47 protein-coding genes and 1 pseudogene (1 of these 48 running past the window's edge) are annotated in these 52,928 nt (G+C 72.2%); 22 read left to right on the forward strand and 26 right to left on the reverse strand.

What is annotated here, in order from left to right:
- On the forward strand, nt 1-18 hold the 3' portion of the coding sequence (rimI, locus tag AB0H81_RS08335; protein WP_358371068.1) for a ribosomal protein S18-alanine N-acetyltransferase. Its footprint begins 414 nt before the window's first position; 18 of the gene's 432 nt are visible here — the last part of the coding sequence; its start codon lies off the left edge, out of view; its stop codon occupies nt 16-18.
- Nucleotides 11-1,042, forward strand: coding sequence for a tRNA (adenosine(37)-N6)-threonylcarbamoyltransferase complex transferase subunit TsaD (tsaD, locus tag AB0H81_RS08340; RefSeq protein WP_358370928.1), 1,032 nt, complete (start codon nt 11-13; stop codon nt 1,040-1,042). Before rimI ends, tsaD begins: the two co-directional genes overlap by 8 nt.
- 201 nt (nt 1,043-1,243) lie before the next feature.
- Here the strand turns inward: tsaD and AB0H81_RS08345 are convergent, their stop codons facing one another.
- Nucleotides 1,244-3,121 (reverse strand): hypothetical protein, encoded by a 1,878-nt coding sequence (locus tag AB0H81_RS08345; RefSeq protein WP_358370931.1) that lies wholly within the window; start codon nt 3,119-3,121, stop codon nt 1,244-1,246.
- A gap of 193 nt (nt 3,122-3,314) precedes the next feature.
- Nucleotides 3,315-4,529, reverse strand: coding sequence for a methyltransferase domain-containing protein (locus AB0H81_RS08350; RefSeq protein ID WP_358370934.1), 1,215 nt, complete (start codon nt 4,527-4,529; stop codon nt 3,315-3,317).
- A gap of 242 nt (nt 4,530-4,771) precedes the next feature.
- Here AB0H81_RS08350 and groES point away from each other — a divergent pair, with 242 nt between their 5' ends.
- The 4 genes from groES to AB0H81_RS08370 all read left to right on the forward strand — a co-directional run bounded on the left by groES (nt 4,772) and on the right by AB0H81_RS08370 (nt 8,201).
- The gene (groES, locus tag AB0H81_RS08355) at nt 4,772-5,086 is read left to right on the forward strand and encodes a co-chaperone GroES (protein ID WP_253781127.1); all 315 of its coding nucleotides are present in this window, start codon (nt 4,772-4,774) and stop codon (nt 5,084-5,086) included.
- A 71-nt stretch (nt 5,087-5,157) separates the two neighbouring features.
- On the forward strand, nt 5,158-6,777 hold the full coding sequence (gene groL, locus AB0H81_RS08360) for a chaperonin GroEL (protein ID WP_358370937.1): 1,620 nt from the start codon (nt 5,158-5,160) through the stop codon (nt 6,775-6,777).
- Between the two features lie 516 nt (nt 6,778-7,293).
- Nucleotides 7,294-7,929 (forward strand): sigma-70 family RNA polymerase sigma factor, encoded by a 636-nt coding sequence (locus AB0H81_RS08365; protein ID WP_358370940.1) that lies wholly within the window; start codon nt 7,294-7,296, stop codon nt 7,927-7,929.
- Nucleotides 7,926-8,201 carry a hypothetical protein gene (locus tag AB0H81_RS08370; protein WP_358370943.1) on the forward strand — a complete coding sequence of 92 codons (276 nt, stop codon included), beginning with the start codon at nt 7,926-7,928 and terminating at the stop codon, nt 8,199-8,201. The genes AB0H81_RS08365 and AB0H81_RS08370 overlap by 4 nt, the downstream gene beginning before the upstream one ends.
- Here AB0H81_RS08370 and AB0H81_RS08375 read toward each other — a convergent pair.
- Nucleotides 8,162-8,539 carry a DUF5319 domain-containing protein gene (locus tag AB0H81_RS08375; protein ID WP_358370946.1) on the reverse strand — a complete coding sequence of 126 codons (378 nt, stop codon included), beginning with the start codon at nt 8,537-8,539 and terminating at the stop codon, nt 8,162-8,164. The genes AB0H81_RS08370 and AB0H81_RS08375 overlap by 40 nt on opposite strands.
- 46 nt (nt 8,540-8,585) lie before the next feature.
- Nucleotides 8,586-9,611, reverse strand: a complete 1,026-nt coding sequence (locus AB0H81_RS08380) for a LuxR C-terminal-related transcriptional regulator (RefSeq protein ID WP_358370949.1) — start codon at nt 9,609-9,611, stop codon at nt 8,586-8,588.
- 414 nt (nt 9,612-10,025) lie between these two features.
- Here AB0H81_RS08380 and guaB point away from each other — a divergent pair, with 414 nt between their 5' ends.
- Nucleotides 10,026-11,507, forward strand: a complete 1,482-nt coding sequence (guaB, locus tag AB0H81_RS08385) for an IMP dehydrogenase (protein ID WP_358370952.1) — start codon at nt 10,026-10,028, stop codon at nt 11,505-11,507.
- Nucleotides 11,508-11,510: 3 nt separating this feature from the next.
- On the forward strand, nt 11,511-12,632 hold the full coding sequence (locus tag AB0H81_RS08390; RefSeq protein ID WP_358370955.1) for a GuaB3 family IMP dehydrogenase-related protein: 1,122 nt from the start codon (nt 11,511-11,513) through the stop codon (nt 12,630-12,632).
- Nucleotides 12,633-12,739: 107 nt separating this feature from the next.
- Here the strand turns inward: AB0H81_RS08390 and AB0H81_RS08395 are convergent, their stop codons facing one another.
- From AB0H81_RS08395 to AB0H81_RS08405, 3 genes are all read right to left on the reverse strand, one after another.
- Nucleotides 12,740-13,225, reverse strand: a complete 486-nt coding sequence (locus AB0H81_RS08395) for a pyridoxamine 5'-phosphate oxidase family protein (RefSeq protein WP_358370957.1) — start codon at nt 13,223-13,225, stop codon at nt 12,740-12,742.
- A 10-nt stretch (nt 13,226-13,235) separates the two neighbouring features.
- Nucleotides 13,236-14,684, reverse strand: a complete 1,449-nt coding sequence (locus tag AB0H81_RS08400; protein WP_358370960.1) for an MFS transporter — start codon at nt 14,682-14,684, stop codon at nt 13,236-13,238.
- Between the two features lie 141 nt (nt 14,685-14,825).
- Entirely contained in the window at nt 14,826-15,392 is a 567-nt protein-coding gene (locus AB0H81_RS08405) for a hypothetical protein (protein WP_358370963.1), read from the reverse strand.
- 212 nt (nt 15,393-15,604) lie between these two features.
- Between AB0H81_RS08405 and AB0H81_RS08410 the strand changes: the two genes are divergently transcribed.
- Entirely contained in the window at nt 15,605-16,246 is a 642-nt protein-coding gene (locus AB0H81_RS08410; protein ID WP_358370966.1) for a class I SAM-dependent methyltransferase, read from the forward strand.
- A gap of 10 nt (nt 16,247-16,256) precedes the next feature.
- Nucleotides 16,257-17,072: an aminoglycoside phosphotransferase family protein gene (locus AB0H81_RS08415; protein WP_358370969.1), complete on the forward strand. Its 816-nt coding sequence runs from the start codon at nt 16,257-16,259 to the stop codon at nt 17,070-17,072.
- Nucleotides 17,073-17,086: 14 nt separating this feature from the next.
- Here AB0H81_RS08415 and AB0H81_RS08420 read toward each other — a convergent pair whose 3' ends face one another.
- Genes AB0H81_RS08420 through AB0H81_RS08435 form a run of 4 tightly spaced genes read right to left on the reverse strand, consistent with a single transcriptional unit; the run spans nt 17,087 to nt 20,839 of the window.
- The gene (locus AB0H81_RS08420) at nt 17,087-17,911 is read right to left on the reverse strand and encodes a class II fructose-bisphosphate aldolase (RefSeq protein WP_358370972.1); all 825 of its coding nucleotides are present in this window, start codon (nt 17,909-17,911) and stop codon (nt 17,087-17,089) included.
- 17 nt (nt 17,912-17,928) lie between these two features.
- Nucleotides 17,929-18,837 carry a 1-phosphofructokinase family hexose kinase gene (locus AB0H81_RS08425; protein ID WP_358370975.1) on the reverse strand — a complete coding sequence of 303 codons (909 nt, stop codon included), beginning with the start codon at nt 18,835-18,837 and terminating at the stop codon, nt 17,929-17,931.
- Nucleotides 18,837-19,970, reverse strand: coding sequence for an N-acetylglucosamine-6-phosphate deacetylase (nagA, locus tag AB0H81_RS08430; protein ID WP_358370978.1), 1,134 nt, complete (start codon nt 19,968-19,970; stop codon nt 18,837-18,839). Before nagA ends, AB0H81_RS08425 begins: the two co-directional genes overlap by 1 nt.
- Entirely contained in the window at nt 19,967-20,839 is an 873-nt protein-coding gene (locus AB0H81_RS08435) for a sugar isomerase (RefSeq protein ID WP_358370981.1), read from the reverse strand. Before AB0H81_RS08435 ends, nagA begins: the two co-directional genes overlap by 4 nt.
- Before the next feature lie 133 nt (nt 20,840-20,972).
- Between AB0H81_RS08435 and AB0H81_RS08440 the strand changes: the two genes are divergently transcribed.
- Together AB0H81_RS08440 and AB0H81_RS08445 are read left to right on the forward strand one after the other, a co-directional pair.
- Nucleotides 20,973-21,743, forward strand: a complete 771-nt coding sequence (locus AB0H81_RS08440; protein WP_358370983.1) for a DeoR/GlpR family DNA-binding transcription regulator — start codon at nt 20,973-20,975, stop codon at nt 21,741-21,743.
- A 103-nt stretch (nt 21,744-21,846) separates the two neighbouring features.
- Nucleotides 21,847-23,583, forward strand: a complete 1,737-nt coding sequence (locus AB0H81_RS08445; RefSeq protein ID WP_358370986.1) for a glycerol-3-phosphate dehydrogenase/oxidase — start codon at nt 21,847-21,849, stop codon at nt 23,581-23,583.
- Nucleotides 23,584-23,596: 13 nt separating this feature from the next.
- Here the strand turns inward: AB0H81_RS08445 and AB0H81_RS08450 are convergent, their stop codons facing one another.
- Nucleotides 23,597-24,073 carry a hypothetical protein gene (locus tag AB0H81_RS08450; RefSeq protein ID WP_358370989.1) on the reverse strand — a complete coding sequence of 159 codons (477 nt, stop codon included), beginning with the start codon at nt 24,071-24,073 and terminating at the stop codon, nt 23,597-23,599.
- A gap of 372 nt (nt 24,074-24,445) precedes the next feature.
- On the opposite strand from AB0H81_RS08450, the gene AB0H81_RS08455 reads away from it, so the two are divergent.
- From AB0H81_RS08455 to AB0H81_RS08465, 3 genes are all read left to right on the forward strand, one after another.
- Nucleotides 24,446-24,754: a MiAMP1 family antimicrobial peptide gene (locus tag AB0H81_RS08455; protein ID WP_358370992.1), complete on the forward strand. Its 309-nt coding sequence runs from the start codon at nt 24,446-24,448 to the stop codon at nt 24,752-24,754.
- A gap of 127 nt (nt 24,755-24,881) precedes the next feature.
- A complete protein-coding gene (locus tag AB0H81_RS08460; RefSeq protein ID WP_358370995.1) occupies nt 24,882-25,256 on the forward strand; it encodes an ArsC/Spx/MgsR family protein in 375 nt (124 codons plus the stop codon).
- 40 nt (nt 25,257-25,296) lie between these two features.
- Nucleotides 25,297-26,214: a TIGR03619 family F420-dependent LLM class oxidoreductase gene (locus AB0H81_RS08465; RefSeq protein WP_358370998.1), complete on the forward strand. Its 918-nt coding sequence runs from the start codon at nt 25,297-25,299 to the stop codon at nt 26,212-26,214.
- 37 nt (nt 26,215-26,251) lie between these two features.
- Here AB0H81_RS08465 and AB0H81_RS08470 read toward each other — a convergent pair whose 3' ends face one another.
- Nucleotides 26,252-28,309, reverse strand: coding sequence for a beta-propeller domain-containing protein (locus tag AB0H81_RS08470; protein WP_358371001.1), 2,058 nt, complete (start codon nt 28,307-28,309; stop codon nt 26,252-26,254).
- Between the two features lie 32 nt (nt 28,310-28,341).
- A complete protein-coding gene (locus AB0H81_RS08475; protein WP_358371004.1) occupies nt 28,342-30,483 on the reverse strand; it encodes a serine/threonine-protein kinase in 2,142 nt (713 codons plus the stop codon).
- A gap of 74 nt (nt 30,484-30,557) precedes the next feature.
- On the opposite strand from AB0H81_RS08475, the gene AB0H81_RS08480 reads away from it, so the two are divergent.
- Both AB0H81_RS08480 and AB0H81_RS08485 read left to right on the forward strand, forming a co-directional pair.
- Nucleotides 30,558-32,096: a succinic semialdehyde dehydrogenase gene (locus AB0H81_RS08480; protein WP_358371007.1), complete on the forward strand. Its 1,539-nt coding sequence runs from the start codon at nt 30,558-30,560 to the stop codon at nt 32,094-32,096.
- A 42-nt stretch (nt 32,097-32,138) separates the two neighbouring features.
- On the forward strand, nt 32,139-32,897 hold the full coding sequence (locus AB0H81_RS08485; protein WP_358371009.1) for an MBL fold metallo-hydrolase: 759 nt from the start codon (nt 32,139-32,141) through the stop codon (nt 32,895-32,897).
- Between the two features lie 10 nt (nt 32,898-32,907).
- Here the strand turns inward: AB0H81_RS08485 and AB0H81_RS08490 are convergent, their stop codons facing one another.
- The 3 genes from AB0H81_RS08490 to AB0H81_RS08500 are packed head-to-tail and all read right to left on the reverse strand — an operon-like array spanning nt 32,908 to nt 35,046.
- A complete protein-coding gene (locus tag AB0H81_RS08490; RefSeq protein WP_358371011.1) occupies nt 32,908-33,771 on the reverse strand; it encodes an SDR family oxidoreductase in 864 nt (287 codons plus the stop codon).
- 43 nt (nt 33,772-33,814) lie between these two features.
- Nucleotides 33,815-34,558, reverse strand: a complete 744-nt coding sequence (locus AB0H81_RS08495; RefSeq protein ID WP_358371013.1) for an N-acetyltransferase — start codon at nt 34,556-34,558, stop codon at nt 33,815-33,817.
- A gap of 11 nt (nt 34,559-34,569) precedes the next feature.
- Nucleotides 34,570-35,046, reverse strand: a complete 477-nt coding sequence (locus AB0H81_RS08500; protein WP_358371016.1) for an Lrp/AsnC family transcriptional regulator — start codon at nt 35,044-35,046, stop codon at nt 34,570-34,572.
- A 269-nt stretch (nt 35,047-35,315) separates the two neighbouring features.
- Between AB0H81_RS08500 and AB0H81_RS08505 the strand changes: the two genes are divergently transcribed.
- From AB0H81_RS08505 to AB0H81_RS08515, 3 genes are all read left to right on the forward strand, one after another.
- On the forward strand, nt 35,316-36,155 hold the full coding sequence (locus AB0H81_RS08505) for an SDR family NAD(P)-dependent oxidoreductase (protein ID WP_358371019.1): 840 nt from the start codon (nt 35,316-35,318) through the stop codon (nt 36,153-36,155).
- A 108-nt stretch (nt 36,156-36,263) separates the two neighbouring features.
- Entirely contained in the window at nt 36,264-37,811 is a 1,548-nt protein-coding gene (gene guaA, locus AB0H81_RS08510; protein ID WP_358371022.1) for a glutamine-hydrolyzing GMP synthase, read from the forward strand.
- 7 nt (nt 37,812-37,818) lie between these two features.
- On the forward strand, nt 37,819-38,223 hold the full coding sequence (locus AB0H81_RS08515) for a helix-turn-helix domain-containing protein (RefSeq protein ID WP_358371025.1): 405 nt from the start codon (nt 37,819-37,821) through the stop codon (nt 38,221-38,223).
- A gap of 180 nt (nt 38,224-38,403) precedes the next feature.
- Here the strand turns inward: AB0H81_RS08515 and AB0H81_RS08520 are convergent, their stop codons facing one another.
- The 4 genes from AB0H81_RS08520 to AB0H81_RS08535 form a co-directional block, all read right to left on the reverse strand.
- Nucleotides 38,404-40,044 carry an FAD-dependent monooxygenase gene (locus AB0H81_RS08520; RefSeq protein ID WP_358371028.1) on the reverse strand — a complete coding sequence of 547 codons (1,641 nt, stop codon included), beginning with the start codon at nt 40,042-40,044 and terminating at the stop codon, nt 38,404-38,406.
- 86 nt (nt 40,045-40,130) lie between these two features.
- Nucleotides 40,131-40,751, reverse strand: coding sequence for a TetR family transcriptional regulator (locus AB0H81_RS08525; RefSeq protein ID WP_358371031.1), 621 nt, complete (start codon nt 40,749-40,751; stop codon nt 40,131-40,133).
- A 55-nt stretch (nt 40,752-40,806) separates the two neighbouring features.
- Nucleotides 40,807-42,360, reverse strand: coding sequence for a hypothetical protein (locus AB0H81_RS08530; protein WP_358371034.1), 1,554 nt, complete (start codon nt 42,358-42,360; stop codon nt 40,807-40,809).
- Between the two features lie 55 nt (nt 42,361-42,415).
- Nucleotides 42,416-43,117 carry a polysaccharide deacetylase family protein gene (locus tag AB0H81_RS08535; RefSeq protein WP_358371037.1) on the reverse strand — a complete coding sequence of 234 codons (702 nt, stop codon included), beginning with the start codon at nt 43,115-43,117 and terminating at the stop codon, nt 42,416-42,418.
- A 444-nt stretch (nt 43,118-43,561) separates the two neighbouring features.
- On the opposite strand from AB0H81_RS08535, the gene rph reads away from it, so the two are divergent.
- Nucleotides 43,562-46,162 carry a rifamycin-inactivating phosphotransferase gene (gene rph, locus AB0H81_RS08540; protein WP_358371040.1) on the forward strand — a complete coding sequence of 867 codons (2,601 nt, stop codon included), beginning with the start codon at nt 43,562-43,564 and terminating at the stop codon, nt 46,160-46,162.
- A gap of 458 nt (nt 46,163-46,620) precedes the next feature.
- Here the strand turns inward: rph and AB0H81_RS08545 are convergent, their stop codons facing one another.
- The 5 genes from AB0H81_RS08545 to AB0H81_RS08565 all read right to left on the reverse strand — a co-directional run bounded on the left by AB0H81_RS08545 (nt 46,621) and on the right by AB0H81_RS08565 (nt 52,318).
- On the reverse strand, nt 46,621-48,435 hold the full coding sequence (locus AB0H81_RS08545; protein ID WP_358371043.1) for an acyl-CoA reductase: 1,815 nt from the start codon (nt 48,433-48,435) through the stop codon (nt 46,621-46,623).
- On the reverse strand, nt 48,432-49,703 hold the full coding sequence (locus AB0H81_RS08550) for an acyl-protein synthetase (RefSeq protein ID WP_358371046.1): 1,272 nt from the start codon (nt 49,701-49,703) through the stop codon (nt 48,432-48,434). The genes AB0H81_RS08545 and AB0H81_RS08550 overlap by 4 nt, the downstream gene beginning before the upstream one ends.
- A 274-nt stretch (nt 49,704-49,977) precedes the next feature.
- Nucleotides 49,978-51,291 (reverse strand): AMP-binding protein, encoded by a 1,314-nt coding sequence (locus AB0H81_RS08555; RefSeq protein WP_358371049.1) that lies wholly within the window; start codon nt 51,289-51,291, stop codon nt 49,978-49,980.
- A gap of 27 nt (nt 51,292-51,318) precedes the next feature.
- A complete protein-coding gene (locus tag AB0H81_RS08560) occupies nt 51,319-52,044 on the reverse strand; it encodes an SDR family oxidoreductase (protein WP_358371052.1) in 726 nt (241 codons plus the stop codon).
- A gap of 28 nt (nt 52,045-52,072) precedes the next feature.
- Nucleotides 52,073-52,318, reverse strand: a complete 246-nt coding sequence (locus AB0H81_RS08565) for an acyl carrier protein (protein WP_358371054.1) — start codon at nt 52,316-52,318, stop codon at nt 52,073-52,075.
- 163 nt (nt 52,319-52,481) lie between these two features.
- Between AB0H81_RS08565 and AB0H81_RS08570 the strand changes: the two are divergent.
- Nucleotides 52,482-52,928 (forward strand): annotated as a pseudogene (locus AB0H81_RS08570) (hypothetical protein); the annotation flags it as partial.

Below are 52,928 nucleotides of genomic sequence, written 5' to 3' on the forward strand. Positions count from 1 at the left end.
AAGAAGCTGGATGGCTGACGCACCACTGGTCCTCGGCATCGAGACCTCCTGCGACGAGACCGGCGTCGGCATCGTCAGAGGCCACACGCTGCTGGCCAACACCATCGCGTCCAGCATGGACGAGCACGCCCGCTTCGGCGGCGTGGTGCCCGAGGTGGCCTCGCGGGCCCACCTGGAGGCGATGACGCCGACCGTGGAGGCCGCGCTGGCGCAGGCCGGTCTGAAGTTCTCCGACATCGACGCGATCGCCGTGACGGCCGGGCCCGGCCTGGCCGGGGCGCTGCTGGTGGGCGTCGCCGCGGCCAAGGCCTACGCGCTCGGCCTCGGCGTGCCGCTCTACGGCGTCAACCACCTGGCCGCCCACGTCGCCGTCGACCAGCTCGAACACGGCCCGCTGCCCAAGCCGTGCATCGCCATGCTCGTTTCGGGCGGCCACTCGTCGCTGCTGCTGGTGCCCGACGTGGCCCAGGACGTGATCTCGCTCGGCTCGACCGTGGACGACGCGGCGGGCGAGGCGTTCGACAAGGTGGCGCGGGTGCTCGGGCTGCCGTTCCCCGGCGGCCCGCACATCGACCGGGCGGCGACCTCGGGCTCCGGCACGGCCGTCGCGTTCCCGCGCGGCAAGATCGACGACGGCACGCTCGACTTCTCGTTCTCAGGCCTCAAGACCGCCGTGGCCCGCTGGGTCGAGGCGCGCGAGTCGGCCGGCGAGTCCATCCACGTGCCCGACGTGGCGGCGTCCTTCCAGGAGGCCGTGGTGGACGTGCTGACCCGCAAGGCGCTCCAGGCGTGCCGTAAGTACGACGTGCGCGACCTGCTCATCGGCGGGGGCGTGGCGGCCAACTCGCGGCTGCGCGCGCTGGCCCAGGAGCGGTGCGACGCGGCGGGGGTGCGGCTGCGCGTGCCACGTCCCGGCCTGTGCACCGACAACGGCGCCATGGTCGCCGCCCTCGGCTCCGACCTGGTGGCCGCCGGCATCACTCCGTCGACTCTGGAGATCCCGGCCGACTCGTCGATGCCGATCACCACGGTCCACGTCTGAGAGGCGAGGCGCGCGGGCCCGGATCGCTTCTCGGGCCGGTCGCCTTTCGCGTGTCCGGCGAGGGTCAGGGGGGTGGCCAGGTGGACGGCCAAGAGCGCGCGTCGTCACGGCGAGCACCCCGTGAGCCCTCACGACCGGCCATGACAGAGGCCGGCCGACGTCGGCGCGTGCGCGTGACGTCGGCTGTGCCGTACCAAGGGGTCAATCCTTCGGCCGCGTGGGGCGGAGGAGCGCCTCGGCGAGCGCGAGCATGGTCTCCTCGAGGGAGCCGAGGCGCTTGGTGAGGTCCGTCGCGGTGCGCGTCAGCTCGTCGCGGTCGGGCCGTGCCTGGACCAGCTCCGTGAGCGCGCCCGCGGTGGCCGCGAGACGCTCGGCCTCCTCGGCGGCCCGGGCGGCGATCGCCTCCTCGATCCGCTCGCCGATCCCGAGCGTCACCGGGAGCTGGCTCACCCGCTGGTTGACCGCCTCCAGGTGGTCGTCCACCGTCTCCAGTTGCTCGCCCGCCTGCTCGGCGCGGGTGGCGAGGTCGGTCAGGTGCCGCTCCACGCCGTCGAAGCGGGCCTGCATGCCGCTCTGGATGCTGGTGCCCACCTGGTCGAACCTCGCCGCCAGCCCGGTGTCGACGGCGTCGAGGCGGCCGGCGAGCCCGTCCATCGTGTCGAAGCGGGCCGACAGGTTGGCGTCGACCGTCGCGAAGTGCGCCGCCATGGCGCTGTCGCTGCGGTCGAGGCGGCTCGTGACCCCGTCGAACCCGGCGGCCAGCTTCGTGTCGACGGTCGTGAAGCGGCCCGTCACCGTGCTGTCGACGGCGTCGAAGCGGGTCGTCAGGTGCTCCTCGACCTCGCTCAGCCGCTCGTCCAGCGACTCCAGGCCGTTGTCGAGGTGGTTGAAGCGGGCCTCGTTGCGGGTCGCGGCCTCGCCGAGGTGCTGGCCGACGCCGGCCACCCGCTCGTCGAGCGTGGTCAGGCGGCCGTCGAGCGTGGTGAAGCGGCCGTCCACCCGGCCGTCCAGGGCGCCGAGCTGACCGTCCATCGAGACGATCCGCTTGTCCACGCCTCCCAGCCGGGAGTCGACCCCGGCCAGGCGGCCGTCGACCCCCTCCATGCGCGCGTCGAGCTCGTCGAGCCGCACGCCGACCTGCTGCTGGGTCTCCTCCAGCCGGACCGCGACCTGCTGCTGCGTCTCCTCCAGGCTCGCGGCCAGCTCCTGCCGCGACTCCTCCAGTCGCGCCGCCAGCCGCTGCTCGGCGGTCGTGAGCCGGTCGGTCACGGCGCTCACCTGGCCCGTGAGGACGTCCACGTGCGCGGTCAGCCGCTCGGCGACGGCGTCCACGTGCGCGTTGACCTGCTCGCCGACCGCGGCGGCCCGGGCGCCGACCTGGTCGGCGGCGGCGGTCAGCCGGTCGTCCAGGCCGCTCGACAGCCCCGCGGACAGCCCGTTCGACAGGTCGGCCACCAGGCTCTCGACGCGGTCCGTGCGCGCCGTCAGCTCGGCGAGTGACCTGTCGAGCCGGGTGAAGCGGCTCGCCGCGGCCTCCATGCTGGAGCCCAGCTGGGCCATGACGGCCGAGAACTCGCCCAGCCGCTTGGCGATGCCCTCGCCGCCGTCCAGGACCGCCTGCAGCCGTTTCAGCGTCTCCTCGACACCGCCGCCGATGGTGGTCAGGTCGTCCCAGATGTTCGGCAGCTCGACCACGGGAGCGACGCGCTGGTGGACCGACTCCACCCGGGCGTCCACGGAGCCCACCTGCGAGCCGACGGCGTCCACGTGGTCGCGCACCGCCTCGACGTGCTGGGCGAGGCCCTCGGCCCACATGGGCGGCTTGGCCGCCATGTCGTCAAGGCGCCCGCTCACCGTCTCCAGCGTGCCGCTCAACCCCCCGAGCTCCCGCTCGCGCACCTCGCGCAGCAGCCACTCCATGCCCTCGAGCCGCTGGCGGATCTCGTCGAGGACGGCCCCCTGCGTGCGCTGCTCGTACACGTGGTCCTGCGCGGCGCGCGCCAGCAGCTCGCGCATCCTCTCCGGGACCTTGCTGTGGCCGCCTGTCTGCAGGAGGGCGGTGTGGTTGGAATGATCCACCGAAAGCTCCTTCACTCGCCGACGGTTCATCGCGCAGCGGTGGATAGGTCCGGTTTGCAGATGGAAGAAGGAGAACGCGGTAAACCGCAACAGGGGGGAGAACTCCCGCCCGCCCACCTTAGCCTCTCGATCAAGCCGCGTCAGTGGTGCGGGAAAATATCGTGGTTGCCGGGGGAACGCCCCGATTTGCCATTTACGCAGGTGAGCCCGGGCGGCAGATCAGGGCGGAGGGCTTGTCCATGATCCGGGTCAGAATGACCACGGCGGATTCGGTGCCCGAAAGTCGGAGATCGCTCCGAAGGCGTTCGATATCGACAGCCGAGGCCCGCTTTTTAATAGTGACATTTCCTATTTTCCGGTCGCGGAGCGCGGCGCGCAGACGCTTGAGCGAGAACGGCAGCGCCTCCTCCACCTCGTACCGGGCCGCCCAGGGGGTGTCGACCGGATCGTCGCCGGTGATGTAGGCGATCATGGGGTCGGGCAGGCGGCCGCCGACCAGCTCGGCCACCTCGCCGACGAGGTGGGCGCGGATCGCGGCGCCGTCGGGCTCGTAGACGTGGCGGCCCAGCGGCCCGGTGGGGGCGACGGCGCCGGCGTCGCGCAGGACGTGCCCGCCCGGCAGCAGCGTGGCCAGCCGGACGAGTCCGGTCTTCCGCGCGGCGCGCGGCGGCGCCCACAGGGACGCCTCCTTGACCTCGCCCTTGTACGAGACCCACTCGGCCTCGGCGCCCTCCGGGATGAACTCGTACGGGATGCCCGGGGCGACCTTGACACAGGCCCGCGGGGCGCGGGCGAGCAGGTCGAGCACGACCGGCCACGGCGGGGAGTAGGCCATGGGGTCGAACGTGCGGCCCCTGGAGGTGCGCCGGGCCGGGTCGGCGAACAGGACGTCGTAGTCCTCGGGCGACACCGACGCGGCGTCGGCCACGCGTACCGTGACCCGCTCGGCCACCCCGAGCGCCTCGGCGTTGGCCCTGGCCACGGCCACGGTCAGCGGGTCGGTGTCGACGGCGTCCACGAGGCAGCCGGCCCGGGCCAGCGCCAGCAGGTCGCCGCCGGAGCCGCAGCACACGTCCGCCACCCGGGGTCCGTCGCCCGCCCCGGCGTGGTGAGAGCTTCGCCACAGGCTCAGCAGCCGGGTGGCGCGGTGGGCGGCGACCTCGGCGCGGGTGGCCTGCTCCAGGCCGTGCGGCGTGAAGTACATCAGCTCGGCGTCCGCACCGAACTTGGCGCGCGCCCGTTCCCGCAGCCGTGCCTGCGTGAGCGCCGCCGAGGAGAGCGCGGCGTCGTAGGTGCGGCGCAGGCTCGTCGCGGCCGCCACGGGGTCGGCGTCCCGGTGCTCGACCGCCTCCGCGAGCGCGCGCTGCCCGCGCGGGGTGAGCAACTCGGTGAAGGCGTCCAGGTCCACGCCGTACGACGTTAGCGCCCCGCCCGGCGGGCCCGTTCCGGGCCCCCGCCGGGACCTGGGAGGACGAGGTATCGCTCTCAGCAAACGTGTTCGTGTTGACTGTCAAGCCCCTCTTGCATATGTTTCCTGTTGGCACTCTCCCCTTGAGAGTGCCAACGTGCGACGAGGCAGGTCTGGCACCCGCGACGGCAGGCCCCGCTGGTCGCCTCTTCTAGATCATTCAAATCTGAAGGGGAGGTCCGATCGTGACGACCGCCACCAAGGTTCCCGTTAAGCCGCTCGGCGACCGCATCGTGGTGCAGCCGCTTGAGGCTGAGCAGACCACCGCTTCCGGCCTGGTAATCCCGGACACCGCCAAGGAGAAGCCGCAGGAGGGCAAGGTCCTCGCGGTGGGCCCGGGCAACTGGGACGAGGACGGCGAGAAGCGGATCCCGCTCGACGTCAGTGAGGGCGACGTCGTCCTCTACAGCAAGTACGGCGGCACCGAGGTCAAGTACGGCGGCGAGGAGTACCTCGTGCTCTCCGCCCGCGACGTTCTCGCGATCATCGAGAAGTAAGCCGGTGGTGTCGGGCCCCGGGCGCCGTCGGCGGCCGGGGCCTTCGACACTAGGAGAGGACTCTCAGCAATATGGCGAAGATCCTGGAGTTCAACGAGGACGCCCGCCGCGCTCTTGAGCGTGGCGTGAACGCCCTCGCGGACGCCGTCAAGGTCACCCTCGGCCCGCGTGGCCGCAACGTCGTCATCGACAAGAAGTTCGGTGCTCCGACGATCACGAACGACGGTGTCACCATCGCTCGTGAGATCGAGCTGGAGGAGCGCTACGAGAACCTCGGCGCCCAGCTCGCCAAGGAAGTGGCCACCAAGACCAACGACATCGCGGGCGACGGCACCACCACCGCGACGGTCCTGGCCCAGGCCATGGTCCGCGAGGGCCTGCGCAACGTGGCGGCCGGCGCCTCGCCGCTGTCGCTCAAGCGCGGCATCGACAAGGCGGCCAAGGAGATCAGCGACAAGCTGCTCGCCAGCGCCCGCCCGGTCGAGGACAAGAAGGAGATCGCCAACGTCGCGACGATCTCCGCCCAGGACGCCAAGATCGGCGAGCTGATCGCCGAGGCGTTCGACAAGGTCGGCAAGGACGGCGTCCTCACGGTCGAAGAGTCCAACGCCATGGGCATGGAGCTCGAGTTCACCGAGGGCCTCCAGTTCGACAAGGGCTACCTGTCGGCCTACATGGTCACCGACCCCGAGCGCATGGAGTCCGTCCTCGAGGACGCCTACATCCTGCTCACGCAGGGCAAGATCTCCTCGATCGCCGACTTCCTGCCGCTGCTCGAGAAGATCGCCCAGACCAAGAAGCCGCTGCTCGTGGTCGCCGAGGACGTCGAGGGCGAGGCCCTGGCCGTCCTGGTCACCAACAAGATCCGTGGCACGTTCACCTCCGTCGCCGTCAAGGCGCCGGGCTTCGGCGACCGCCGCAAGGCGATGCTGCAGGACATGGCCATCCTCACCGGCGGCCAGGTCGTCAGCGAGGAGGTCGGCCTCAAGCTGGAGAACGTCGGTCTCGAGGTGCTCGGCCAGGCGCGCCGCGTCGTCGTCACCAAGGACGCCACGACCATCGTGGACGGCGCCGGTGACCAGCAGGCCATCGAGGACCGCGTCAAGGAGATCAAGCTCGCCATCGAGCAGTCCGACTCCGACTGGGACCGCGAGAAGCTGCAGGAGCGCCTCGCCAAGCTCGCGGGCGGCGTCTGCGTGCTGCGCGTCGGCGCGGCCACCGAGGTGGAGCTCAAGGAGAAGAAGCACCGTCTCGAGGACGCCATCTCCGCGACGCGCGCCGCGATCGAGGAGGGCATCGTCTCCGGCGGTGGCTCGGCCCTGATCCACGTCTCCAAGGAGCTCGGCGACCTCGGTCTGTCGGGCGACGAGGCCACCGGCGTCGGCGTCGTCCGCCGCGCGCTGGTCGAGCCGGCCCGCTGGATCGCCGAGAACGCCGGTCTCGAGGGCTACGTGGTCACCCACAAGGTCTCCGAGCTGGAGGTCGGCCACGGCCTCAACGCCGCGACCGGCGAGTACGGCGACCTGATCGCGCAGGGCGTCATCGACCCGGTCAAGGTCACCCGCTCGGCCGTCCAGAACGCCGCTTCGATCGCGGGCATGCTGCTCACGACCGAGGCGCTCGTCGTGGACAAGCCCGAGGAGGAGGCTGCGGCCGCCGGCCAGGGCCACGGCCACGGTCACGGCCACTGAGCACCTGACGGCTCACGAACGGCCCGTCCCCGCTTGCGGGGGCGGGCCGTTCGCGTGCCCGGACCTGTGCGGGCGAGGGCGCGCCACGGCTTCTGGCGTGATCCTGCACGTATCTGGATGAAGTGTTCGGATAGGGGCGAGCTGATGGGATGTGACGTGGTACCAATGGATACAACGCCGCATACAATCTGAGATATGAAATAGTGACTTATCCGGGTAAACCAGAAGTGGTGGCAAAGCGTCGTCTTGCCCGATCGTGTTGACTTCGGGTTGACCCGTGGTGAGGTGGGTTGACGCGAGGCGTTCTCCGTGCGCTGTCCCCGCGTTCTCCGCGCGTTGTCCCTCGGCCTGAGCTGCGTCGCTGGCGAATACCGCGCATTTCGTGTTATGGGGTGAAATATTCCTCCACTACTAAAGCCTTTCTGTCGTCATTCGATTACGGGCAGTCGCCGTCTCTTCAATGTGACCAATCCGTAGCCGTTCGCGATGACGACAGGCCCGATCAGGGCGGGCATCATGCCTATCGTGAGCGAGGGAAGCGTCGCCGACGCCAAAATTGGGGTAAGGCTCGCGTCGAGACTTCCGGCACGGACGGATGACTCCGACCTTAGGGAACTGACCAGCCTCGCCGTACAGGGAGATCGCGGTGCGATCGAATCCCTGCTCGGCGAGTTGCGTCCGATGGTGGTGCGCTATTGTCGCGCCAGGTTGGGCAGGGTTTCAGGGCAATATCACATTGCCGATGACGTGGCCCAGGAGGTGTGCATCGCGGTGTTGTCCGCGCTTCCGCGCTACCGCGACATGGGCCGTCCGTTCGCCTCTTTCGTGTTCGGCATCGCCTCGCACAAGGTGGCCGACGCGTTGCGCAGCTCCGTGCGCTCGGCCGTGCCGACGCAGGACCTGCCCGACGGGCCCGACGACGGACCGGGGCCCGAGGAGACCGTGGTCCGCTACATCGAGGTCGAGCACGCCCGCAGGCTGCTCGCCCGGTTGCCCGAGAATCAGCGGGAGTTGCTGCTGTTGCGCGTGGTGTCTGGGTTGTCCGCTGAGGAGACCGGTAATGTACTGGGCATGTCAGCAGGTGCGGTCCGGGTCGCCCAGCACCGGGCGCTCGCGAGGTTGAGGCAGATGGCCGAGCTGGAGTCGGCTTGACGCAGGAGCGGACCGGAGCCGGACCGGCTCCGGAGGACGAGAGCGACGCGCTGCTCGACGCCCTCGGCCGCGGGGAGCCGCCCCCTCATGACGATCCCGCCGCGCGGCTGCTCGCCGCCCTGCGGGCCGACGTCCGCCGCGACGACGACCGCTACGCGCGTCCGTGGGCCGACGGCGTCCACGCGCGTACGGGTGAGGCGGGCGCCGGCGAGGGCGGGGCGGCGCCGGTGGGTCAGCGGCGTTCCTCGGTGTCGATGACGCCGTCGACGTAACCCCGGGCGTACTCCCACGTGACGTAGTCGGCCGGGTCGGGGTGGAAGGCGGGCTCGTGCACCTGCGGCCGGCCCTTCTCGATCATCTGGCGGAGGTTGCCGCGCAGCAGATCCCAGTCGAAGAAGTGCTGCTCGCCGCACTCGGGGCAGTCGAGCACGAGGCCGAGCACCCCCTGGGGCTCCAGCAGGGAGCGGAACACCTCCACGTCGGCGAGGTCCGTGATGGCCTCGTCGCGCTCGGCGGCCGTGAGCGGCTCGGCGTCGTCGAGCTCGCCCATCTCGGCGGACGGGTCATTCGGATCGTCCGCGAACGGGTCGCGGGGGACGTCTTCCAGCACCTTCCCACCATATGACCGATGCGGCCGCCGTGGTGGTCAGTGGTGGTCAGTGGTGGTCAGCGGGTTGGTCGAGCCATCCGCGCCGCGCGGCCTCGACGCCCGCGTGGAAGCGCGACTGGGCGCCGAGCCGGGTCATCGCGTCGGCGAACCGGGCGCGCACGGTGCGGACCGACACGCCGAGATGGCGGGCGATCGACTCGTCGCACAGGCCCTGGGCGGCCAGCCGGAGCACCTGGACGGTGCCGTCCCGGTGACCCCACGGCACGGGTGCGGACCGGCCCCACCACTCCTCGAACAGCGATCTGAGCACGCCCACGACGATCGGGGTGCGTAAGAGATAGAAGTTGTAGGCGTGGTCGGGCAGGTTGCCGCCCCACAGCGCGGGCAGGCCGGCGGCCTCGTCGCCGGCGGTCATGAACCAGCTCGGCACCCGGTCGAGCGTGCGGACCTCGCCGCCGGTCTCCAGCAGGCGGCCGAGCCCGTCGCGGACGCCCGGCAGCGCCAGCGTCTCCACGGGGACGACGGCGCGCACGGTCATCAGCCCGCGTTGCTGCGCGTCGATCCAAGGATCAGCAAATTTCCGAGAAAAGTCGGTCATGGTGCGCTCGTCGGGGATGGCGGTGAGCACGGTGATCGGCGGCGCCTGGACGGCCATGCCGACGACGCTCTCGTACAGCACGTCGGCCCCGCTGACCAGCTCCACCGGGAACGGTCCGCTCTGATAGTCGCGCCCGGCGTCGTAGTCGCGGATGAGGCCGCGGATCGACCCGAGGGCCGAGTCGATGCGCCGGCTCTCCTCGGCCAGCCGGTCGAGCCGCTGGGCGATCAGCCGGCCGAGCGCCCCCGCGGGGTGACGGGCCAGGTACTCGCCCGAGTGCTCGTCGACCACGCCCAGGCGTACCAGGTCGTCGAGCTGCCGGCTGACCTTGTCGCGCGGCCCGCCCATCGCCTCCGCCAGCTCCGCGAGCGTGGCGCGGTGCAGGCGGAGCACCGCCGTGTAGAGGGCCGACTGAGCCGGGTCGAGGCCCAGCGCCGCGAGGGGATCGGGCACGTCGGGTGACTCCTTGCGCATGTCGCATGGCTCCATACGGGGGACCGGGGTGCCGCGAGAATAACGCGGCATCCTCGCCATGTCCGCCCCCTTGCGCGGGATGACGCGGCATCGGTGCAACTTCGTGCAATTGCACGTTTGCACATTGCGGCGTGCCGCTGCGTAACGCACGCTTGACCGAGAGTCGGCGGACCACCGGGCCAGGCATTGCCGGCCATCAGGACGCGGAGGGGGGTTCGGTGGCGCGACGCGCGCCGGCCCGGCCGCCGGTCGCCGGGGGATGGAACGGAATCACCGACCGTTCCGTCCCCCGGCCTTTTCGATGCCGGGAGTACGACGGACCGTGGGGGTCATCGTCCTCCCGGCATCTCTGCTGTTTGGACGCAGGCCCTAGACTTGTCCCCATCACGCGCAACGGCAGGAGGGGGCCGCAGCATGTCCAAGTTCACCGAGATGGGTCTGACCTTCGACGACGTGCTGCTCGTGCCGGGCTATTCGGACCTCCAGCCGGGTGAGGCCGACACCGGCTCACGACTGTCACGCAACATCACGCTGTCCATCCCGCTGATCTCCGCGGCCATGGACACGGTCACCGAGGCCCGCATGGCGGTCGCCATGGCCCGGCAGGGCGGCATCGGCGTCCTGCACCGCAACCTGTCGGCCGAGGAGCAGGCCCAGCAGGTCGACCTGGTCAAACGCTCCGAGGCCGGCATGGTCACCAACCCGGTCACCTGCACGCCCGACGACACGCTGGCCGACGTCGAGCGGCTGTGCGCCACCTACCGGATCTCCGGCGTGCCCGTCACCGACCACGACGGCATCCTCGTCGGCATCGTGACCAACCGCGACATGCGCTTCGAGACCGACCACTCGCGCCGGGTGCGCGAGGTGATGACCGCGATGCCGCTGGTCACCGCCCCGGTCGGCGTCTCACGCGACGAGGCGTTCGCCCTCCTCCGGCAGAACAAGATCGAGAAGCTGCCCCTCGTCGACCCCGACGGCCGGCTGCGCGGTCTCATCACGGTCAAGGACTTCACCAAGAGCGAGCAGTACCCCCTCGCCACCAAGGACGCCGACGGCCGGCTCGTGGTCGGCGCGGCCGTGGGCGTCGGGGGCGACGCCGATGTGCGCGCCAAGGCCCTCATCGAGGCGGGCGTCGACGTCGTCGTCGTGGACGTGGCCCACGGCCACTCCAAGGGCCTGGCCGACATGGTCGCCAAGATCAAGGCCAACAGCCGGGTCGACGTCATCGCCGGCAACGTCGCCACACGGGCCGGCGCGCAGATGCTCGTCGACGCGGGCGCCGACGCCGTCAAGGTGGGCGTCGGGCCGGGCTCCATCTGCACCACGCGGGTCGTCGCCGGGGTCGGCGCGCCGCAGGTGACCGCGATCCACGAGGCGTCGCTGGCCTGCCAGCCCGCAGGGGTGCCGGTCATCGGCGACGGCGGCCTGCAGTACTCCGGCGACATCGTCAAGGCGATCGCCGCGGGCGCCGACACGGTCATGCTCGGATCCCTGCTCGCCGGCTGCGAGGAGTCGCCGGGCGAGCTGATCTTCATCAACGGCAAGCAGTTCAAGTCGTACCGGGGCATGGGCTCGCTGGGCGCGGTCCGCAACCGCGAGCGCGGCGGCACCTCCTTCAGCAAGGACCGCTACGCCCAGGCCGACGTCGGCGGCGAGGACAAGTACATCCCCGAGGGCATCGAGGGGCAGGTCCCCTACCGTGGCCCGGTCGCCGCGGTCGCCCACCAGCTCGTCGGCGGCCTGCGCCAGGGCATGTGGTACGCCGGGTGCCGCACGATCCCGCAGATGCACACCGACTGCCAGCTGATGCCGATCACCTCGGCGGGTCTCAAGGAGAGCCACCCGCACGACATCCAGATGACCGTCGAAGCTCCGAACTATCACAGAAGGTAATCCATGACTCAGCAGGTGGAGATCGGCCGGGGCAAGACGGGGCGCCGAGCCTACGCGCTCGACGAGATCGGCCTCGTCCCCTCGCGGCGTACGCGTGACCCGGAGGAGGTCTCGATCGCCTGGCAGATCGACGCCTACCGGTTCGAGCTGCCGGTCGTCGTCGCCCCCATGGACAGCGTGGTCTCGCCCGCCACGGCGATCGAGATCGGCCGGCTCGGCGGCCTGGCCCCGCTCGACCTCGAAGGGCTCTGGACGCGCTACGAGGACCCGCTGCCGCTGCTGGAGGAGTGCTCCCGGCTCGACGCGGAGGCCGCGACGAGGCGGCTGCAGGAGATCTACGCGGCGCCGATCAAGGAAGAGCTGATCGGCCGGCGCATCGAGGAGATCCGCGCCTCCGGCGTGACGACGGCCGTGCGGCTGTCGCCGCAGCGCACCGTCCAGTACCACAAGGCCGTGATCGACGCGGGCGTCGACATCTTCGTCATCCGCGGCACCACGGTCTCCGCCGAGCACGTGTCGGGCCGGGCCGAGCCGCTCAACCTCAAGCAGTTCATCTACGAGCTGGACGTGCCGGTCATCGTGGGCGGCTGCGCCACCTACACGGCCGCCCTGCACCTCATGCGCACGGGTGCGGCGGGCGTGCTCGTCGGCTTCGGCGGCGGCGCCTCCCACACCACGCGCAACGTGCTGGGCGTGGCCGTGCCGATGGCCACCGCCATCTCCGACGTGGCCGCGGCCCGCCGCGACTACCTCGACGAGTCGGGCGGCCGCTACGTCCACGTGATCGCCGACGGCGGCATGGGCACCTCCGGCGACATCGCCAAGGCCATCGCCTGCGGCGCCGACGCCGTCATGGTGGGCTCGCCGCTGGCCCGCGCCGCCGAGGCGCCGGGCCACGGCTACCACTGGGGCTCCGAGGCGCACCACCCCGACCTGCCGCGCGGTCGCCGCGTGCGTTTCGACACGGTCGGCACGCTGGAGCAGATCCTGCACGGGCCGTCGAGCGTGGCCGACGGGTCGATGAACCTCATGGGCGCGCTCAAGCGCACGATGGCCTCGACGGGCTACTCCGACATCAAGGAGTTCCAGCGCGTCGAGGTGGTCGTCGCCCCGATCCAGCGCTGACCCGCCTGCTGTCAGCCCCCGGTTCCCGGCCGCGCGCCGGGCCCGGGGGCTGATGGCGTATCCGGGAGGGCCGGTCAGAGGGCTGATGGCGTTTCCGGGAGGGCCGGTCAGGGGGCGGACTCGTCCCGCCAGATCAGGCTGTGCAGGTCGGCGCCCCGGATCACCTGGACCCGCCACGGCACCAGCCGCAGCACGTGGAACTCCGGGTCGTCGGGCCCCTTCCAGAAGCCGCCCAGATCGTACCCGGCACCCGGCGGGCTGCCCTTGGCGTACAGGTCCCAGACGTGGCGGCGGGTCCCGGGGGCGGCGACCCACTCGGCGACGGCGTCGACGCTCACCGCGTTCTGGCGGGGAGTCCAGTACGAGAACGTGGTGTGCGGGTTGCCCGCCAGGTGCGCTGCCTTGACAGGCGTGCGGTACGTGGCGAGCCAGCCGAGCGGGCGGCCGTCCACCACCTCCCAGACGGGGATGAGCACCCGGGCGCGGGGCCGCCCCTTGGCGTCGACCGTGGTCATCGTGGCGTAGACGATGTCGCCGACGTAGGCGCTGAACTGCGGCTCGATCGCCGCGAACGTGGGCACCCGGCGGGCCATCGCGGCCTCCTCAGGCCGAGACCCGCGCGGGCGCGGGCTCGGCGGTCTCGGACGGGCGCGGCCGGCGGGCGGCGCGCAGGCCGAACGCGGTGACGACGAGGGCGAGGAGCGCGGCGGCCACCGGCACGGCGAGGGCTGCCCGGATCGCGTCGAGCCGCGCCCCGGGGCCGCTCGCGTCACCCAGCGCGGCGACGTTCACGGCGGTGACGGCCGCCAGCCCCAGCGCGGCGCCGAACTGGATGGCGGTGTAGAGCAGCCCGCCGGCCAGGCCGTGCTCGTGCTCGGCCACGCCTTCCGTGGCGGCCATGGTGAACGGCCCGTACGCCAGGGCGAACGCCAGCCCGAGCAGCAGCATGGTCGGGAACATGGCGGCGTAGGTCCAGTCGGGGCCGACCGGCAGGAACAGCGCGTACGCGACGGCCGCCAGCACCAGCCCGCCGAACAGCACCCGCGCGTGGCCGAACCTGTTCACCAGGCGCGGCGTCAGGGTCGGGGCCAGGACGGTGTCGATGCCGACCACCAGCATGGCCAGGCCGGTCTGGATGGTGCTCCAGCCGCGCAGCTCCTGGAGGTAGAGGGTGACCAGGAACTGGAACCCGGCGAACGAGGCGAGGAACAGCAGCGCGCCGAGGTTGGCGCGGACGAGCGGCCCCGACCGCAGGACGCCGAGCCGGACGAGGGGGTGCGCCGAGCGCCGCTCGATCACCACGAACGCGCCCAGCAGCGCCAGCCCGGCCGCGAACACGGCGACGGTGGCCCAGGCGTCCTGGTCCAGGTGCTCCAGCCGGATGATCCCGTACACGAGCAGCAGCATCGAGCCGGTGACGGCGAGCGAGCCGGCCACGTCGCACCCGCCCCGCGGCGCGGGCTCGGCGTCCGGGGCCGGCTCCTTGACCAGGGGGATCGCCGCCGCCAGGATCAACGCGGACAGCAGCACCGGGGCGAAGAACACCCACCGCCAGCCGAGCGCGGTCAGCAGCCCGCCCGCGACGAGGCCGAGCGAGAAGCCTCCGGCGGCGATGCCCGCGTACACGCCGAGGGCCTTGGTGCGCGGCCGACCCTCGGGGAAGTTGCCGGTGACCAGGGCCAGCCCGGCGGGCGTCATGAACGCCGCGGCCACGCCCGTGGCGAACCGGGCCAGCAGCAGCGTCCATCCCTCGGTGGCCAGGCCGCCCAGCCCCGAGAACACGAGGAAGACCGCCAGCCAGGTCAGGAACATCCGGCGGCGGCCCAGCAGGTCCGCGGCCCGCCCGCCCAGGAGCATGAAGCCGCCGTAGCCCAGCACGTACGCGGTGACCACGCCGCTGAGCACGTCCGTGGACAGCCCGAGGTCGGCCCGGATGGCGGGCAGCGCCACGTTGAGCATGGCCACGTCGATGCCTTCGAGGAAGACGGCGCCGGCGAGGACGAACAGGACGCCCCAGGAGCGGGCGTCCATGCGTTCGGTGGAGGAGGACATGAGGGCCTTCCGTGACTTGGTTCCTTTAGGTAACTGAACCCATCATTCGTCACCGGCCCCATGCTGGGAAGACGGCACTTAAGGGTGACTCGGTTATCGCCGGGTCACCGCTCTCGACCTCCTCGTTCTCCGCGTGAGAGGTCACTCGAGGTTCGTGTGCCGTGACCGCGACACCTCCACGGGTTCCGCCCGGTGCGCCCGGACCCGGTTCGTGACCAGGTCGGCCAGGACGAACAGGGCGATCTCGTACGCGCTCCCCATGGGCAGCACGGCCGCCGGGGCGTGGTCGTCGGCCATGGTCCGCGCCCGGACGTGGACGACGCGATCCGCCTGGCTCGCGGGCGGGTTCCCCGGCTGGGCCGTCAGGTACAGCAGGCGGGCGCCCGCCCGGACGGCCACCCCGGCCAGCGCCTCGACCGTGGACAGCCGGCCCGGGCCGCAGGACAGGACGACGAGATCGCCCTCTCCCACGGCCGGGCAGCTCATCTCGCCGACGTAGTGCGCGTCGAGGCCCGCGTGGAACAGCCGCATCACGAGGCCGCGCAGCGCCAGACCCTCGCGGCCCGGCGCGTAGCAGGCGATCCGGCGGGCCGCGAGCAGCTCGCCGGCGATCGCGTCGAGCTCGTCCTCGGGCACGCCGGCGAGCGCGGCGGCGATCTCGTCCATGGCCCGCGCGGCGTCACCGGCGAGCCGATCCTGCGTGGTCATCGCGCCCTCCTCGACGGGCGGTCACCGGGCGCCGGACCCCCGTCACCCCAGTGTCCCTCGTCCGGTCTCTCCGAGCTCGGTGACACCTCCGAGCACCCCCTCGGCCCGTCGTACCCCTTCTGCCGGAACACCTGCGAACCCCCGAGGTCCTGCCATGGCGACGACGCCGGCGAGTTCTGTACAGGCCGGGCGAGAATGGCATGCTGGGTGCCATGGATGATCGTCTGGTGCGCGACTCGGTCCGCCGGAGCTACGACACGGTCGCCGAGGAGTACACGGCGAGGCTGCGCGACGAGCTCGACGGCAAACCGCTGGACCGGGCGCTGCTCACGGCCTTGACCGAGCAGGCCGAGCCGGGCACGCCGGTCGCCGACCTGGGCTGCGGTCCGGGGCACGTCGCGGGCTGGCTCGCCGCGCGCGGGGTCAAGGCGGTGGGCGTGGACCTGTCGCCGGCCATGGTGGCCGTGGGGACGCGGGAGTTCCCGGGCGTGGACTTCCGGGAGGGCGACCTGCTGGCGCTGCCGGCCGCCGACGGCGAGTTCGGGGCGGCGGTCGCGCTCTACTCGGTCATCCACCTCGGCCCGGCGGAGCTGGGCCGCGCCTTCGCCGAGATCCGCCGCACGCTGCGCCCGTCGGGTCTGCTCCTCGTCTCCTTCCACGCGGGCTCGGAGGTGCGGCACCTGGACGAGTGGTGGGGCCACGCGGTGGACATCGACTTCCGCTTCCTCGATCCGGGGCACGTCGCGGAGGTGCTGGAGGAGGCGGGGTTCGTGGTGGAGATGCGGATGGAACGCGCGCACTACCCGGCGGAGGCCGAGACGCGGCGCGCCTACCTCCTGGCCCGTCGTGTCTGAGGATCCGGGTGTGGCCGATCTGCAGTGGACGCACCAGGTGGAGGTGCGGGGCGACCGGGTCGTCAAGCGGTACACCGGCGAGGACCCGGAGCCGGCCGGGAGGGAGTGGCGGGCGCTGACGCTGCTGGCCGAGCACGCCCCGGGGCTGGCTCCCGTGCCGATCGCCTTCGACGCGCCGGACTCGCCGTGGTCACCCGAGCCGGCCGCGTCCCGCGGGGCCGTGACGATGTCCCGGCTCCCCGGGGTGCCGCTGCGCTCGCTGCCGGACGCCGGGGCGTACGCCGGGCACCTGGCGCGCGCCGTCGGCGAGCTGCACTCCGCGGTGCCGCCCGGCGTGCTCCGGAGCCTGCCCGAGCGTCCCTGGCACCTCGCCCCGCTGGCCGCGCAGGTGAAGGAGTGGTGCGCCCGCCGGCGACTCCGCGACCCCGTCGCCGACCGGGCGGTACGGGAGGGGGCGCGGTGGCTGGAGGGATGGCGTCCCGGCGACGAGGGCGTGACGCCGGTGTTCGGGGCGGGTGACGGCAACCTGGCGAACTTCCTGTGGGACGGCGTCCGGGTACGGATCGTCGACTTCGAGGAGTCCGGACGCAGCGACCGGGCGTTCGAGCTGTCGGAGATCTCGCAGCACGTGGCGATGTGGGTGGACGGCGAGGTGGACGTCCTGGCCCACGTCGAGCTGTCCCCGGCCGAGGGGCGGCGCCTGGCCGGGTGCCGGCGGCTGCACGCGCTGATGTGGCTGTTCCTGCTGTCCCCCGAGGGGCCGCGCAATCCGCCGGGGACGTTCCGGCGGCAGGCCGAGCGCGTGCTGCGCACGCTGAACGCGTGAGAGTCGCGGGTCGCTCAGCCTCCCAGCACGCCGAGCAGGTGGATGACCTCGCGGGTGACCGCGTCGCGGCCGGCCCGCACGTACTTGCGGGGGTCCACGACCTTCGCGTCGTGCGCCAGGTGGTCGCGGATGGCGCCGGTGAACGCCTTGTTCAGGTGCGTCGAGATGTTGATCTTCTTCATGCCCTGCCGTACGGCGGCGCGCAGCGTGTCGTCGGGCACGCCCGAGGAGCCGTGCAGCACCAGCGGCACCGGCACGGCGGCGCGCAGCTCGGCGATGAGGTCCAGGTCGAGCACGGCCTCCTTGGTGGTCATGGCGTGGGAGCTGCCCACGGCCACGGCCAGCGCGTCCACGCCGGTGCGGGCCACGTAGTCCACGGCCTCGTGCGGCTTGGTCCGGGCGCCCGGCGCGTGGACGCCGTCCTTGCCGCCGACCTCGCCCAGCTCGGCCTCCACCCACGCGCCGCGCTCGTGGCACCAGGAGGCGACGGACGCGGTGACGGCCACGTTCTCCTCGTCGGGCAGCGCCGAGGCGTCGAACATCACCGACCCGATGCCCAGCTGCACCGCCTCCTCGACCAGCGCCCGGTCGGTGGCGTGGTCGAGGTGGACGGCCACCGGCACGGAGGCGCGGCGCGCGATCGCGAGCGAGGCGAGCGCGACGGGCTCCAGCGCGCCGTGGTAGCGGACGCAGTTCTCGCTGATCTGGAGCACCACGGGCACGCCGAGGGCCTCGGCGCCCGCGACGATCGCCGTGGCGTGTTCGAGCTGGATGACGTTGAAGGCGCCCACCCCGGCGGGGGACGTGCGGACGATGTCGCCGGTCGCGGCGAGAGGCATGGCGGGCTCCTCCTGGCTCAGGTGATCTCGATGAGCGGGTGCGTCCGGGCGTAGACGTCGGGGTCGAAGTCGCCGGCCACCGGGGCGGCCACGGCCGCCGCGCCGAGCGCCGCGGCCGTGCGCAGCCGCTCGGGCCACGCGGTGCCCTCGACCAGGCCGAGCGCGAGCCCGGCCACCAGCGAGTCCCCGGCGCCCGTCGGATTGCCCTCCACCCGGTACGGCATGCGGGCCCGGAACGTCCCGTCGGGCGTGACCGCGTACAGGCCCTCCTCGCCGAGCGAGACGACCACGGACTCGGCCCCGAGGGCCCGCAGGTGCGCGGCCCCCTCGACCGGGTGGCCGTGCGGCGGCACGGCGCGGGCCAGCTCCTCGGCGTTGGGCTTGACGATGGCGGGACGGCCGCCGGGCGCGTGCCGGAGCGCCGCGCCGTCGGCGTCGACGATCGCCGGCACCTTGTGCTCGGCGGCCAGGGCGGCGAGCTCCGCGTACGTGCCGGCCGGGACGCCCCGGGGCAGGCTGCCCGAGATGACCACGGCGTCCGCCCGCTCCAGCAGCGACGCGTACACGCGGCCGAACTCCCGCAGCTCCGCCTCCGACACCTCCGGGCCGGGCTCGTTGAACAGCGCCGCCCCGCCGCCCCCGCCCGCGACGGCCAGCGTCGTACGGGACTCGGCGGCGATCGGGACCAGCGCCCGGGGCAGCCCGGCGGCCTCCAGGTCGGCCTCGATGGCGCGTCCGACGGGGCCGCCCGCCAGGCCGGTGACCAGCACCTCCCGGCCGAGCCCGCGCAGCACGCGGGCCACGTTGACGCCCTTGCCGCCGGCCCGGCGGTGCACGGACCGGACCCGGTTGACCCCGGTCCAGTCGATCTCGGGCACCTGGTAGGTGACGTCGAGGGCGGCGTTGAGCGTCACGGTGAGGATCATCAGGGCTCCGTGTGCCAGGCGCCGCGCCGCATCACGCCGGCCACCTCCAGCTCGTCGGTGAGCACGACCAGGTCGGCGGCCTTGCCGGCGGCGATCGAGCCGATCGTGTCGTCCAGCCCGAGCACGCGGGCCGGGGTGAGCGAGGCCGTCACGGCCGCCTCGGGCAGCGTCAGGCCCACCTCCTGGACGGCCCGCCGGAAGGCGACGTCCATGGTGAGCGTGCTGCCCGCGATCGAGCCGCCCTCGGCCAGCCGGGCGACGCCGCCGGACACGGTGACCCGCAGCGCGCCGAGCACGTAGTCGCCGTCACCGTGTCCGGCCGCCGCCATCGCGTCGGTGATCAGCACCGTGCGGTCCGGGCCCGCCGCCGAGCAGGCCAGCCGGACCATCGCCGGGTGCACGTGGACGCCGTCGTTGACCAGCTCGACCGTGACCCGCTCGTCCTGCAGGAGCGCGGCGACCGGGCCGGGGGAGCGGTGGCCGAGCGGCGGCATCGCGTTGTAGAGGTGGGTGGCCACGCTCGCCCCCGCCTCGATGCCGTCGAGGGTCTGCTCGTAGGTGGCGTCGCTGTGGCCGAGCGCCGCGAGCACGCCGTGCTCGCGGGCCGCGCGGATGGTGTCGAGGGCGCCCGGCAGCTCGGCGGCGATCGTCAGCATGCGGACGTGGCCGCGGCCGGCCTTCACCAGCCGCTCGAACTCGCGCGGCGACGGCTCGCGCAGCAGCGCGGGGTCGTGCGCGCCGCAGCGGGCCGCGGAGATGTACGGGCCCTCGAAGTGCAGGCCGGCGAGCAGGCCGTCGTCGCACAGGTCGGCCAGCGACGACGCGGCGGCCTCCAGGTCGGGCACGGTGGCCGTGACCAGGCTGGCGACCATGGTGGTGGTGCCGTGACGCCGGTGCAGCTCCACGGCGGCCCGCGCGCCGTCCTGGTCGCCGGTGGGGAAGGAGCCGCCCGCGCCGCCGTGGTTGTGGATGTCGACGAAGCCGGGCACGACGTACCGGCCGCCCAGGCTGTGGCCGGCACGTGGCGCGCGGCCGCGGCCGACGTGCGTGATGCGGCCGTCCTCGACGGTCAGCCAGCCGTCGTGGACGCCTTCGGGGGTGACGACGCGGGCGTCGGCGAGAGTGAGGCTCATGAGGAAAGAATCACAGATCGCGTGAGGTGCAACGGCTCGTCGGGGTCGAGACCGCGGGCGGCGGCGCGGGCGACCGCGACGCGCTGGGCGCGGACCAGCTCGGCCATCGGGTCGAGCCCGCTCTCGTAGAAGGTTCCGCCGGTGGCCTCCACCTGCTCGCGCAGGCCCTCGGGGGCCTTGCCGAGCATCCAGGTGACGCGGCCGGGCCCGGCGATGCTAATCGGGCCGTGCCGGTACTCCATCGCCGGGTACGCCTCGGTCCAGGAGCGCGACGCCTCGCGCATCTTCAGCGCGGCCTCCTGCGCGAGGCCCACCGACCAGCCGGCGCCGAGGAAGCTGAACTGCTCGGCCTCCACCAGGGCCGGGTCGAGCGGCGCGGCCAGCACGTGCTCGGCGTCGGCGATGGCCGGGCCGAGGTCCTCGCCGAGGCTGGCGCGCAGCATCGCGAGCTGGGTGGTGGCGAAGCGGGTCTGCACGACGGAGCGCTCGTCGGCGTAGTCGAGCACGATCACCTGGCCGGCCGCGGTCATGATCGGAGTGTCGGGGTCGGCGGTGATGGCCGTGGTGGGCGAGCCGGTCCGGGACAGGAACTCCAGCACCTCGGTCGTGGTGCCGGAACGGCTCAGCGCGAGGATCCGGTCGTAGCGCCGGCCGGCGGGCGCCTCGGAGGCGGCGAACGCGTCGGTCTCGCCCTGTCCGGCTCGCTCGCGCAGGGTCGCGTACGCCATGGCGATGAACCAGGAGGTGCCGCACCCGACGACGGCGACGCGCTCGCCGGGGACGGGCAGCGCGCCCGCCGGCACGTCGGCGACGGCGCGGCGCCAGCACTCCGGCTGGGAGGCGATCTCGGCTTCGGTGTGGGTGGTCACCACTTACCTCCCGGTACGGAGTTTGCTTGTTCCTGTCCTTTTTATAGCAGAACAGAGCAGAACTGTGCAGGTGTGGCTGGCCCGATCCCCGGTGTGCGAGGCTGGCAGCTGACGGAGCCCCGAGGAGGCGAGCGTGTCCCGATACGACCGGTGGAACGCCATTCTTGAGCTGCTCGCTCAGGAGGGCCGCCTGTCCGTCGAGGAGGCCGCGCAGGCACTCGACGTCTCCGCGGCGACCATCCGCCGCGACTTCGACCAGCTCGCCCAGCAGCAGATGCTCATGCGCACGCGCGGCGGCGCCGTCGCGCAGAGCGTCAGCTACGACCTGCCGCTGCGCTACAAGACGGCCCGGCACGCCGACGAGAAGCACCGCATCGCCGCGGCCGCCGCCGGGCTGGTCTCCCCCGGGGCGGTGGTCGGCATGAACGGCGGCACCACCACCTCCGAGCTGGCCCGCGCGCTCGCCACCAGTCCCGCGCTGGAGTCGGGGTTCACGGTCGTCACCAACGCCCTCAACATCGCCTCGGAGCTGACCGTCCGCCGCCACGTCAAGATCGTGGTCACCGGCGGCGTGGCGCGCCAGCAGTCGTACGAGCTGATCGGCCCGCTCGCCTCCGGCGTGCTGGAGCAGGTGACGCTCGACGTGGCCTTCCTCGGCGTCGACGCCATCGACGTGGACCTCGGGGCCTCGGCCCACCACGAGGGCGAGGCGAGCGTCAACCACCTGCTCATCAGCCGCGCCCAGCACGTGGTGGCCGTGGCCGACTCCTCCAAGGTGGGCGGCCGGGCGTTCTCCCGGATCTGCCCCATCGGCGAGATCGACACGCTCGTCACCGACGACCGGCTCTCCGACGACGAGGCCGCCCGGCTCACCGAGGCGGGCGTCAAGGTGGTCCGCGCCTGACCGCTCCGGTGTGGCCAGGGCAACACCCCCGGCGTTACATGCCGTTCGGCGGGCGGGTAGGTATGGGAGCGCAAGCGGACGAAGCCCGTACCCAGGGAGTGTTATGACGTCGGGAAGGGGCGAGGCCCGGCTCGGGCCCGCCGAGCGGACGGCGGCGCTCGCCCGGATGAGCGCCGAGGAACTGGACGTCGTCGTGGTGGGAGGCGGCGTGGTCGGTGCGGGCGTCGCCCTCGACGCCGCCACCCGGGGCCTCGACGTCGGGGTGGTGGAGGCGCGCGACTTCGCCTCCGGCACCTCCTCCCGCTCCTCCAAGCTGATCCACGGCGGGCTGCGCTACCTGGAGCAGCTCAACTTCGAGCTCGTCCGCGAGGCGCTGCAGGAGCGCTCCCTGCTGCTCCAGCGGATCGCGCCGCACCTGGTGCGGCCCGTGCCGTTCCTCTTCCCGCTGACGCACTTCGGGTGGGAGCGGCCGTACGTGGGGGCCGGGGTCGCGCTCTACGACACGCTCGGGTTCGCCTCGGGGCACACCCGGGGCGTTCCGGGACACCGGCACCTGTCCCGCTCCAGGGCGCTGCGGCTGGCGCCCGCGCTGCGGAAGTCCGCGTTCACCGGGGCCGTGCAGTACTGGGACGCGCAGGTCGACGACGCCCGCTACGTGATGACGCTGCTGCGCACGGCCGCCTCCTACGGCGCGCACGTCGCGCCGCGCGCCCAGGTCGTCGGGTTCCTGCGCGAGGGCGAGCGGGTCACCGGGGTGCGGGTGTGCGACCTGGAGAGCGGCGACGAGTTCGAGATCCGCGCCCAGCAGGTCGTCAACGCCACCGGCGTGTGGACCGACGACATCCAGGAACTGGTCGGCGGGCGGGGACAGATCCACGTGCGCGCCTCCAAGGGCATCCACCTGGTGGTGCCGCGCGACCGCATCCACTCCTACACCGGAATCATCCTGCGCACCGAGAAGTCGGTGCTGTTCGTCATCCCGTGGGGCCGGCACTGGATCGTCGGCACCACCGACACCGAGTGGACCCTCGACAAGAGCCACCCCGCCGCCTCCCGCGCCGACATCGACTACCTGCTCGACCACGTCAACGAGGTCCTGTCGGTGCCGCTGACCCGCGACGACGTCGAGGGCGTCTACGCGGGGCTGCGCCCCCTGCTGTCTGGCGAGTCCGACGAGACCTCGAAGCTGTCGCGCGAGCACGTCGTCGCCCACCCGGTGCCGGGGCTCGTGATGATCGCCGGGGGGAAGTACACGACGTACCGGGTCATGGCCAAGGACGCCGTGGACGCCGTGGCGCACGGGCTCGACCAGCGCGTCCCGGCGTCGTGCACCGACCGGATCCCGCTCGCCGGCGCCGAGGGCTACCAGGCCCTGTGGAACTCCCGGCACCGCATCGCCCACGACTCCGGCCTGCACGTGGCCCGCATCGAGCACCTCCTCCAGCGGTACGGCTCGCTGATCGACGAGGTGCTGGAGCTCATCCGGGACGACCGGACGCTGGCCAGGCCGCTCAACGGCGCCGACGACTACCTGCGCGCCGAGATCGTCTACGCCGCCACCCATGAGGGCGCCCGGCACCTGAACGACGTGCTGACCCGCCGCACCCGCATCTCCATCGAGACGTTCCACCGGGGCCAGGCCGTCGCCCAGGAGGCCGCCGAGCTGATGGCCGGGCCGCTCGGCTGGGACACGGAGCAGGTCAAGGCGGAGGTCGAGTACTACACCAAGCGGGTGGAGGCCGAACGCCTCTCCCAGGAGCAGGACACCGACCAGGAAGCCGACGCCATCAGGCTGGGCGCGCCCGAGATCGTCCCGGTCGTGACCCCGGAACGCCCCTGATCCTGCTCTCTTCTCAGGCTGTCCGACGTGTCATGTGCATGTGCCAGTTGGTGATCCACGTCCGTCCGTCGTCCACGGAGAACGCCTGCTCCCAGTGGGCGGTGTCCGGCGTGATCTCCGACCAGACGAAGCGGACCTTCACCTTCCGGCCGTCATGCTCGTCGTCCCCGTGGAAGACGCCGATGCCGTCGTCGCTGAAGCGGCCGGTCACGGGCGGGAAGAGGGTGCCGGTGCGCTTGCTCGCCCAGTACAGCGACCACGCGTCGGTCGCGGGGTCGTACAGCCGCAGGGTCAGTCCGGCGAACTGCTTGGTCGGAAAGTCGATCTCGTCGAAGCTGGCCCGGCCGTCGAAGTGCGCGGAGGCGCGGGTGACCCCCGGGAACTCCTCCCAGCGGTCGTCGCCCTCGGTGGGGTCGAGGAAGTCCTTCCGCCAGCGGTTCACGACGTCATAGGTGCCGGTGAGGAAGCCGAAGCCCGTGCTGTTGTCCATGCGGAGGACACTAGGGCCGGGACACTGACAACTACTGTCAGCGATACCCCAGCTTCTCCGGCGGCGTGAACCCGTCCGGCCCCCGGCCCGACTGTTCAGGGTGACGGGAGGCGAGATGACCGACGCGCTGCACGCCCGGCGGGCCGACGACGTGGCGCAGGAGCGTCCGGGGGAGGCGGTCACGCCGACACACCCGGCCACATCGCCGCCCGTCCTGTCAAGAGGGCCCGGTGTGTCGTGGGTGGCGGCGTGGCGCTCTGACCAGGGCATTACCTTCCTGGCGTCGCCGTGGTGTCCCTTGCATCTCTCCTGTGCGTACGGTTACCGTATGAATACTCTGAGTGAACGCAGAGACGTATCGGGAGGATCATCGTGAAGAGAATCGCCCTCGTCCCCGTGCTCGCGGCCGCCATGGTCGCGGTCATGGGCAGCGCCGCCTACGCCTCGCAGTACATCGCCTACGAAGGCCCCGGCTTCACCGGCCGCCAGCAGTTCATCGACGCCTGCGGGCCGTCCAACATCCACTATCACGGGTCCTACAAGTGGTACGGCGACGGCCAGAGCGGCCGCATGTACAACCAGCCCAACACGCAGGGCGTGATGCACTTCGAGCTTCCCTCCAACCGCAACGCCGAGCAGCGCACCCCTGTGGGCTGGCGGAGCATCTTCATCGTGTGCTGACCCTCCTCTCGCGAGGACCGGGGCGCCCGCCGGACCCCACCCGGCGGGCGCCCGCCCGTGTCGCGGGTGCGCGCCGGATATCCTCGGAGCGGCCGCGACCACAGGCGACCGAATCGGAGTGAGCCGCATGGAAATCTGGATCAACCCGCAGTGCTCCAAGTGCCACTCCGCGCTGAGCCTGCTGGACGCCGCGAACGCCGACTACACCGTCCGGCACTACCTCGACGAGCCGCCGACGGCCGAGGAGCTCACCGCGGTGCTCGCCCGGCTCGGCCTGGAGCCGTGGGACATCACCCGCCACGGCGAGCCCGTCGCGGACGAGCTCGGTCTGGCCGGCTGGCCCCGCGACGCGGAGTCGCGGCCGCGCTGGATCGAGGCCCTGGCCGCGCATCCCGCGCTGATCCAGCGCCCGATCATCACCGCCGACGACGGCACGGCCACCGTGGCCCGCACCCCCGAGGCCGTCCGCGCCGCCCTGGGACCCCCCGACACCCGGCCCTGAAGCCTGGCCTTCCGGCACCCCAACCACCAAGATCTTCCTCATGCAGATCGGGTTCGCGGTCCCCCAGTACGGCGTCTTCGCCGATCCGGACTTCATCCGCCGGGCGAGCGCGGACCTGGAGGCCATGGGCTACCACAGCTTGTGGGCCGGTGACCGGGTGCTGGTGCCGCTGGAGCCCAGCGACCGCTACCCGGGCGGGGACGGCGAGATCCCTCCGGCGTTCACCCGGTTCTTCGACCCGCTCGCGGCGCTGACCCTGGCGGCGGTGAGCACCCGCGACGTGCGGCTGGGCACCAGCGCGCTCAACGCCCTGTGGCAGCCGCCGGTCGTGCTCGCCCGCGCCCTGGCCTCCCTCGACCTGCTCAGCCACGGTCGGCTGGACGTCGGCATCGGGCTCGGCTGGCTGCGCGACGAGTACACCGCGACCGGAGTGCCGTGGCGGGGCAGGGGGCGGCGGCTGGAGGAGACGCTCGACCTGATGGAGGCCCTCTGGGCCGACAAGGTGGTGGAGCACGAGGGCCCGCTGTGGACGGTGCCGCCGTCCCACGTCGATCTCAAGCCCTTCCAGCACCCGCGCCCGCCGATCCTGCTGGCCGGGTTCACCCCGGCGGCGCTGGAGCGGGTCGGCCGGCGCGCCGACGGCTGGCTGGGCGCGGCGATGCCGCCGGCGTACCTGACCTCACTGTGGGAGGTGGCGCTGCGGGCCGCCGAGCGGGCGGGCCGGGACCCGTCGGCCCTGCGCATGGTGGTGCGCGTCAACCCGGTGATCACCGACGCGCCGGCGCCCGCCGACCGGGTGCCGCGCGCCGGGACCGTCCGCCAGCTCGCCGGCTACCTGCTGGGCCTGACCGAGCTGGGCGTCCACGAGGCGTTCGTGGACGTGCAGCCCGCGGAGTCCTCGCAGGCGCGGTTCATGGAGGTCGCCCACGAGCTCATCGGCCTGCTGCGCGCCGGCTGAGGTTCGAAGGGCGGGGCGCGGTGCCCCGCCCTCCCGGTCAGTTGAACGGGATCCACGACCGCTGGGCCAGCGAGGCGGCGTCGTTGACCTGGACGCCCGTGTCCGAGAGCGTCCAGACGGCGTCGCCGATGACCATCGAGCGCTGGATCCCCGGCTGGTAGACCATGTCCGACTGGCGCTTGCGCGGGTGCTCGATCATGCCTGCCCGAGTGATCGCGGAGTCGGTGATCTTCAGGACCACTGCGCCGTTCCGCTCGGTCCCCTGCCCGTACGTGTTGAGCGGGATGACCGCCGTGCCGGTCTTGGGCCAGTACAGGAACGCGTGCGGATCCCACTCGGCCTCCGAGCCGGAGTCCTTCTGGAAGAGCTGCGACAGGCGGCGCGGGGCGGCCGGGTCGCTCACGTCGAACAGCGAAACCTGCGTGCCCATCGTGCGGCCCTTCTCGCTGGCCTCCTGGCCGATGCCGATGAGCCGGCCGTCGCCGGCCGGGTGAAGGTACGCGGAGTAGCCGGTGATCTTCAGCTCACCGGTGGCCTTCGGCGCGGCCGGGTCGCGCAGGTCGAGCGTGTACAGCGGGTCCACCTGCTTGAACGTCACGCAGTAGCCCACCGGCCCGACGAAGCGGACCGAGTAGATGCGTTCGCCCTTGCCGAGGCCGCCGACCTGGCCGGCCTCGCCCATGTCGGACGTCCTGAGCACGTGGACGCCGCTCTCGCTCCGCTCGCCGTCGGCCGAGGTGACGGTGGTGGCGACGCGCAGGTGGCCGTCGTACTCGGACATGCTGTACTGGTTCAGCAGCCGGCCCGGCACCTTGCCCGAGGCCGCGTAGACCGGCGCGCCGGGGCTCCCGATGTCGAAGCGGTGGACCTCGGTCTCCTCCGGCGGGATCGTCGGGGTGCGGACGGCCTTCGGGGACTCCGCGGGGGTTCCGGTCGGGGAAACGCTGGACGTCGGGGTGACGCTGGGGGTCGGGGTGGCGGGGGGCTCGCTGGGGGTGGGGTCGTCGGCCGGGGCCTGGGCCGTGCCGCTCGGCGCGTCCGGCACCGGCGCCGCGTCCTCCATGACCGCCGGGTCCACGGGCCACCAGCGCGGGTTGCTGGCCACGTACAGGCTCTGGCCCGTGCCGTACACGATGTCGCCGTCCGCGGCCAGGGTGATCGGGTCGGTGCCCGCGTCGGTGACGCCCCGCGCGAGGTCGATGGTGTGCACGGTCAGCAGCGAGGCGCCGGTGTAGTCGGCGGGGTGGCTGACCCGCTCGCACGGCACGGACACCTCGCGCTTGGCGCCGGACGCGTCGGTGATCTCGGTCTTGGGCTGCCACGCGCCGATGGGCGCCTTCCGGACCGCCTCCTGGTTGAGCCTGCGCCGTTCGACGTCCGTGGCGTCGTCCTTGGCCTGGGGCAGCGTGATCTCCGGCTCGGAGCGGGTGACGATCCTGATGACCGAGCCGACCATCCGGGCGTCCACGTACCGGCCGCGCGGCCTGATCGTGGACAGCACCTTCGGCTTGCCGCTCAGGTCGACGAGGACGTACCGGGTGTCGGCCGTCATGGGGGCGATCGACTTGTACATGATGTCGCCGCCGCGCAGCAGCACCAGCGCCCGGTCGCCGGACATGAGCAGGTCGGCGGGCAGGTAGCCGGGCTCGTCGTTCCCGGTCAGCTTGAGCTTGGCCGTGACCTCGCGCGTGGCGGCGTCGATGATCCGCAGCGTGCCGCCGGTGACCGTGACGACGCGGGCGCCGTCGGTCTTGACCAGGTCGGGCTCGTCCACGCCCGCCTCGTGGGTGTTCGTGGTGGAGTGCTCCTGGGCGCCCGTCGACTTGGCCTCCGGCACGGCGGCCCTCGCGGTGTCCTGCCGCGCCATCAGCATGGGGCCGCCGAAGCCCCACGGCCCGACGGTGCGCGCGGCGTGCTCGCGCAGGCCGGCCAGCATGTCGTCGCATCCGGTGTACGCCACCAGCCGCACGGCCCCGAGGGGGCGCGGGGCGGGGGAGGTGGTGCCGGGCCCCGCCTCCCCGGCCGGGGAGGTGCAGGCGGCGGCGGCCGTGACGAGTGCGAGGGCGGCCGTCGCCGTACGGGTCAGGGTCTTCATGACCACCATCACGGATGGGCGAACGCGACGGTTCAGCCGCCCTTGCCGGGGTTGACGGTGAAGACCGGGCTGAAGTCGAGATTGTCCGGGACTTCCAGCAGCTTGCGCACCAACCGGCCGTCGAACCCGACGACCTGGATCTGGTCGGTGGAGGCGTTGTCCTGCTCCCAGCAGTAGAGGTGGGTCTCGTCGAACCAGCCGAGCACCTTGTCGCAGTCGGAGGAGAACGTCCGCACGCGCTCGCCGGTGGCGGAGTCCCACACGCAGTGGTCGCCGTCGCCGCCGCCCGGGCAGTTCGTCACGAACGCCTTGCCCGACGGCGAGAAGATGTCCTGCGTGCCGGACGCGAGCGAGCCGACGCCCGGCACGTCGCGCACGGTCTTGCCGGCGGTGTCGTAGAAGCGCAGCCCCTTGCCGGAGCCGTACAGGTTGACCACGCCCCGCTGCTCGGCGTCCCAGCCGAACCCGGTGTCGGGCTGGGCGGCGCCGCTCGGCAGCCGCACCACGCCGGCCTTCGCCTCGGACACGTCCACCAGGACGAACCCCGGGTACAGCCAGTCCTCCTTGCCGCCGGCGTCCTTGGTCTCCCTCTCGATGTTGAGCAGCAGCTTGGAGCCGTCGCGGGACCACGCCCGGATGCTGCTGATCTGCGGCTTGCGCACGGTCTTGACGGTGGACGTCGCACCTGAGGAGCGGTCGGTGATGATCACCGAGTCGTAGCCGTCGCCGGTGTACTTGCGGCCCCGCGAGGCGAGGTAGCGGCCGTCGGGGGAGACCAGCGTCTCCCAGTTCCCGCCGTACTTCTGGAAGCCGCCGCCCTTCAGCGTCTTGCGGGCGTAGTCGATCCAGTCGTCGGACTTCTTGTCGTAGACCTCGTACGAGGTGAGCGTGACCGGGTCGGCCGGCAGCTCGTACAGGTAGATGGAGCCGCCCGAGAGCCGCTTCTTGACGGGGGCCTGCGTGACGCGGTCGGTCGGCGTGGCGGTCGAGCGCCTGGACGATCTCGTGGCCGAAGGGGTCGGCGTGGCGGATGACGCGGTGGTCGTCGCCTTGCGCTGGGACACGATCACCGCGACGCCCGCCAGCAGGAGCAGCGTGACGACCGCGGTCACGCCGACGATCACCGGGGCCCGGCTCTTGCGGCGCGGCGGTGAGCCGGGGACCATCGGCGGCGGAGGGGGCGGAGGGGCGGAGAAACCGGGGCCCGGCACCGGGCCCGACGGCGGACCCTGCGGGAAGGGACCCCACGGCGGCGGCGCCTGCTGGAACTGGCCGCCCGGCCCCGCCCGACCGGGCGCCGAGGGCTGACCCGGCTGCCCGTGCGGCGGGTGCGACGCCGCCTGGCCGAGCGGCGGCACCGGCTGGCCCGGCTGCTGGATGAGCCGCATGAGCACCTGCTCGGCCGTCGGCCGCCGCGCCGGGTCCTTGTCGAGGCAGGCCGCCACCAGCTCGCGCAGCGGCCCGTCGAGGACCCCGATGTCGGGCGGGTTGTTGAGCACCCGGTTGATCACGGCCGGCATCGTGTCGCTGCCGAACGGCGCCCGGCCCGACGCCGCGTACACCATGGTGCTCGCCCACGAGAACATGTCCGCGGCCGGCCCGGCCGGGTGGCCGAGGATCTGCTCGGGCGGCATGTACGACGGCGTGCCCACCGGCATGCCGCTGATCGTCGAGGTGGCGTTGAGCGCGCGGGCGATGCCGAAGTCGATGACCCGCGGCCCGTCGGCGCCGAGGATGACGTTGGCCGGCTTGACGTCGCGGTGGACGATGCCCGCCTGGTGGATGGCCGCCAGCGCGGTGGCCGTGCCGATCGCCAGCCGGTGCAGGGACGCCCCGGCGCGCGGCCCCTCCTCCTGCACGATCCGCTGGAGCGACGGCCCTTCGATGAACTCGCTGACGATGTACGGCCGGTCCTGCTCGACGCCCGAGCTGAGCACGGCCGCGGTGCAGAAGGGCGCGATGCGCTGGGCCACCTGTGCCTCGCGCAGGAACCGCTCGACGCTCACCCGGTCGGCCGCGAGGTCGTGGCGCAGCCACTTGACGGCAAGCTGCGTGCCCGCGGGGTCCTTGGCCAGGTAGACGACGCCCTGGCCGCCCTCGCCGAGCCTGCCGGTGAGCTCCAGGCCCGCGAGCCGTTGCGGGTCGCCGGGTCTGAGCGGAGCGATGGAAGGCATGAGGGGATTGTGGCCCTTAGCCGTTCAACCGCAAAAACTACCGGTCGGTAGCAACTCGGGAATATCCTCTGACCATGCACGTGACGACGCCTGAGCGCGTGACGACGGCCCACGTGACCTCCAGCGGGGAGACCCGGGAGATCAGCACGCCGTTCACCGGCGAGCCGCTGGCCCGGATGCCCCTCTCCAGTGCCGACGACGTCAGCCGCGCCCACGCCCGGGCCCGCGCGGCCCAGGCCGAGTGGGCGGCGCGGCCGGTCGCCGAGCGTGTGCGCCCGTTCCTGCGGCTGCACGACGCGCTGCTCGACCGCCGCTCCGAGATCCTCGACATCCTGCAGGACGAGACGGGCAAGGCCCGCCGGCACGCCCTGGAGGAGGTGCTGGACGTCGCGGGCTGCGCGCTCTACTACGCCCGCCGCGCGCCGCGCCTGCTCGCCCCGCGCCGCCGGCAGGGGGTCTTCCCCGTGGCCACGCGGGTGAGCGAGCTGCGCGCCCCGAAGGGGGTGGTCGCGCTCGTCTCGCCGTGGAACTACCCGCTCTCGCTCGGCGTCACCGACGCCGTGCCCGCCCTCCTCGCGGGCAACGCGATCGTCCACAAGCCCGACACGCAGACGGCGCTGTCCACGCTGTGGACCATCGACCTGCTGGCCGAGCTGGGCATGCCCCGCGAGATCTGGCAGGTCGTGCTCGGCGAGCCGGCCGAGGTCGGCGAGGCGCTGCTCGACGGCGCCGACTACGTGGCCTTCACCGGCTCCACCCGCGGCGGCCGGAAGATCGCCGAGGAGGCCGCCAAACGGCTCATCGGCTGCTCGCTGGAGCTCGGCGGCAAGAACCCGATGCTGGTCCTCGACGACGCCGACCTCGACCGCGCCGTGCAGGGCGCCGTGCGCGCCTGCTTCACCAACGCGGGCCAGCTCTGCCTGTCGATCGAGCGGCTGTACGTCCACACAAGCGTCTTCGACGCCTTCGCCGAGCGCTTCGCCGCCCAGGCGCGCGCCATGCGGCTGGCCGCCGGGCACGACTGGTCGGCCGACATGGGCTCGCTCACCTCGCGGCGGCAGCTCGACACCGTCACCGCACATGTGCAGGACGCGCTGGCCAAGGGCGCCACCCTGCTGGCCGGCGGCAGGGCCAGGCCCGACGTCGGGCCGCTGTTCTACGAGCCGACCATCCTCACGGGCGTCACCGAGGACATGGACCTGTGCCGCGACGAGACGTTCGGCCCGGTCGTCGCCCTGCACCCGTTCGCCTCCGACGACGAGGCCGTGGCGCTCGCCAACGACACCGTCTACGGGCTCAACGCCTCCATCTGGACCTCCGACCCGGCGCGCGGCCGCGCCCTTGCCGCCCGTGTCCGGGCCGGCACGGTCAACATCAACGAGGGGTACGGCGCCGCGTACGCCTCCTACGACGCGCCGATGGGCGGCATGAAGGCGTCCGGCCTCGGCCGCAGGCACGGCGCCGAGGGGCTGCTGCGCTACACCGAGGCGCAGACCGTGGCCGCGCAGGCGCCGTGGCTCGGGTTCGAGCCGCCGGGTGGCATGCCGTACGAGAAGTGGGCGGGCGTCCTCGCCACCACGCTCAAGACCATGCGCCGCCTGCGCCTGAAGTGACGCCGGGGAATACCCGGGGGCCGCGCCGTGTCGTAGCCGACCATGGAGATTCGTTACGTGGGCGGCCCCACGGCGGTACTGGAGATCGGCGGCGTGCGCCTGCTGACGGACCCGACCTTCGACCCGCCCGGTGACTACCCGATCGGGCAGCGGGCGCTGACCAAGACCGGCGGCCCGGCGTTCGGCCCCGACGAGGCGGGGCCGGTCGACGCGGTGCTCCTCTCGCACGACCAGCACCCCGACAACCTCGACCGCGCGGGCCGCGCCTACCTCGCCGCCGCGCCCCTCGTGCTGTCCACCGGCTCGGCCGCCGAGCGCGTCGGGCCGCCCGTGCGCGCCCTGCCGAACTGGAGCCACGTCGAACTGCCCCGGCCCGGCGGCGGCGTGCTCCGGGTCACCGGCGTGCCCGCCCAGCACAGGCCCGACGGCAGCGAGCACCTGGTGGGCGAGGTCACCGGATTCGTGCTGAGCGGCGATGGGCTGCCGACCGTGTACGTGAGCGGCGACAACGCCTCCCTCGACGTGGTGCGCGCCATCGCCTCCCGGGTGGGACCGGTGGACGTGGCCGTGCTCTTCGCGGGCGCGGCGCGCACCCCGCTGGTCGAGGGCGCGAACCTCACGCTGGCCGGCGACGACGTGGTCGAGGCCGCCGGCCTGCTCGGCGCCCGGCACGTGGTGCCGCTGCACTTCGAGCACTGGGCGCACTTCTCGCAGGGCCGCGACGCGCTCGCGGCGGCGCTGGCCCCGCTGGGCGACCGGGCGCGCCTGCTCGCCCCGGGGGAGCGGGTCACCCTGACCTGAGCGTGGCGCCTCAGCCGGGGAGCGTCTCGCCGCCGATCGGCGCCAAAATCTCGCCCGTGTAGTACGACGACAGGCGCTCCGAGGCGAAGAACACGTACGACGGCGCGATCTCGTCGGGGTGCGCGGGACGCCCCATCGGCACCTGCTTGCCGAACGAGCCGACCTTCTCCTCCGGGAACGTGGCCGGGATCAGCGGCGTCCACACCGGCCCCGGGGCCACCGCGTTGACCCGGATGCCCCGGTCCACCAGGTTCTGCGCCATCGCGTAGGTGAAGGCGTTGATCGCCCCCTTGGTGGCGGAGTAGTCGAGCAGCGTCTTGTTGCCGCGCAGCCCGTTGATCGACGAGGTGTTGATGATCGCGCCGCCCTCGCGCAGGTGCGCCAGGGCCGCCTTGGTGACGCGGAAGTAGCTGTGGATGTTGACGGCGAACGTGTGCTCCCACTGCTCGTCGCTCAACTCCTCCAGCCCGTCCACGGGCTTCTGGTAGGCCACGTTGTTGACGAGGATCTCCAGGCCGCCCAGCTCCTGGACCGTCTGCTCGACGACCGACGCGCAGTGGTCGCGGTCGCTCAGGTCGCCGGGGATGAGCACGCAGCGCCGCCCGGCCTTCTCGACGAGCTTGCGCGTGTGGTTGGCGTCCTCGTGCTCGGTCAGGTACGCGATGGCGACGTCCGCGCCCTCCTTGGCGAAGGCGACGGCGACGGCCCGGCCGATGCCGGAGTCGCCGCCGGTGATCAGGGCCCGCCTGCCGGCCAGCAGGTCGCGTCCTTCATAGTCGCGCATCTCGTCGCGCGGCTCGGGCGCCATCTCGTCGCTGCGGCCCGGGAACGGCTGGGACTGCTCAGGTGGTGTGCTGTTGGTTTGTTCGGCCATGCCGAGCGCTTGCCCGCGAGCGGGGGAGCCTAACGTCGCAGGCTCAGCCGAGCTGGTGGCTGACCCACACGTTGGGCTCCACGTAGACGGCGTGATCGTGCGTCACGTCGCAGTGGACGGGGGTGAGGGCGCCGGGCACCTCCACCGCGCCGCTGCGGTCGAACGGCAGCCCGGTCCACGCGCGCCACTCCGCGAGCGATCCGGCGATCACCATCGAGCGGGACGCCACCCGCACGATCTTCCCGCCGGCCCGCACGTGGACCCGCAGCCAGGCGTCGTGCGGCAGGCCGTCGGAGCGCGTGCGGAAGGCGTACTCCTCCATCGGGGTGTGCGGCTCCAGGTGCTTCTGGTTGGGCCGGACCGGCGCGACCAGTTCGGAGAAGCCGAGCCGGGCGGCGTGCTCGCGCATCGCGGCGACCATCTGCGGCGACACGCCCGACCCGAGCCGGTCGCGGCGCACCGTGATCTCCAGGGCGCTGACGCGGTCGGTGTCGGCGGCCGAGTCGCGGGCGATCCGGCCCCGGCGGATCACCGTGTCCCAGCCGCCGTCGGGCAGCGGGTCGTCCTTGGCCGGGTACGGGATCATGCAGCCGCGCGCCACGAGCCGGCCGGGCTCGGCGTCGTCGTCGGCCACGAGCACGAAGCCGGCGAAGACGCGCGTCGCGGCGGGGTAGAAGAAGTCCGCGACGGGGTCGTTCATCATGAACCCGGCCCACCCGTGGTCCATGTCCCAGAGCGTGGCGGCGAACTCGGGGCGCTCGGCGAGCGTGGTGATCCGCAATGGCATGCGGACCATTCTCACATCTCGGACGGCCGCTGCACGGGCTGGTGCTCGGTCTTGAAGATCAGGGTCGTCTCCAGATGGACGATCTCCTGGCGTACCAGGAACTTCTCCAGCACCAGCCGGTGCAGGTGGTCGGCGTCGGGCACCGCGACGTGGACGAGGAAGTCCTGTGGCCCGGCCACGTGGAACAGCGTGATCGTCTCGGGCAGGGCCAGCACGAACGCCCGCAGCGGGTCGACGAGCTGACTGGTGTGCGGCCGTACGCGCAGGGAGAGCAGGGCCTGGAGCGAACGGCCGAGCCGCGCGGTGTCGACCGTCGCGCGGAAGGCGGTGATGATGCCCCGGCGGCGCAGCGAGCGCACCCGCTCCAGCGCGGTGGAGGGGGCCACGCCGAGGCGTTCGGCGAGCTCCTTGTTGGGCAGCCGCGCGTCGTTCTGCAACTCGGCGAGGATCGCCAGGTCGATCGAATCCAGTGCGGCGTCATGCCTCATACGCGGCCTCCCGTTCGGGGAGGGTAGCGGTTCGCCGACGGATCGACCACCGCCGCCCGGCATGCGGACACCCGGGGGAATGGCGCTCCGGAGTATTGCCAATTGCGAAGGCTTTTCTCTTCCCCGTCATGCCGCGCTTTTCCGCTGCTCGCGGATTGTTCCTTTTGATGGTGAGAATGGCCGCACACATAAAGTTGGAGATTCTATGAAATGCCCTGGACTGGCCGGTGAGTTCCTGTAGCGTCGAGACGAGCGCTAGGGAGGATTCGGTGCGGGAACTCTCCGGCAAGGTCGCGGTGGTGACGGGTGCGGCGAGCGGCATCGGCCGGGCGCTCGCCGTCAGATTCGCGAGCGAGGGCATGTCCCTGATGCTCGCCGACGTCGACCCCGGCGGGCTGGCGGAGACGGCGACGCTGGCGGGCGACACGAAGGTGCTCACACAGATCACCGACGTCTCCGACGAGGCCGCCGTGCTCCACCTGGCCGACCGGGCCTTCGGCGAACTGGGCGCCGTCCATCTGCTGTGCAACAACGCGGGCGTCTACCAGGGCGGGCACCTGTGGACCCGCACCCACGAGGACTTCACCTGGGTGCTCGGCGTCAACCTGTGGGGCGTGCTGCACGGCATCAACGCCTTCGTCCCCCGCATGATCGAGCAGGACAGCGAGGGCCACATCGTCAACACGGTGTCGGTGGCCGGCCTGTTCGCCGGGCCGCACGCGGGCGGCTACGCCGTCAGCAAGTACGCCGCGTTCGCCGCCTCCCAGGCGCTCGCCCACGACCTCGTCGCCTCGGGTTCCAAGCTCCGCGTCACCGCCCTGTGCCCGGGCGCGGTCCGCACGCGCATCAACCGCTCCGAGCGTGTACGCCCGTTCGACCTGACCGTCGCGCGCAGCACCGACGAGCTGGAATCCCAGGAGCGGGTGGACGCCGGCGTCGCGCGCGGCATCGACCCGGCCCGGGTCGCGGACATGGTCGTCGACGCCGTACGCGAGGAGCGCTTCCTCCTCCTCACCCACCCGGAGTACGGCGGGAGCATGCGCCAGCAGACCGAGACCCTGCTGGCCGGCGGCCTGCCCACGCTGCGCGGGGCGGCACGGGAGGCGTGACGCGGCCGGTGCCGCCGGGCACGTGAGCTGCCGGGGCGGCCGGTCGGGGCCGAACGCGGCCTGCCGATAGACTGGTGGCACCGCATTCGCCTCTGGGGGGTTTCTTCGGTGTCTGAGTTCGACACAGTTCTCGTGGTCGACTTCGGCGCGCAGTACGCGCAGCTGATCGCGAGGCGGGTGCGCGAGTGCCACGTCTACTCCGAGATCGTCCCCTCGACCATGCCGGTCGAGGAGATGCTGGCCAAGCGGCCGAAGGCGATCATCCTGTCCGGCGGGCCCTCGTCGGTCTACGCCGACAACGCGCCGGCCGTGGAGCAGAGCCTGTTCGAGACGGGCGTGCCCACGTTCGGCATCTGCTACGGCTTCCAGGCGATGGCGCGCGCGCTCGGCGGCGAGGTCGCCCGCACCGGCGTCGCCGAGTACGGCGGCACCCAGCTCGACGTCATCTCCGAAGGCGTCATCTTCGCCGGCCTGCCAGCCACGCAGAAGGTGTGGATGTCCCACGGCGACAGCGTCAAGGCCGCCCCCGCCGGCTTCGAGGTGACCGCCTCCACGCGCGAGACCCCGGTCGCCGCCTTCGAGCACCGCGAGCGCGGCCTGTACGGCGTGCAGTTCCACCCCGAGGTGCTCCACTCCGAGCACGGCCAGACGGTGCTCAAGCACTTCCTCGAGGCGGCCGGCTGCCGTCCCACCTGGACCATGCTCAACATCGTCGAGGACTCCGTCGAGGCGGTGCGCCGGCAGGTCGGCGACGGCCGGGCGATCTGCGCCCTGTCCGGCGGCGTCGACTCCGCCGTGGCCGCCGCCCTGGTCCAGCGCGCCATCGGCGACCGGCTCACCTGCGTCTTCGTCGACCACGGGCTGCTGCGCAAGGGCGAGGCCGAGCAGGTCGAGCGCGACTTCGTGGCCGCCACGGGCGTCAAGCTGCGCGTCGTCGACGCCGCCGACCGCTTCCTCAAGGCGCTGGAGGGCGTCAGCGACCCGGAGGAGAAGCGCAAGATCATCGGGCGTGAGTTCATCCGCGTCTTCGAGGACGAGCAGCGCGCCATCATGGCCGACGGCCCTGTCGACTTCCTGGTGCAGGGCACCCTCTACCCCGACGTGGTCGAGTCGGGCGGCGGCACCGGCACCGCCAACATCAAGTCCCACCACAACGTCGGCGGCCTGCCCGAGGACCTCCAGTTCACCCTGGTCGAGCCGCTGCGCACCCTGTTCAAGGACGAGGTGCGCCGCGCCGGCGAGGAGCTGGGCCTGCCCGCCGCCATGGTGTGGCGCCAGCCGTTCCCCGGCCCCGGCCTCGCCATCCGCATCGTCGGCGAGGTCACCCGCGAGCGGCTCGACCTGCTGCGCGAGGCCGACGCCATCGCCCGCGAGGAGCTGTCGCGCGCCGGCCTCGACCGCGACATCTGGCAGTGCCCGGTGGTGCTGCTCGCCGACGTCCGCTCGGTCGGCGTCCAGGGCGACGGCCGCACCTACGGCCACCCGGTGGTGCTGCGACCCGTCACCTCCGAGGACGCGATGACCGCCGACTGGGCCCGCGTGCCGTACGACGTGCTCTCGCGCATCTCCACCCGCATCACCAACGAGGTCCGCGAGGTCAACCGGGTGGTGCTCGACGTGACGAGCAAGCCGCCGGGCACCATCGAGTGGGAGTGACGGCCGGGTGGGAGTGACGGCGAGCCCCGGCGGCGGCTCGCTCGACGGGCCCGGCGCCGGCCCGATCCCGCCGCGCGAGATCCTCGACAAAATCTGCGGGCAGGGGGCGATCCAGATCATCCTGGCCGCCTCGGACGGCCCGATCCGCTTCACCGAGATGGAGCGGACGATCGAGGGCATCAGCCGGCGCATGCTCACCCTGACGCTGCGCAACCTGGAGCGGGACGGGCTGCTGGAACGCAGGGTCTACCCGACCGTCCCGCCCAAGGTGGAGTACCAGGCCACGCCGATGGCGCTCGAACTGCGCGAGGCGCTGATCACGCTGACCGGCTGGGCGCGGCGGCACAGCGCCGGGGTGGCGGCGGCGCGCGAAAGGTACGACGCCCGCCAGGCCGCCGCCACACCCACCTGACGTGCGCCGGCCCTGACGTGCGCCGGTCCCGTCCCGCATCGGGCTCGCCGCCATGACGTCCCCCCTCCTGTGGTGAGGCCGCCCGTGTGGTGAGGCCGCCCGTGTGGTGAGGCCGCCCGTGTGGTGAGGCCGCCCGTGTGGTGAGGCCGCCCGTGTGGTGAGGCCGCCCGTGCCGGGAGGTCAGGCGGAGGGGCCGAACCAGCGGGTGAGGGCTGCCCGCAGAGCCCCCAGCTCGCGCTCGTCCGGGTCCGGCGAGGACGACGCCCAGGCCACGTACCCGTCCGGACGCACCAGCAGCGCGCTCACCTCGGGCGAGGAGCCGGAAGCGCCGGAGGGGCCGGGGGAGCCCGGGGAAGCGGGGGAGCGGCCGGTGACGGTGTGGATCCGATCGTGCCAGCCGGACGCCTCCTTGGCCGCCGCCGCGTCCCCCGTCAGGTCCAGGAGCAGGGGCCGGGCCGTACGGGCCAGCTCGGCGAGCCGCACGGCGCCGCCGTCCGCCTCGATCGTCAGATCCGGGGCGAAGCGGCCGGTCAGCGGATGCGCGTCCGCGGTTCCCATGTCGTAGCGGAGGTCGGCCCCGGACATCGTGGCGGCGATGTGGCGGGCGTTGCGGGGATCTCGCAGCAGCTCGGCGAACAGCCCGCGCAGCGCCGTCACCTCGGCGCCGGGCGCGATGAGCGCCGACTGGGCCTGCGTGTGCAGGACGACCCGCTCGGCCGCCGGCCTTCGTTCGCTCTCGTACGTGTCCAGCAGTTCCTCGGACGCCCGCCCCTGGATGACCGCGGCCAGCTTCCAGCCCAGGTTGACCGTGTCCTGGAGCCCCAGGTTCAGCCCGGGGCCGCCGATCGCGCTGTGCACATGAGCGGCGTCGCCGGCCAGCAGCACCCGCCCGGCGCGGAACCGGTCCGCCAGCCGCGTGTTGCCGCCCGTCAGCAGGCGCAGCAGGTGTGGCCCCTCGCCCTCCGGCGGGCCGAAGGGCAGGTCCACGCCGAGCACCCGGCGCACGCTGCTCCGCAGCTCGTCCAGGGACATCGGGGACGGCGCGCTCTCCTCGCCGCCTCCCCACTCCATGGTGGTCAGCATCGGCAGGCGGCCGGGGAAGGGCGCGAACGCGATCAGGCCGTGCTCGGTGCGATGGTGCATGAACGGCGGGATGACGCCGTAGCCCGGGACGTCGAGCCCGCCGGTGGCCGGGTCGATCAGCGTGTCGGGTATGGACACGTGCGCGGCCCGGGAGACCGTGTCGTCCCTGGTCACGCCGGGGAAGCCGATGCCGGACAGCTTGCGCGTGAGGCTCCGGCCGCCGTCCGCGCCGACCAGGTAGCGGGCGCGCACCCGGTACGGGCCGCCGGGCCCCGCGATCTCGGCGGTGACGCCCTCCGCGTCCTGGGACAGGCCGGTCAGCTCGTGTCCCCGGCGGATCTCGGCGCCCAGCTCGGTCGCGCGTTCCTCCAGGACCTGCTCGACGCGGCGCTGCGGCACCCCGAGGATGTGGAGCGGGTTGTCCTCCACCGCGCTCAGGTCCAGCGGCAGCGCCCCGAACACGAACCCGGGCACGGGCCGGGGCGGCTCCGCGCTGCCCGTGAGCCGTTCGTACAGGCCACGGTGGTCGAGTACCCGGATGACCTGGCCGACCAGGCCGTTGGCGCGGTTCTCCTCCTCGCGGGCGGTCAGCCGCTCCAGCACCACGGGCCGCACTCCGGCCAGGCTGAGCTCGCAGGCCAGCATGAGCCCGTTCGGGCCACCGCCCGCGATGACGACGTCGGCGGAAAACTCGGCGGAGATCTCGGGGGGAATGTCGGCAGGGATGTCGGTGGTCACGGCGATCCTCCTGATCGTCGGGAAAAGGGCATGGCGCATCGGCCCGGCGGCGCCGGGCTTCGTACGGTGTGGGGTGTGGTGGCGGGCTAGGGGGCGGTGAGCCCCGTGGCGAGCCGGCCGAACGCCTCGCGCAGCAGCTCGTCCATGGGCACGTGCGGGGTGCGCATTCGTTGCTGGGAGACCGCCGTGATGGCCGCGCTGATCGCGCCCGCGACGAGCCTCGGGTAGAGGTCCGTGGTGACGTCGGTGCCCGTGCGTTCGGCGATCGCCTCGGCGAACTCCGCCTCGGCGGCCATGTACGCCTTGGCGAACTCGGCCTGCAACGCCGGCTCGCTGAGCATCAGCTTCAGCCCCGCGGTTCGCTGGTCGGACGTCTCGCCCTGCGGGTCGAGGCCGAGCGCGAACTGCGAGAGCGCCGCGTCGGTGATCGCCTCCCACAGCGGCTTGTCCGCCGGCTGGGCGCGCAGCTCGGCCACGATCGCGTGGGCCCGCTCGACGTGCCGGGCCGCGATGGCCTCGCCCTTGCTGGCGAAGTAGTTGTTGAAGGTGCGGGGGGAGACGCCCGCCGCGGCGGCGATGTCCTCCACCCGTACGTTGTCCCACCCGCGCTCGACGGTGAGCTGGATGGCGGCCCAGCTCAGCGCGATGCGCGTCTCTCGCTTCTTGCGCTCGCGCAGACCCGGGCGCTCACGGTCGTCACTTCCCACGATCTCCACGATACAGAACCTTGCGCAATCCGCAAAGATGCGGACTCCGCAAAATTCAGCCGGTCTCGGGATCCGGGACCGCCTCGGAGTCCTTGACCGGTTCGGGGCTCTTCGCGGGCCCGGAGCTCTTGGCAGGTTCGGGACTCTTGGCGGGTTCGGGGCTCTTGGCCGGTTCGGGACTCTTGGCCGGTTCGGCGGCCGATCGCCTCGTCCCGCGCAGCACCCGCACCAGGCTGCCGAACAGCAGCGGCACCATCAGCATCCCGACGAAGATCGGCGTGGCCATGTACCGGAAGTCCTGCGCCGAGATGTTGGCCAGCACGGCGAGTTGCTGCCCGGCAACCACCGCCACCACGGCCGGCACGTACCTGCTGCGCAGCGCCCACGCCGCCAGCCCCGCCGCGAGGTAGGACAGGTACGCCCACGTCGCGCCCCGCCACAGCAGCCAGTCGTAACCCGGCTCGCCCGAGGTCAGCAGCCACGAGTCCGCCACCCGGTGCAGGTCCTCCGACTTCGGCCGCAGCGAGAACATCCACCGCTGCGGGTAGTCGGGCACCTTGTTCGGGCCCACGTACGTCTCGGCGCTCGGCCGGCGCGAGAAGTGGTACGTCTGCCCGCCCACGGCCCACTCGTCCTGCACCGGGTTCCAGGCGATCGAGCCCCGGCACAGGCGGGCGTCCACGACGTCAATGGGCCGCTGCGTGAGCAGCCGCCGCCACAGCTCCAGCAGCTCGCCGGCGTGCCGGTCGGCCTGCTGCCAGCTGAAGTCGCGCCGCCAGATCAGCGGGTTGATCGTGTAGCAGGTGCCGCCCTCGTTCCACCGCGACAGGGGGGCGACGGAGGTCATGAGCGTCCGGTCGCGGTCGCCGAACAGCTCCGGGTGCTCGCGATAGAGGACCGCGATGTCCCCGAACGCCGTGTGGTAGACGTACGTCTTCGACGGGGCCTCGATGCCCACGCGCGGCAGCACCAGACTGGACAGCAGCAGCGGCACGACCGCCGCCACCAGCCCGACCACCGCCAGCCGTACCCTCGCGCCCTTCACCACGACCAGCAGCACGGCGACGGCGACGCCCACCACGAGGAAGCCGTTCGCCCGGAACAGCCCGAGCGCCAGCATGAGCGTCCCGAGGCCCGCCAGCCGCCACGCGGTGACGCGCCGGGCCGCCGCGAGCCCCGCGCAGGACGCGGCGATCGCGACCGCGCACAGCGTGAACGGCACGTCCTTCCACAGCGCCACCGAGAACGCCCCCACCGGAGGCAGGAACGGCAGCAGCACGGCCACGGCCGTCGTCGTCCGCCGGGGAGCGCCGAGCGCCTTGAGCGCGGCGGCCAGATAGGCCAGGGTGGCGGCCATCGCCGTCGTCTGCAGCAGCGTGACCGCGCCGATGTCGCCGGTCAGGCGCACGCTCAGCCACAGCAGCGCGTCGTAGGTCACCGAGTGGTCGCTCACCCACGGGCCGACCATGGTGTGGCTCAGGTACAGCACCGAGTCGCGGCTGAACAGGCCCGGATAGTAGGCGAGCCACCAGCACACGAGCACGGCCTGGATGGCGATGAAGGTCGCGAGCGTCGCCCAGCGCGATGGCTTCGCGGTCTTCGTCAGCATGTGCTCCCAATCCCGGCTGCCGGAGCCGTCGCCCCGACCTGCTTACTACCGCGAACTAGGGAAAACTCACACCCGCGTCCGGCGTCCTTCCGCCGAGCAGGGTGGGAACCGTCACCAGGTGGTAGCCGCGCTTCTTCAGTTCCTTGAGGATCGCCGGCATGGCCTGGACCGTCTGCGGGACCGTGTCGTGCATGAGGATCACGCCGTTGGGCTTGGCCAGCCGCAGCACCGCCGCCTTGATCTTCGCCGGGTCGCGCAGCTTCCAGTCGAGGGTCGTGCCGGTCCACAGAATCTGGGAGAGGTCCTGGGAGCCGGCGAGCCGCAGCACCCGGTCGTCGGTCTGCCCGTACGGGGGCCGGAACATCCGCACGCGGCGGCCGGTCACCTCCCGGATGACGTCCTGGGTGAGCCGGATCTCGTCGATGATCTCCTGGTCGAGCAGGGTCGGTAACGACGGGTGCGAGTAGGTGTGGTTGCCGATCGCGTGCCCCTCGGCCACCGTCCTCCTGACCACGGACGGGAGCTGCTCCACGTGCTTGCCCATGAGGAAGAACGTGGCGGGGACGCGCTCGCGCTTCAGCACGTCCAGCAGGACGCCGGTGCGTTTGCCCGGGCCGTCGTCGAAGGTCAGCGCGAGGCAGGTCACCTTCGCACAGTCGACCCGCGTTTTCGCCCCGGCGGCCGGGGCGCCGCTCGGCACGGTGGCCGGCGCACCGCTCAGCACCAGTGAAGTCACCAGCAAGCCCTGAATCAGCACAGGTGCCACCTTATGGCCAAACTTCCTGCCCCGCGTGCGCCGCCGGCGCCGTTGTTCAGCGGACTGCACCACCTCGTACCGATCGAGGATGAGTGGGGCGAGAGGCCGGGCGGTGACGTACCGGGCGATGCCGCGGACGAATGGCAGGAGGAATGCTCACTCCCCGCCACTTTCAACGTATAGCGCGCTGGGGGGCTTGCGGCAAGACCCGGGTCGTGCCGCAGAATCTCCCACCGAAGCGGACCCGCGGGAATCAAGGATTCGCGGGACAGGTGTGCCCGCGGGGCGTGCCGCCGGACTGCGCGGCACAACTGGCCTCAGTGAATGGCTGCAGAAGGAGGCGAAGCCGCTCACGTATGTGGGCTGACATCTTCGCGCTCACCTGGCCGTTGACGGCCATCATCGACGTACATGGGGGAAGTAGTGGTTGACACGGAAAGCAGCGTGGCGATCGATCGCTACGTACTGGGTTTCCAGGAGATCGATCAGAGCCAGGTCGCGGTCGTCGGGGGCAAGGCCGCGCATCTGGGGGAGCTGTCGCGGATCGAAGGCATCCACGTGCCGGCCGGCTACTGCGTGACGACGGACGCCTTCCGGCGGGTCATGGCGGACGCGCCGTCACTCGAAGATCGGTTCGATCGGCTGTCGCGCCTGACCCCGGACGACCGGGACGCGATCGGTGCGCTCACCGCGGAGATCCGCGGTGCCGTCGCAGGAATCCCCATTCCTGACGATCTGGCGGCGGTGATCACTCGGCCGCTCGCCCGCCTGAACGACAAAGCCGCCTACGCCGTCCGATCCAGTGCGACGGCCGAAGACTCGCCGACGGCCTCCTTCGCAGGCCAGCACGACACGTACCTGAACGTCGTGGGGCCTGCGGCGATCCTCGACCACATCAGGTTGTGTTGGGCCTCGCTCTTCACCGAGCGAGCCGTGACCTACCGCCTGCGGAACGGTTTCGACCATCGCAAGGTCCACATGGCGGTGGTCGTGCAGCAGATGGTCTCGCCGGATGCCTCCGGCATCATGTTCACGGCCGACCCCGTCACGTCGAACCGGAAGGTCGTCAGCGTCGAGGCCGGCTTCGGCCTGGGCGAGGCCCTGGTCTCCGGTCTGGTGAACGCGGACGTCTACAAGGTGCGGGACGGCGAGATCGTCGACAAGACGGTCGCCACCAAGCGGCTGGCCATCCACGCTTCGCCGGAAGGCGGGACGCGGGAGCAGACGATCGAGCCGGAGACGCAGCAGCGGCCGGCGCTGACCGATGCGCAGGTGGTGCTGCTCGCGCAGTTGGGCCGGCGGATCGAGGCGCACTTCGGCCGTCCCCAGGACATCGAGTGGTGCCTGGCCGACGGTGGCTTCCAGATCGTCCAGAGCCGGCCGATCACCACGCTGTTCCCCATCCCGGCGGCCGGGGACGGAGGTAACCGCGTCTACGTCTCCGTCGGCCATCAACAGATGATGACCGACCCGATGAAGCCCCTGGGTCTGTCCGTCTGGCAGTTGACCACGCCCCGGCCCATGGCCGAGGCCGGCGGGCGACTGTTCGTCGATGTCACCGACGGCTTGGCATCGCCGGCCGGCCGCGAAGGGCTCCTGGAGGTCCTGGGAAGGTCCGATCCGCTGATCAGGGACGCGCTGCAGACCGTTCTCGACCGCGGTGACTTCGTCCCGGCGCCGCCGGAGGCGGGCACCGGCGGGCCGGCCGTGGGTGGTGCGCCGGCTCCGATCGAAACCGATCCGGCCATCGTCGACGAGCTGATCGCGCGCAGCCGGGCGTCGCTGGCCGCCGTCAAACGCGACATCCAGCGGAAACACGGATCGGACCTGTTCGACTTCATCCTGGAGGACCTTCAGGAACTGCAGCGGCTCCTGTTCGACCCGCGGAGCCTTCAGGTGATCATGGCGGCGATGGAGGCGACGTGGTGGCTCAACGAGCGGATGCACACGTGGCTGGGCGAAGAGAACGCGGCCGACACACTCACCCAGTCCGTCCCCGACAACGTCACGTCGGAGATGGGACTCGCGCTCCTGGACGTCGCGGATGCGATCCGCCCGCATCCGGAGGTGGTGGCCTTTCTGCGGGACGTCGAGGACGATGCTTTCCTGGACGAACTGCCCGAACTCGCGGGAGGGCGCGAGGCGCAGGACGCCATCCGGGCCTACCTCGACAAGTACGGCATGCGCTGCGTCGGTGAGATCGACATCACGAGGCCACGGTGGAGCGAACGCCCCACCGCCCTGTTGCCCGCGATTCTCGGCAACATCGAGAACTTCGAGCCCGGCGCCAGCCGACGGCGCTTCGAACAAGGGCGGCAGGAAGCGCGGAAGAAGGAACAGGAGCTGCTGGAGCGCCTGCGGGCCCTGCCGGACGGAGAGCGGAAAGCCGACGAGGCCAAGTCGATGATCGACCGCCTACGGACCTTCGCCGGCTATCGGGAGTATCCCAAATACGGCAAGGTCAGCCGCTACTTCGTATACAAGCAGGCTCTGCTGGAAGAGGCCGACCGCCTCGTGCGGGACGGCGTGCTTCGCGACCGGGAAGACATCTTCTACCTCAGGTTTCAGGAGCTCCACGACGTCGTACGCACCGGACAGGTCGATGACCGGCTCATCCGCCGGCGCAAGGAGGCGTTCAGCGCGTATCAGGCGCTCACGCCTCCCCGGGTGCTCACGTCGGACGGCGAGACCGTCGCCGGGGCCTACCGACGCCAGGACGTGCCGGCCGGCGCACTGGTCGGCCTGCCGGTTTCCTCCGGAACCGCCGAGGGACGCGCCCGCGTCATCCTCGACATGACCGAGGCCGATCTCGAAGCGGACGACATCCTGGTCACCGCCTACACCGATCCCAGCTGGTCGCCTGTGTTCGTCAGGATCAAAGGCCTTGTGACGGAGGTGGGCGGCCTGATGACCCATGGTGCGGTGATCGCCCGGGAGTACGGCCTGCCGGCCGTCGTGGGGGTGGAGCATGCCACCCGGCTGATCCGGGACGGGCAGCGGATCCGCGTGAACGGCACGAACGGGTACGTCGAGCTCCTGCCCTAGGGGTGACCAGGCGAGTCTCCGCAGGTAGTTGCTCTGTGAAAGGGGACCTCGCCAAGGGCGTACGAGGCCCGGGGAGAACGCCGGCTCGTCCGGGTCGAGGGAGCCGCGACGGATCAGCAGGCGTCGCGTCAGGCCGCTGTACTGCCCGGGGTCCGGCTGCGGGGCACGGCCACCACGTGGCCCACACGCAGGTTCTCCAGCCAGGCACCCAACCTGTCGAATGCTTCGAGCGACACGACCAGAGCCGTCATCCAGGCCTGTGCTCTCTCGTGCCCAGGCGATCTCGTCCGGCTGCGGCGTACAGAACACGTGCAGCCGGCCCTTCCTGTGCTTCGGTGTGTCGGCCGCAGGAGGCAAGGTGGAGGGGACATCGTCAGGGACCGGGAGAGGAGAGCGCGGAGAACGGAACCTGTCGGCCTACTGGATGGTCAGCGGGAGAACTCGCTCGGCAGGCCGGCCTACTGGATGGTCACCAGGCGGGAGAACTCGGCCGGCAGGTCGACGCCGTCCCACACCCGGTGGAACCCGAGCGCGTTCCCGATCGGCACCATCCGGTCCACCCCGCGCCCGCCCAGCGCCCGGGCCAGCCCGGCCAGTTCCTCGCGGTCGAACCCGAAGTGCGTCAGCGTCTGATCCTTCCGCCGCACCACGTCCGCCAGCTCATCGAGTGAACCGAGCCGGGCATGGGCGAACGTCCCCGTGCCGAGCCACCGCCGCGGAGCCGCGCCGGGCGCCGTCAGGACCACCTGCGCCAGGGCGTTACCGCGGAACTCGACCGCGTCCGCCACGCCGTCGGCCGCCAGCCCGTACGCGGCCACCCGCTTCTCGACGGCCATCGCCGTGTCCACCGTCCACCCGCGCCGGGCCACGGCCTGCGCCAGACAGGTGGCGAACCCGTCGCGGGCCGCGTCGCACTCGGCGGGGCAGCCCACCCAGAAGACGGTGCCCGGGGAGGAGCAGGCGGCCTGGTCGAACCAGTAGGCGTCGACCGCGAACCCGTCGGCCACCGCCTCCCGCGTCGCGGGCGCCGCCTCCAGCCACGCCGACGCGCGTATCACCGCGAACGACGACCGGTCGGGGAAGGCGAGATCGCGGGCGTGGGGTGCCAGCGGGTGCCGGCGGATCTCGTTCACCGTACGATCGCCGCCCCAGATCACCCGCAGGTCGCACGCCGCCGACAGAACCGCGGTGGGACCCGCCGCGCCCCCGGAACCGGCGTCCTTGGAGGAGACGGGATCGGGGCGGTTGATGTGCTCGGTGGGTTCGGGCCGGACGTGGTGGGAGGGGCCGGTTCGCTGGTGGTCGGTGGGAGCGGGTCGGCCCTTGTCGGTGGGTTCGGGTTGGAGGGGGTGAGTGGGCGCGGGGCGCCGGCGGTCGGTGGAGTCGGCCCCGAGGTGGTGGGAGAGGCCGGGGTGCTGGTGATTGGAGGGTTCGGCGTGCAGGTGGTCGGTGGGGTCTTGGCGGAGGTGCTTGGGGGAGTCGGGGTGGGGGTGGTTGTGGGGGGTGCGTCCGTGGTGGGGGACGGACCCGGGCGGATCTTGTCGACGGGGAAGACCGGTCTGGAGGGGCGCACGGCTGTTGGAGGGCACGGGCTCGGGGTGGTCGTAGGAGACGATGCGCTGGGTGCGACGCACGACCGGATCGGCGTCGTCGAGCGCCTCCCGCATGACGTGGAGGATCACCTCGGCCACGACGCCCGCGCGTGCCGACAGCCGGACGACGTTGCGGTTGCCCATGAGGGCGGAGAGGGCCCAGGAGTAGACGAAGACGGTGTCGACGTTCGCCGGAGCGATGTGGAACACCAGCCCACGCGGCACCCGCACGAACTCCCCAGCCCCGCCCGCGACCTCCGACCCACTCGGTCGTGGGAAGCCGGGGGCCCGCCTTCGTTCGCTTGGCGGGTGAGAATCCGCGGCCTGCTCCGGCTCGTTCCGTCGCGGTAAGCCCGCAGCTCGCTCCAGTCCGCTCCGCCGCAGGAAGAACCCGAGGGACGCCAGCTCGGGATGCCGCCGCACCACGTCGGGGGCCCGCAACCTCCGCCCGACGTCCACGAGGAACTCCAGCACCCGCTCGTCGCCCACGGCCGGCCTCGGCGCGGCGGCCATGTCGTCAAGAAGCTCCCACACGCCGACGGTCCCCTCAAAGGGAAACCGCACGTCCACGGTCCCCTCCGAGCGAGATCGCGCGCCGACGCTCCCGTCGGAGCGGAACCGCTCGCCGACGGCCTCCTCAGCCGGAACCCGCCCGGCGATGGGCCCGGCTCCGCCCTTCATGCGGCCACCGTCCCGTCCTCGGCGTCACCGAGCTCGCATGCCGTCGGAGACGCCGATGGCATGGGCCCGTCGCCTGCGTCGGCGCGTTCGCATGCCTTCGGGGACGTCGGCGGCGCAGGCCCGTCCACGGCAGCACCGTGCCCGTACGCCTGCGGAGACCCACGGAGAGACGCACGCAGAGACACGTGCGGCGACGCCTGAGGAGAAACCTGCGGCATCACCGACCCGCCCACCGCCCCGCCCACCGATCCGCCCATCGTGTCGCTGCACCCCCGTGCCTCGGCGCGGGGCAGCCGGCCCAGCACCGAGAAGCGCTTGCCCGGCCAGGTGCCGTCGTCCACCCCGTGGACCACCCCCAGGTCCTCGGTCAGCAGCACGTGCCCCGGGTACGACGTCGGCAGCGTGCTGACCACCTCGATCAGCCCGGGTACGCCCGGCGGCGCCTCCTCCCACGTCTCCGGGTCGCGGATCACCACGTCGGCGAAGTCGGGGCAGTAGAGCCCGTCCCCCTCCGGGCCCTCCAGGAAGACGGTGCCGATCTGCTCCACCATGCCGTAGAAGTCGTGCATGCGGGTCAGCCCGCACTCGCGCTCCAGCCGTGCGCGGAACTCCGCCGCGTCCACCGCCTGGTCGGCCAGCTTCTTCCACCCGCCGGAGTGGATCAGCACTCCGCGCGACAGGTCGAGGCCCAGCTCGCGCAGGTGCAGCCACACCATGTACGTGAACCCGAAGATCAGGAACGGCCTGCCGTCGTGCCGTGCCAGAAACGCCTTCACCGCCGCCGCGTCCACGTCGCCGCCGTCGTCCAGCACGAAGGTGTGGTCACGGCCGAGGTTCATCATGCCGAGCACCCCGGCGCCACGCGCGCTCAGTGTGGTGGCGCGTACGACCGAGCGGGTGTCGACGATCAGCATGGGCAGCCGTCGTTCGCCCAGCACCTCCCGCAGCGTCGCCGCCAGCATGCGCGGCTGCGCCGCCGCGGCCTCCCGGTCGAGGTGGACACGGCTGGGCCGTTGCCCTGTCGTGCCGCTGGAGGTGAGCACCCGGAACACCTGCTCCTTGGGCACGCTGCGCAGCTCGTGCGTCTTGAACATCCGCACCGGCAGCCACGGCAGGTCCGCCACGCGCTCGTACGGGCCGTGCGACCCGATCGCCGCCAGGATCCGCCCGTACGGCGGGCAGGCATGCCGGTGCCGCTCGGTCAGCTCGGCCAGCCGCGGCACCAGCGCCCGCTCCCGCTCGGCCGCCCGCAGAGTGAAGACGCTCATGCGGCCTCCCCGCGCACGCCGTGCACGGCACGGGGGGTGAGGACGCTGTGGCATGGCCGGCCATGTGCGGTGGTGGCGATGGGGGGGACGCTCATGCGGGCCTCCCCTGTCGCGGGCGGCCACTCACCGTGTCGCCAACGGGCGCGCACGTCCTCGCCCGGGAAGGGCCCCGGGTCAAGGCCCCCGGCGCGGCGGCGGCGGAAACGCTCGCGCGGCGCCTGCCGGGTGAGGGCGACTTCTGCGCCGTACGGGATTCGTCCATCCCTCCGCGAGTTCATGTCCGTGCCTCCAGGGCGCCGTAATCGACCTTGCCGGTGGTCAGCAGCGGGAGGCGGTCGACCGCGCGGACGTCGAAGCCGCTCCAGTGCAACCGCAGCTCCGTGCCGAGGCGGCGGGCGAGGCGGGCGCATGCGTCGCGGTCGAGTCCCTCGGCCCACACCGTGACCCGGTCGTCCCCGCTGGTCGCCGCCACCGGCCCGCAGTCGCGCAGCAGCCCTTCCACGTCGTCGAGGCTGACCCTCACGCCGAAGATCTTGGCGATGCGTTTCATGCGGCCGGTGAGGTAGAGGAAGCCCTCGTCGTCGAGGTGGCCGAGGTCGCCCGTGCGCAGCACGCCGCCCAGGTCGTCGCCTCGGGCCAGGTCGGCGGCCGTCTCGGCGTAGCCCATCATCACGTTGGGCCCCTCGTAGACGACCTCGCCGTCGCGCACGCTGAGCCGGCCGCCCGGCACGGCGACTCCGGCCGAGCCCGGCTTGGCGGCCAGCCGCTCCGGGGGCAGGACCGCGATGCGCGCCGTCGCCTCCGTCTGGCCGTACATGACGAAGAACCGCTCGGCCTTGGCGGAGAACTCCGTCACGAGCTCCGGCCGCAGCCGGCCGCCCGCCTGCGTGAGCGTGGTCAGCGTCGGGTGCTTCGCAGGGTCGAAGCCGAGCCTGCGCAGCATCTCGTACTGGTACGGCACGGCCGCGAGCGACGTGCAGCCGTGGGCGTCGAGGTGGGTCCAGAACGACCGCTCCAGCAGCCCAGCGTCGGTGAGGACCACGGTGGCGCCCGCCGCCAGGTGGCTGTTGAGCACCGACAGCCCGAAGCTGTAGTAGAGCGGCAGGCTGGTCGGCGCGACCTCGCCGGGCCCGATGGCCAGGGCGGTGGCGATGGCCGTGGCGTTGGACAGCACCGCCCGGCGCGACAGGCGCACGAGCTTGGGATTGCCCGTCGATCCCGAGGTGGCGAGCAGGACGGCCAGGTCGGGATGGGGATCGTCGGCGTCGCGGCGCCCGCGCGGCGCGCTCTCCACGGCGTGCGCGAACCCGAACAGCCCCGCCGGCCGGAACCTCCTGATCAGCCCGGTCAGCGCACCCGCCGAGAGGTCGGGGTCGAGCAGCGCCACCGGCCGGCGGGTCCGCCACGCGGCGAGGTAGCGCACCACGGACGCCAGGTCGTTGCGCATGCCGCAGAACACCGGGCCGGGCGGCAGGCCCGCGAGCACCTGCGCGGTGCGTTCGACGCGTGCGGCCAGCAGGTCGCCCGTGAGCTCGCCCGGCTCTCCGGCGACGACGAGCCGCGCGTCAGGGTGCGGGAAACCATCCATGGGACGTCCATCCATCGTGTCGGGACCTCACAGCACCAGCCCGCCGTCGACACCGAGCACCTGGCCGGTGACGAACGAGGCGTGGCCCGAGAGCAGGAACGCCACGGCGGCGGCGACCTCGCGCGGCTGCCCCAGCCGGCCGAGCGGGGTCGCGGCGACGGTCGCGGCGCGGGCTCGGTCGTCGAGCGTGGCGAGCATGGCCGTCTCCACGAAGCCGGGGGCCACCGCGTTGACCCGGATGCCGGCGGGGCCGAGCTCCTTGGCCGCGGACACGGTCAGGCCGAGCAGCGCGGCCTTGGTGGCGGAGTAGACGGCCTGGCCCGCCGACCCGCGACGACCCATGATCGAGGAGACCAGCACCACGGCGGGGCTCGTGCCCCTGCGCAGGAGCCTGATCGCCGACTGCAGCGTGTGGACCGCGCCCACCGCGTTGACGTCGAACAACCGGGACACCGCCATGCCGGGCAGCAGGCCGAGCAGCGCGGCGTCGTGGGCGCCCGCGTTGATCACGAGCGCGTCGAGGCGTCCGTGGCGTTCGCGGATCCGGCGCATCATGCTGGAGACCGCGCCGGGGTCGGCCACGTCGCCGTGGACCGACCAGGTGTGCCCACCGGTCTCGGCGGCCACCTCCGCGGCGACCTTGGCGGCCCGCTCGGCGTCGCGGCCGTGGACGATCACCTCGTCGCCGGTCGCGGCGAGCGCCACGGCGACAGCACGCCCGATGCCCGTGGTCGAGCCGGTGACCAGTGCCACTCGGGCCGAGGCCGGGTCGGCTGCAGGGTCAGAACGCGGCGCCGGCACCGTGCTTCTCCAGTAGCCGGGCGGCCTGGGTGAACGAGCTCATGTCGATGATCTCGTCCGTTTCGAGCATGATGTCGAACTCGTCCTCGATGGCGGCGACCAGCGCCATGTGGGCCAGGGAGTCCCACTGTGGGATCGCCCGGTATTCGAGCTCGTCGACGTCGGCGTCGTCCGGAAGGCTCAGCGCGGCGCGGAAGACGCCGCGCAGGCGGTCGAGGTGGCCCATGCTCCCTCACTCTCCGTGGTCGAACCAGAACGTAGTGTATCGGTGATCCTCCATGGCTCAAACCGAGCCCCCGTCGCGAGTAATGGAACCGTATAAAGCCGGGTGATGTCCGGGCGAGGCTGCGAATGTCCCTGGGGGCGCGCCAACCGCTACAGGGGGAATGATGGACGAATCCAATCACTGGTACGGGCACTCCCGCATACTCGCCAGATACTGCGGGCTCCCGGACGACGTTCCCCGCCGAATACAGGGATTTCTCCAGCATGGCTGGAACTATCTCCACGGATACCCACCGAACGACCAATGGTGCACTCCCGGATATCCCCGGTTCATCTGGGCCGACGTGCTGCGTCGCCGCGGCTGGTCGATGGGCCGCCGCGGGCACTACCTCATCGGCGCGCCGTGGATCTACCTGCTCGACCTGGAACCCGATCTCGGCCTGATGCCGGAAGAAGAACGGCAAGGCACGATCTGGTACCCGTTCCACGGCTGGGAGAAGAACGCGGTGATCGGTGACCACGGCCGGCTCGCCACGCAGATCCGCGAGGTGGAAACCGGCCCGGTGACCGTATGCCTTTACTGGCTCGAATACGCAAATATCGGTATCAGG

It is taken from the genome of Nonomuraea sp. NPDC050691 (genome assembly GCF_040654455.1).
Lineage (GTDB): Bacteria > Actinomycetota > Actinomycetes > Streptosporangiales > Streptosporangiaceae > Nonomuraea.

Bases quoted from the DNA above. Each gene is read 5' to 3' on its own strand.
- AB0H81_RS08480 (WP_358371007.1), top strand. From the start codon at position 30,558: ATGCACGTGACGACGCCTGAGCGCGTGACGACGGCCCACGTGACCTCC.
- AB0H81_RS08495 (WP_358371013.1), bottom strand. From the start codon at position 34,558: ATGCCATTGCGGATCACCACGCTCGCCGAGCGCCCCGAGTTCGCCGCC.
- AB0H81_RS08405 (WP_358370963.1), bottom strand. From the start codon at position 15,392: ATGACCACGCAGGATCGGCTCGCCGGTGACGCCGCGCGGGCCATGGAC.
- AB0H81_RS08445 (WP_358370986.1), top strand. From the start codon at position 21,847: ATGACGTCGGGAAGGGGCGAGGCCCGGCTCGGGCCCGCCGAGCGGACG.
- AB0H81_RS08400 (WP_358370960.1), bottom strand. From the start codon at position 14,684: ATGTCCTCCTCCACCGAACGCATGGACGCCCGCTCCTGGGGCGTCCTG.
- AB0H81_RS08465 (WP_358370998.1), top strand. From the start codon at position 25,297: ATGCAGATCGGGTTCGCGGTCCCCCAGTACGGCGTCTTCGCCGATCCG.
- AB0H81_RS08410 (WP_358370966.1), top strand. From the start codon at position 15,605: ATGGATGATCGTCTGGTGCGCGACTCGGTCCGCCGGAGCTACGACACG.
- guaB (WP_358370952.1), top strand. From the start codon at position 10,026: ATGTCCAAGTTCACCGAGATGGGTCTGACCTTCGACGACGTGCTGCTC.
- AB0H81_RS08485 (WP_358371009.1), top strand. From the start codon at position 32,139: ATGGAGATTCGTTACGTGGGCGGCCCCACGGCGGTACTGGAGATCGGC.
- AB0H81_RS08470 (WP_358371001.1), bottom strand. From the start codon at position 28,309: ATGAAGACCCTGACCCGTACGGCGACGGCCGCCCTCGCACTCGTCACG.
- AB0H81_RS08425 (WP_358370975.1), bottom strand. From the start codon at position 18,837: ATGATCCTCACCGTGACGCTCAACGCCGCCCTCGACGTCACCTACCAG.
- AB0H81_RS08490 (WP_358371011.1), bottom strand. From the start codon at position 33,771: ATGGCCGAACAAACCAACAGCACACCACCTGAGCAGTCCCAGCCGTTC.
- nagA (WP_358370978.1), bottom strand. From the start codon at position 19,970: ATGAGCCTCACTCTCGCCGACGCCCGCGTCGTCACCCCCGAAGGCGTC.
- AB0H81_RS08380 (WP_358370949.1), bottom strand. From the start codon at position 9,611: ATGCGCAAGGAGTCACCCGACGTGCCCGATCCCCTCGCGGCGCTGGGC.
- AB0H81_RS08390 (WP_358370955.1), top strand. From the start codon at position 11,511: ATGACTCAGCAGGTGGAGATCGGCCGGGGCAAGACGGGGCGCCGAGCC.
- tsaD (WP_358370928.1), top strand. From the start codon at position 11: ATGGCTGACGCACCACTGGTCCTCGGCATCGAGACCTCCTGCGACGAG.
- AB0H81_RS08420 (WP_358370972.1), bottom strand. From the start codon at position 17,911: ATGCCTCTCGCCGCGACCGGCGACATCGTCCGCACGTCCCCCGCCGGG.
- AB0H81_RS08550 (WP_358371046.1), bottom strand. From the start codon at position 49,703: ATGAGCGTCTTCACTCTGCGGGCGGCCGAGCGGGAGCGGGCGCTGGTG.
- AB0H81_RS08475 (WP_358371004.1), bottom strand. From the start codon at position 30,483: ATGCCTTCCATCGCTCCGCTCAGACCCGGCGACCCGCAACGGCTCGCG.
- AB0H81_RS08365 (WP_358370940.1), top strand. From the start codon at position 7,294: ATGCCTATCGTGAGCGAGGGAAGCGTCGCCGACGCCAAAATTGGGGTA.
- AB0H81_RS08545 (WP_358371043.1), bottom strand. From the start codon at position 48,435: ATGAAGGGCGGAGCCGGGCCCATCGCCGGGCGGGTTCCGGCTGAGGAG.
- AB0H81_RS08530 (WP_358371034.1), bottom strand. From the start codon at position 42,360: ATGCTGACGAAGACCGCGAAGCCATCGCGCTGGGCGACGCTCGCGACC.
- AB0H81_RS08395 (WP_358370957.1), bottom strand. From the start codon at position 13,225: ATGGCCCGCCGGGTGCCCACGTTCGCGGCGATCGAGCCGCAGTTCAGC.
- groL (WP_358370937.1), top strand. From the start codon at position 5,158: ATGGCGAAGATCCTGGAGTTCAACGAGGACGCCCGCCGCGCTCTTGAG.
- AB0H81_RS08450 (WP_358370989.1), bottom strand. From the start codon at position 24,073: ATGGACAACAGCACGGGCTTCGGCTTCCTCACCGGCACCTATGACGTC.
- AB0H81_RS08500 (WP_358371016.1), bottom strand. From the start codon at position 35,046: ATGAGGCATGACGCCGCACTGGATTCGATCGACCTGGCGATCCTCGCC.
- AB0H81_RS08460 (WP_358370995.1), top strand. From the start codon at position 24,882: ATGGAAATCTGGATCAACCCGCAGTGCTCCAAGTGCCACTCCGCGCTG.
- AB0H81_RS08565 (WP_358371054.1), bottom strand. From the start codon at position 52,318: ATGGGCCACCTCGACCGCCTGCGCGGCGTCTTCCGCGCCGCGCTGAGC.
- AB0H81_RS08555 (WP_358371049.1), bottom strand. From the start codon at position 51,291: ATGGATGGTTTCCCGCACCCTGACGCGCGGCTCGTCGTCGCCGGAGAG.